The 55,438-nt window shown below is 73.3% G+C and carries 57 protein-coding genes and 1 pseudogene (1 of these 58 running past the window's edge); 40 read left to right on the forward strand and 18 right to left on the reverse strand.

The genetic code is table 11. The features are described 5' to 3' along the window. Nucleotides 1-43: 43 nt before the first annotated feature. Entirely contained in the window at nt 44-436 is a 393-nt protein-coding gene (locus GA0070609_RS28120; RefSeq protein ID WP_088996580.1) for a CBS domain-containing protein, read from the reverse strand. Between the two features lie 114 nt (nt 437-550). On the opposite strand from GA0070609_RS28120, the gene GA0070609_RS28125 reads away from it, so the two are divergent. The 5 genes from GA0070609_RS28125 (at nt 551) to GA0070609_RS28145 (ending at nt 4,362) form a co-directional block, all read left to right on the forward strand. Beyond that, entirely contained in the window at nt 551-1,000 is a 450-nt protein-coding gene (locus GA0070609_RS28125; protein ID WP_109898723.1) for an NUDIX domain-containing protein, read from the forward strand. Further along, nucleotides 997-1,767: a hypothetical protein gene (locus tag GA0070609_RS28130; RefSeq protein WP_088996582.1), complete on the forward strand. Its 771-nt coding sequence runs from the start codon at nt 997-999 to the stop codon at nt 1,765-1,767. Before GA0070609_RS28125 ends, GA0070609_RS28130 begins: the two co-directional genes overlap by 4 nt. Before the next feature lie 111 nt (nt 1,768-1,878). Next, complete coding sequence (locus GA0070609_RS28135; RefSeq protein WP_088996583.1) at nt 1,879-2,610, forward strand: phosphocholine cytidylyltransferase family protein; 732 nt, start codon at nt 1,879-1,881, stop codon at nt 2,608-2,610. Continuing rightward, on the forward strand, nt 2,598-3,665 hold the full coding sequence (locus GA0070609_RS28140; protein WP_088996584.1) for an iron-containing alcohol dehydrogenase family protein: 1,068 nt from the start codon (nt 2,598-2,600) through the stop codon (nt 3,663-3,665). Before GA0070609_RS28135 ends, GA0070609_RS28140 begins: the two co-directional genes overlap by 13 nt. Further along, on the forward strand, nt 3,640-4,362 hold the full coding sequence (locus GA0070609_RS28145) for a CDP-alcohol phosphatidyltransferase family protein (protein WP_088996585.1): 723 nt from the start codon (nt 3,640-3,642) through the stop codon (nt 4,360-4,362). The genes GA0070609_RS28140 and GA0070609_RS28145 overlap by 26 nt, the downstream gene beginning before the upstream one ends. 134 nt (nt 4,363-4,496) lie before the next feature. Here GA0070609_RS28145 and GA0070609_RS28150 read toward each other — a convergent pair whose 3' ends face one another. Next, on the reverse strand, nt 4,497-5,765 hold the full coding sequence (locus GA0070609_RS28150; RefSeq protein WP_088996586.1) for a glycosyltransferase family 4 protein: 1,269 nt from the start codon (nt 5,763-5,765) through the stop codon (nt 4,497-4,499). Between the two features lie 24 nt (nt 5,766-5,789). Here GA0070609_RS28150 and GA0070609_RS28155 point away from each other — a divergent pair, with 24 nt between their 5' ends. The 4 genes from GA0070609_RS28155 (at nt 5,790) to GA0070609_RS28170 (ending at nt 10,583) form a co-directional block, all read left to right on the forward strand. Beyond that, entirely contained in the window at nt 5,790-6,650 is an 861-nt protein-coding gene (locus GA0070609_RS28155) for an Fpg/Nei family DNA glycosylase (protein ID WP_088996587.1), read from the forward strand. A 263-nt stretch (nt 6,651-6,913) separates the two neighbouring features. Beyond that, the gene (locus GA0070609_RS28160; protein WP_088996588.1) at nt 6,914-8,485 is read left to right on the forward strand and encodes a sugar transferase; all 1,572 of its coding nucleotides are present in this window, start codon (nt 6,914-6,916) and stop codon (nt 8,483-8,485) included. Nucleotides 8,486-8,524: 39 nt separating this feature from the next. Then, nucleotides 8,525-9,745, forward strand: coding sequence for a sensor histidine kinase (locus GA0070609_RS28165; protein WP_088996589.1), 1,221 nt, complete (start codon nt 8,525-8,527; stop codon nt 9,743-9,745). Between the two features lie 76 nt (nt 9,746-9,821). Further along, nucleotides 9,822-10,583, forward strand: coding sequence for a LytR/AlgR family response regulator transcription factor (locus tag GA0070609_RS28170; RefSeq protein WP_088998013.1), 762 nt, complete (start codon nt 9,822-9,824; stop codon nt 10,581-10,583). 39 nt (nt 10,584-10,622) lie between these two features. On the opposite strand, the gene GA0070609_RS28175 is transcribed toward GA0070609_RS28170, so the two are convergent. From GA0070609_RS28175 to GA0070609_RS28185, 3 genes are all read right to left on the reverse strand, one after another. Next, the gene (locus GA0070609_RS28175; protein ID WP_157748316.1) at nt 10,623-11,459 is read right to left on the reverse strand and encodes a hypothetical protein; all 837 of its coding nucleotides are present in this window, start codon (nt 11,457-11,459) and stop codon (nt 10,623-10,625) included. After that, nucleotides 11,456-11,965 carry a SigE family RNA polymerase sigma factor gene (locus tag GA0070609_RS28180; RefSeq protein WP_157748317.1) on the reverse strand — a complete coding sequence of 170 codons (510 nt, stop codon included), beginning with the start codon at nt 11,963-11,965 and terminating at the stop codon, nt 11,456-11,458. Before GA0070609_RS28180 ends, GA0070609_RS28175 begins: the two co-directional genes overlap by 4 nt. Before the next feature lie 165 nt (nt 11,966-12,130). Continuing rightward, entirely contained in the window at nt 12,131-13,087 is a 957-nt protein-coding gene (locus GA0070609_RS28185; RefSeq protein ID WP_088996591.1) for a helix-turn-helix domain-containing protein, read from the reverse strand. A 99-nt stretch (nt 13,088-13,186) separates the two neighbouring features. Here GA0070609_RS28185 and GA0070609_RS28190 point away from each other — a divergent pair, with 99 nt between their 5' ends. Further along, the gene (locus GA0070609_RS28190) at nt 13,187-14,239 is read left to right on the forward strand and encodes a saccharopine dehydrogenase family protein (RefSeq protein ID WP_088996592.1); all 1,053 of its coding nucleotides are present in this window, start codon (nt 13,187-13,189) and stop codon (nt 14,237-14,239) included. A gap of 77 nt (nt 14,240-14,316) precedes the next feature. Then, nucleotides 14,317-14,979 carry a DUF5701 family protein gene (locus GA0070609_RS28195; protein ID WP_088996593.1) on the forward strand — a complete coding sequence of 221 codons (663 nt, stop codon included), beginning with the start codon at nt 14,317-14,319 and terminating at the stop codon, nt 14,977-14,979. Nucleotides 14,980-15,043: 64 nt separating this feature from the next. On the opposite strand, the gene GA0070609_RS28200 is transcribed toward GA0070609_RS28195, so the two are convergent. From GA0070609_RS28200 to GA0070609_RS28210, 3 genes are all read right to left on the reverse strand, one after another. Beyond that, entirely contained in the window at nt 15,044-16,402 is a 1,359-nt protein-coding gene (locus GA0070609_RS28200; protein WP_157748318.1) for a hypothetical protein, read from the reverse strand. 54 nt (nt 16,403-16,456) lie between these two features. Beyond that, complete coding sequence (locus tag GA0070609_RS28205) at nt 16,457-17,764, reverse strand: hypothetical protein (RefSeq protein WP_088996595.1); 1,308 nt, start codon at nt 17,762-17,764, stop codon at nt 16,457-16,459. Between the two features lie 287 nt (nt 17,765-18,051). Then, a complete protein-coding gene (locus GA0070609_RS28210; RefSeq protein ID WP_157748319.1) occupies nt 18,052-19,452 on the reverse strand; it encodes a hypothetical protein in 1,401 nt (466 codons plus the stop codon). Nucleotides 19,453-19,695: 243 nt separating this feature from the next. On the opposite strand from GA0070609_RS28210, the gene GA0070609_RS28215 reads away from it, so the two are divergent. From GA0070609_RS28215 to GA0070609_RS28295, 17 genes and pseudogenes are all read left to right on the forward strand, one after another. Beyond that, entirely contained in the window at nt 19,696-20,109 is a 414-nt protein-coding gene (locus tag GA0070609_RS28215; RefSeq protein ID WP_088996597.1) for a hypothetical protein, read from the forward strand. A gap of 1 nt (nt 20,110) precedes the next feature. Beyond that, nucleotides 20,111-21,769 (forward strand): sodium/solute symporter, encoded by a 1,659-nt coding sequence (locus tag GA0070609_RS28220; protein ID WP_088996598.1) that lies wholly within the window; start codon nt 20,111-20,113, stop codon nt 21,767-21,769. Between the two features lie 92 nt (nt 21,770-21,861). Then, on the forward strand, nt 21,862-22,626 hold the full coding sequence (locus GA0070609_RS28225) for an ABC transporter ATP-binding protein (RefSeq protein ID WP_088996599.1): 765 nt from the start codon (nt 21,862-21,864) through the stop codon (nt 22,624-22,626). Then, nucleotides 22,611-24,311 (forward strand): ABC transporter permease, encoded by a 1,701-nt coding sequence (locus GA0070609_RS28230; protein ID WP_088996600.1) that lies wholly within the window; start codon nt 22,611-22,613, stop codon nt 24,309-24,311. Before GA0070609_RS28225 ends, GA0070609_RS28230 begins: the two co-directional genes overlap by 16 nt. 85 nt (nt 24,312-24,396) lie before the next feature. Then, entirely contained in the window at nt 24,397-24,888 is a 492-nt protein-coding gene (locus tag GA0070609_RS28235; RefSeq protein WP_088996601.1) for an SRPBCC family protein, read from the forward strand. Nucleotides 24,889-25,054: 166 nt separating this feature from the next. After that, a pseudogene (locus GA0070609_RS28240) lies at nt 25,055-25,603 on the forward strand (flavin reductase family protein); the annotation flags it as partial. A gap of 302 nt (nt 25,604-25,905) precedes the next feature. Continuing rightward, complete coding sequence (locus GA0070609_RS28245) at nt 25,906-26,271, forward strand: DUF485 domain-containing protein (protein ID WP_088996602.1); 366 nt, start codon at nt 25,906-25,908, stop codon at nt 26,269-26,271. After that, nucleotides 26,249-27,922 carry a solute symporter family protein gene (locus GA0070609_RS28250; RefSeq protein ID WP_088996603.1) on the forward strand — a complete coding sequence of 558 codons (1,674 nt, stop codon included), beginning with the start codon at nt 26,249-26,251 and terminating at the stop codon, nt 27,920-27,922. Before GA0070609_RS28245 ends, GA0070609_RS28250 begins: the two co-directional genes overlap by 23 nt. A gap of 102 nt (nt 27,923-28,024) precedes the next feature. Further along, entirely contained in the window at nt 28,025-29,002 is a 978-nt protein-coding gene (locus GA0070609_RS28255; RefSeq protein WP_088996604.1) for an NAD-dependent epimerase/dehydratase family protein, read from the forward strand. Between the two features lie 67 nt (nt 29,003-29,069). Continuing rightward, entirely contained in the window at nt 29,070-30,317 is a 1,248-nt protein-coding gene (locus GA0070609_RS28260) for an LCP family protein (protein ID WP_088996605.1), read from the forward strand. A 248-nt stretch (nt 30,318-30,565) separates the two neighbouring features. Continuing rightward, a complete protein-coding gene (locus GA0070609_RS28265) occupies nt 30,566-31,774 on the forward strand; it encodes an LCP family protein (protein ID WP_088996606.1) in 1,209 nt (402 codons plus the stop codon). Nucleotides 31,775-32,069: 295 nt separating this feature from the next. After that, nucleotides 32,070-32,948 (forward strand): LCP family protein, encoded by an 879-nt coding sequence (locus GA0070609_RS28270; RefSeq protein WP_088996607.1) that lies wholly within the window; start codon nt 32,070-32,072, stop codon nt 32,946-32,948. A 58-nt stretch (nt 32,949-33,006) separates the two neighbouring features. Further along, nucleotides 33,007-33,342, forward strand: coding sequence for a rhodanese-like domain-containing protein (locus GA0070609_RS28275; protein ID WP_088996608.1), 336 nt, complete (start codon nt 33,007-33,009; stop codon nt 33,340-33,342). 9 nt (nt 33,343-33,351) lie between these two features. Beyond that, nucleotides 33,352-34,173: a glycerophosphodiester phosphodiesterase gene (locus GA0070609_RS28280; RefSeq protein ID WP_088996609.1), complete on the forward strand. Its 822-nt coding sequence runs from the start codon at nt 33,352-33,354 to the stop codon at nt 34,171-34,173. An 85-nt stretch (nt 34,174-34,258) separates the two neighbouring features. Continuing rightward, nucleotides 34,259-35,716 carry a sensor histidine kinase gene (locus GA0070609_RS28285; RefSeq protein WP_088996610.1) on the forward strand — a complete coding sequence of 486 codons (1,458 nt, stop codon included), beginning with the start codon at nt 34,259-34,261 and terminating at the stop codon, nt 35,714-35,716. 64 nt (nt 35,717-35,780) lie between these two features. After that, nucleotides 35,781-36,197: an ATP-binding protein gene (locus tag GA0070609_RS28290; RefSeq protein ID WP_231928930.1), complete on the forward strand. Its 417-nt coding sequence runs from the start codon at nt 35,781-35,783 to the stop codon at nt 36,195-36,197. Nucleotides 36,198-36,258: 61 nt separating this feature from the next. After that, on the forward strand, nt 36,259-37,143 hold the full coding sequence (locus tag GA0070609_RS28295; RefSeq protein WP_088996612.1) for a DUF5926 family protein: 885 nt from the start codon (nt 36,259-36,261) through the stop codon (nt 37,141-37,143). Nucleotides 37,144-37,275: 132 nt separating this feature from the next. On the opposite strand, the gene GA0070609_RS28300 is transcribed toward GA0070609_RS28295, so the two are convergent. Next, nucleotides 37,276-38,490 carry an arginine deiminase gene (locus tag GA0070609_RS28300; protein ID WP_088998015.1) on the reverse strand — a complete coding sequence of 405 codons (1,215 nt, stop codon included), beginning with the start codon at nt 38,488-38,490 and terminating at the stop codon, nt 37,276-37,278. 160 nt (nt 38,491-38,650) lie between these two features. Here GA0070609_RS28300 and GA0070609_RS28305 point away from each other — a divergent pair, with 160 nt between their 5' ends. The 5 genes from GA0070609_RS28305 to pheA all read left to right on the forward strand — a co-directional run bounded on the left by GA0070609_RS28305 (nt 38,651) and on the right by pheA (nt 42,144). Then, nucleotides 38,651-39,391 carry a hypothetical protein gene (locus GA0070609_RS28305; RefSeq protein ID WP_088996613.1) on the forward strand — a complete coding sequence of 247 codons (741 nt, stop codon included), beginning with the start codon at nt 38,651-38,653 and terminating at the stop codon, nt 39,389-39,391. 175 nt (nt 39,392-39,566) lie between these two features. After that, on the forward strand, nt 39,567-40,025 hold the full coding sequence (locus GA0070609_RS28310) for a hypothetical protein (protein WP_088996614.1): 459 nt from the start codon (nt 39,567-39,569) through the stop codon (nt 40,023-40,025). A gap of 75 nt (nt 40,026-40,100) precedes the next feature. Further along, nucleotides 40,101-40,490, forward strand: a complete 390-nt coding sequence (locus tag GA0070609_RS28315; protein ID WP_088996615.1) for an ACT domain-containing protein — start codon at nt 40,101-40,103, stop codon at nt 40,488-40,490. 150 nt (nt 40,491-40,640) lie between these two features. After that, nucleotides 40,641-41,177 carry a hypothetical protein gene (locus tag GA0070609_RS28320; protein WP_088998016.1) on the forward strand — a complete coding sequence of 179 codons (537 nt, stop codon included), beginning with the start codon at nt 40,641-40,643 and terminating at the stop codon, nt 41,175-41,177. 10 nt (nt 41,178-41,187) lie between these two features. Then, complete coding sequence (gene pheA / locus GA0070609_RS28325; protein WP_088996616.1) at nt 41,188-42,144, forward strand: prephenate dehydratase; 957 nt, start codon at nt 41,188-41,190, stop codon at nt 42,142-42,144. A gap of 42 nt (nt 42,145-42,186) precedes the next feature. On the opposite strand, the gene GA0070609_RS28330 is transcribed toward pheA, so the two are convergent. The 3 genes from GA0070609_RS28330 to GA0070609_RS28340 all read right to left on the reverse strand — a co-directional run bounded on the left by GA0070609_RS28330 (nt 42,187) and on the right by GA0070609_RS28340 (nt 43,916). Continuing rightward, a complete protein-coding gene (locus tag GA0070609_RS28330) occupies nt 42,187-42,909 on the reverse strand; it encodes an AIM24 family protein (RefSeq protein WP_088996617.1) in 723 nt (240 codons plus the stop codon). A 115-nt stretch (nt 42,910-43,024) separates the two neighbouring features. Then, complete coding sequence (locus GA0070609_RS28335; protein WP_172899559.1) at nt 43,025-43,372, reverse strand: metallopeptidase family protein; 348 nt, start codon at nt 43,370-43,372, stop codon at nt 43,025-43,027. A gap of 112 nt (nt 43,373-43,484) precedes the next feature. After that, nucleotides 43,485-43,916, reverse strand: a complete 432-nt coding sequence (locus tag GA0070609_RS28340) for an OsmC family protein (protein WP_088996618.1) — start codon at nt 43,914-43,916, stop codon at nt 43,485-43,487. A gap of 113 nt (nt 43,917-44,029) precedes the next feature. Here GA0070609_RS28340 and GA0070609_RS28345 point away from each other — a divergent pair, with 113 nt between their 5' ends. After that, nucleotides 44,030-44,761, forward strand: coding sequence for a hypothetical protein (locus GA0070609_RS28345; RefSeq protein WP_088996619.1), 732 nt, complete (start codon nt 44,030-44,032; stop codon nt 44,759-44,761). A gap of 21 nt (nt 44,762-44,782) precedes the next feature. Here the strand turns inward: GA0070609_RS28345 and GA0070609_RS28350 are convergent, their stop codons facing one another. Then, nucleotides 44,783-45,304, reverse strand: coding sequence for a GNAT family N-acetyltransferase (locus GA0070609_RS28350; protein WP_088996620.1), 522 nt, complete (start codon nt 45,302-45,304; stop codon nt 44,783-44,785). A 206-nt stretch (nt 45,305-45,510) separates the two neighbouring features. Between GA0070609_RS28350 and GA0070609_RS28355 the strand changes: the two genes are divergently transcribed. Next, nucleotides 45,511-46,332 carry an HAD family hydrolase gene (locus GA0070609_RS28355; protein WP_088996621.1) on the forward strand — a complete coding sequence of 274 codons (822 nt, stop codon included), beginning with the start codon at nt 45,511-45,513 and terminating at the stop codon, nt 46,330-46,332. Then, complete coding sequence (locus tag GA0070609_RS28360) at nt 46,332-47,144, forward strand: HAD family hydrolase (RefSeq protein WP_088996622.1); 813 nt, start codon at nt 46,332-46,334, stop codon at nt 47,142-47,144. The genes GA0070609_RS28355 and GA0070609_RS28360 overlap by 1 nt, the downstream gene beginning before the upstream one ends. Nucleotides 47,145-47,159: 15 nt before the next feature. On the opposite strand, the gene GA0070609_RS28365 is transcribed toward GA0070609_RS28360, so the two are convergent. Beyond that, nucleotides 47,160-47,759 carry a bacterial proteasome activator family protein gene (locus GA0070609_RS28365; RefSeq protein WP_088996623.1) on the reverse strand — a complete coding sequence of 200 codons (600 nt, stop codon included), beginning with the start codon at nt 47,757-47,759 and terminating at the stop codon, nt 47,160-47,162. An 84-nt stretch (nt 47,760-47,843) separates the two neighbouring features. Between GA0070609_RS28365 and GA0070609_RS28370 the strand changes: the two genes are divergently transcribed. Then, on the forward strand, nt 47,844-48,641 hold the full coding sequence (locus GA0070609_RS28370; protein ID WP_088996624.1) for an alpha/beta hydrolase family protein: 798 nt from the start codon (nt 47,844-47,846) through the stop codon (nt 48,639-48,641). A 79-nt stretch (nt 48,642-48,720) separates the two neighbouring features. Then, entirely contained in the window at nt 48,721-49,917 is a 1,197-nt protein-coding gene (locus GA0070609_RS28375) for an ABC transporter substrate-binding protein (protein WP_088996625.1), read from the forward strand. Nucleotides 49,918-49,995: 78 nt separating this feature from the next. Here the strand turns inward: GA0070609_RS28375 and ddaH are convergent, their stop codons facing one another. Beyond that, nucleotides 49,996-50,829 (reverse strand): dimethylargininase, encoded by an 834-nt coding sequence (gene ddaH / locus GA0070609_RS28380; RefSeq protein ID WP_172899425.1) that lies wholly within the window; start codon nt 50,827-50,829, stop codon nt 49,996-49,998. A gap of 59 nt (nt 50,830-50,888) precedes the next feature. Here ddaH and GA0070609_RS28385 point away from each other — a divergent pair, with 59 nt between their 5' ends. Both GA0070609_RS28385 and GA0070609_RS28390 read left to right on the forward strand, forming a co-directional pair. Beyond that, entirely contained in the window at nt 50,889-51,347 is a 459-nt protein-coding gene (locus GA0070609_RS28385) for an Lrp/AsnC family transcriptional regulator (RefSeq protein WP_088996627.1), read from the forward strand. 128 nt (nt 51,348-51,475) lie between these two features. Beyond that, nucleotides 51,476-53,362, forward strand: coding sequence for a beta-propeller domain-containing protein (locus tag GA0070609_RS28390; protein WP_088996628.1), 1,887 nt, complete (start codon nt 51,476-51,478; stop codon nt 53,360-53,362). 61 nt (nt 53,363-53,423) lie between these two features. On the opposite strand, the gene GA0070609_RS28395 is transcribed toward GA0070609_RS28390, so the two are convergent. The 3 genes from GA0070609_RS28395 to mobA all read right to left on the reverse strand — a co-directional run. Continuing rightward, nucleotides 53,424-54,533: a T3SS (YopN, CesT) and YbjN peptide-binding chaperone 1 gene (locus tag GA0070609_RS28395; RefSeq protein WP_088996629.1), complete on the reverse strand. Its 1,110-nt coding sequence runs from the start codon at nt 54,531-54,533 to the stop codon at nt 53,424-53,426. A gap of 92 nt (nt 54,534-54,625) precedes the next feature. After that, nucleotides 54,626-54,892, reverse strand: a complete 267-nt coding sequence (locus tag GA0070609_RS28400; RefSeq protein WP_088996630.1) for a DUF6457 domain-containing protein — start codon at nt 54,890-54,892, stop codon at nt 54,626-54,628. Beyond that, nucleotides 54,889-55,438, reverse strand: the 3' portion of a protein-coding gene (gene mobA / locus GA0070609_RS28405) for a molybdenum cofactor guanylyltransferase (RefSeq protein WP_231928931.1). It continues 173 nt past the right edge of the window; the window shows 550 of its 723 coding nt (coding positions 174-723); the start codon falls outside the window, past its right edge; the stop codon is at nt 54,889-54,891. Before mobA ends, GA0070609_RS28400 begins: the two co-directional genes overlap by 4 nt.

A 55,438-nucleotide genomic window follows, 5' to 3' on the forward strand; every position in this document is an offset into this window, starting at 1 on the left:
CCTTCACCCGCCCGGCGGGGCGCCCGCCGGGCGGAGTCGCGGCTCAGCCGGTGCCGACCATCCGGCTGCCGGCCCAGACCCGCATGATGTCCCGGACCGAGATGACCCCGGCCACCTCGCGGCCGTCGAGCACCACCAGGTGCCGGAACCCGCCCCGGGCCATCGCGGCGGCCGCCTCCTCCACCGTCCAGTCCGGCCCGGCGTAGACGACGTCCCAGGTCAGGTGCTCACCGGTCCGCTCGACGTCGCAGTCCAGCCCGGCACCGATCGCCTTCAGCACGTCACGTTCCGTCATGATTCCGACCCCTTCGGAGTCCGGGTCGATCACGACCGCCGACCCGACACCGCGGGCCGTCATCATCCGGGCCGCCTGCCGGAGCGTGTGCTCCGGGCCGACCACGAGAACCTGGCTGGACATCGCTTCCCGAACCTGCATCACGCATCACCCCTATGGGACGGTGGCACCCGGTACGGACATCGTGGACCCCGGATGTTTCCGGGACAAGACCGGGCATCGCCGCCAGGCCCGACCGCTCGCTACTGTCGTGGCGTGTCCACCGAGCCCCTGCGCTGCGCCGGCGCCCTGATCGTCGACGACGACGGCCGCCTCTTCTTTCAGCGGCGGTCCGCCGACCGGCGCCTCTTTCCCAACTGTTGGGACATCGTCGGGGGTCACCTGGAGCCCGGCGAGGACGTCGACGACGCGTTGCGCCGCGAGGTGACCGAGGAGACCGGCTGGACCGTCTCGCACGTGCTCGGCCCGGTCGGCGAGTACCGCTACGTCGGCGACGACGGCCTGCCCCGGGTGGAGAGCGACTGGCTGGTCCGGGTCGACGGCGACCTGGCCCGGCCCCGGCTGGAGGCGGGCAAGCACACCGAGTTCCGCTGGCTGCGCGCCGACGAGCTGGCCGTGCTCGACGAGCACCGCGACGTCAACGACGGGTTGATCCGGCGGATCGCCGAGGAGGCCTTCGCCGCCCTGCGCTCGATCGGTCTGTGAGCGACGCCGTCGAGCTGCCGCCGCACCGGTTCGCCGGGCTGGTGGCCCCGGCGGTCGACCGGGTCTTCGTCGCCGCCATGCTGGCCGGCCGCGACGGCGGCGGCGCCGAACTCAGCCAGCGTTACGGCGGGCCCGCCGCGACCGGGTTCCTGGTGGAGTTCCGCACCCGGCTCGCGGTGCCCGGCGGCAGCGTGGACGGCGCGGGGTTCGCCGCGGTCACCCGGTACCGCGACCCGGCCGCCTGCCAGCGGGCGCTGGACAAGCAGGTCGCGTACGGGATGATCCACCGCCGGCCGGACGGCGGGCTCTCCGCCACCGATCGCGGGGCGGCCTTCCTGACCGAGCTGTGGCAGGTGCACGGCGAGGTCACCGAGGAGCTCTGGGCCGGGCACGAGGAGCGGGTGGCCCGGCTGGTGGAGGCGCTCGGCCGGCTGCTGACGTACGCGCTGGTCCACGCCGAGGAGGAGGGGGACGGCACCGGCGAGGCGTTCGCCGCGATGGCGCCGCCGTACGAGCCGGACGGCACCCCGCCCGGGGTGCTGCTGCTCAACCGGCTCGGCACGCTGCGCTACCACCGGGCCGACGCGCACGCCGCCGCGTGGACCGCCGCCGGGCACACCGCGTCGAGCGTGGCCGCCCTGCCGGCCGGGCCGGAGCGGCTCGCCATCGAGCTGGAGACCGACCGCCGCGCCGCCCCGCCCTACCTGGTGCTGACCGCCGAGGAGCGGCTGACCATGCTCGCCGACCTGGCGGCGCTGCCCGGCTGAGCGGCGGCAGACCCCGAGGCCGGCGCCGGTGCGCCGGTTGGCCACGGTCGGCCGGTCACGCGGCGCTATCCTCCACCGGTGACCGGGAGTCGTACGAGGGAGGACGCCTCAATGATCGGGATGGTGCTCGCGGCCGGGGCGGGGCGCCGGCTGCGCCCGTACACCGACACCCTGCCCAAGGCGCTGGTGCCGGTGGACGGTGACACCACCATCCTGGACATCGCGCTGCGCAACCTCGCCGAGGTGGGGCTCACCGAGATCGTGATCGTGGTCGGCTACGCGGCGGACGCGGTCCGCGAGCGGCAGGCCGACCTGGAGAAGCGGTACGGCGTCACGCTCACCCTGGTGCACAACGACAAGGCCGAGGAGTGGAACAACGCCTACTCGCTCTGGCTGGCCCGGGAGCACTTCTCCCGGGGTGTGCTGCTGGTCAACGGCGACACCGTGCACCCGGTGAGCGTGGAGAAGACGCTGCTGGCCGAGCGCGGGCCGGGCATCCTGCTGGCGATCGACACGATCAAGGCGCTGGCCGAGGAGGAGATGAAGACCACCTTCGACGCGGCCGGCCAGCTCACCCGGATCACCAAGATCATGGATCCGGGTGAGGCGTACGGCGAGTACATCGGCGCGACGCTGATCGAGCCGCAGGTGGCCGACGCCCTGGCCGACGCGCTGGAGGCCACCTGGCGGCGGGACCCGAACCTCTACTACGAGGACGGCTACCAGGAGTTCGCCGACCGGGGCGGCGAGGTGCGGGCCGCGCCGATCGGGGACGTCTCCTGGGTCGAGGTGGACAACCACGCCGACCTGGCCCGGGCGCGGGAGATCGCGTGCCGCTACTAGCCCGTACGGTCAACACCCCGCTGGCGATCGAGGTCCGGCGGGGTGCGGTGGCCGACCTGGGCCCACTCCTGGCCGACCGGCGGATCTCCGCCGGTGGCGACGTCGCCGTGGTGGTCGGCCCCGGCCAGGGCGAGAAGATCGTCGAGCTGTGCCGGCCGTCGCTCGGCGCGGCCGACGTGTTCACGGTCGCGGGCGGCACCATCGACGCCGCCAACGAACTCGGCGACCGGCTGCGCCGCCGCCAGTACGACGCGGTGGTCGGCATCGGCGGCGGCAAGACCATCGACACCGCCAAGTACGCGGCCACCCGGTACGGCATCCCGATGGTGACCGTGGCGACCAGCCTGGCCAACGACGGCATCGCCTCCCCCACCGCCTCGCTCGACCACGAGGGCGGTAAGGGCTCATACGGGGTGCACATCCCGATCGCGGTCATGGTCGACCTCGACTTCGTGGAGACCGGCCCGGACCGGCAGACCCAGGCCGGCATCGGCGACGCGGTGAGCAACCTGAACGCCTGCGCCGACTGGGAACTCGCCCACGAGGTGCGCGGCGAGCCGATCGACGGGCTCGCCGTGACGCTGGCCCGCACCGGCGCCGAGGCGCTGCTCAACCACCCGGGCAAGATCACCGACGACGGCTTCCTCACCACGCTGGCCGAGGCGCTGATCCTGGGCGGCATCGCCAGCTCGGTGTGCGGGTCGACCCGCCCCGCCAGCGGCGGCGACCACGAGATCTCGCACGCGATCGACCGGCTCTATCCGGGCACCGGCTCGCACGGTGAGCAGGTGGGGCTCGGTGCCCTCTTCTGCACCTTCCTGCGCGGAGATCTGGACCGGTTCGGCCGGCTCGCCCGTTGCCTGCACCGGCACGGCCTGGCCACCACGCCGACCGAGCTGGGCCTGACCGACGAGCAGTTCGCCGAGGCGGTGCAGTTCGCGCCGGCCACCCGGCCGGACCGCTACACCATCCTCGAACACCTCGCGATGACGCCTACCGAGACGCGGGAACGGCTGGCAGACTACGCCGGTGCAATCCGCGACCAGCTTGGCTGAGCCCCGCCCCACCGTCGCCGACTTCCACCGGGTGAACCGGGGTGGCGGCCTGTTCAGCGAATCGATCAGCCAGTGGTTGGGCGCGGTGTTCGCGCTCGTCGCCCAGCGGCTCGGGCTGCGCCCCACCGCGCTGACCATCACCAACCTGGTGCTCGGCCTGGCCACCTCGGTCACCGTGGTGGCGCTCGCCGGGCCGGTCGCCGCCGGGGACGTACCGGCCTGGGTGGTCGGGCTGCTCGCGCTGGTCGGCTGGCAGGTCGCGTACGCCCTGGACTGCGCCGACGGGCAGCTCGCCCGGGTGACCGGGCAGGGCAGCGCGGCCGGCGCCCGGGTCGACGTGCTCTGCGACGTGGCGGCGCAGATCGCCCTGGTGGCCGCGCTGGCGGCGACCGCGGTGGCGCAGCGGCCGTCGACCCCGACCTGGCTGGTGGCGGTCTTCGCCGGCACCTGGATGGTCAACCTGGTCACCTCGGTGATGCAGGCCGGCCCGAACGCGGCGAGCATGGTCACCTCGACCTCGCTGCCGGTACGCCTGGTGAAGCTGGTCCGCGACTACGGCGCGGTGATCTTCGTGGCCGCGCTGGTGCTGCTGCTCGCCCCCGCCCTGGCGTTCTGGGTGATCGTCGCCTTCACCGTGGTCAACGGCGGCTTCCTGCTGGCCAGCATCGCCTTCTCCGCCCGCGCCTCCCTCCGCTGACCACCTGACCCCTGCACCCTCCCGACGACGTCCGGCAGCGGCACTTTCTCGGAAGGAGGGGCTGAGAAGCGCCGGATAGCCACTCGTTCACCGAATGTGCGCGCCCGGCTCGTGGGGTGGGTGGGTGGGTGGGGTCAGGCGGGGTTCGGGGCGCGCGTGACGCTGGCGTAGATGTCGATGAGCTGCTTGGTGACCACGTCGGGGTGGAAGGTGCGCTCGTAGCGGGCGCGGGCGGCGGCCGACAGCGTCCCGGCGCCTGCCCGCGCCAGCGGCAGCGCGGCGGCCAGGGCGGCCGGCTCCGGCGGCACCACCCAGCCCGCCTCGCCCGCCTGCACGCCGGACGGCAGGGTGGCCATCCCGTCGCCGGGGACGGCGGAGGCGACCGCCGCCGGCCCGGTGCCGGCCGGTTCCCGGGGGGTGTCCGCGCCGACCAGGTAGGGGATGCCGCCGAGGGCGGTGCCGAGCACCGGCCGGCCGGCCGCGAGCGCCTCGATGATCACCGTGGGCAGCACGTCGTGCCAGGTCGAGGTGGCCAGCACCACCGCGCTGGACTCCAGCGCGGCGCGCACCCCGGCGCGGTCCAGCGGGCCGAGGAAGGTGACGTCGGCCCGCTCGGCGGCGGCCGCCTCGACCAGCGGGCGCAGCTCGCCGTCGCCGGCCACGCGCAGCGGGCCGAGCGCGCCGTCCGGGTGCCGCCGCCACGCGTCCAGCAGCAGGTCCAGCCCCTTCTCGGGGGAGAGCCGGCCGAGGAAGAGGAACCCCTCGCCGAGCGGGGCGGGCCGGCCCGGGTCGGGGATGCCGTTCGGCTTCACCACGATCCGTTCCGCCGGGATGCCGTAGTCGCGCAGGTGGTCGGCGACCGCCGAGGTGAGCGCCACGAACCGGTCGACCGAACGCCAGGTGCCCCGGTGCACCGCCAGCGTGGTGGCCATCAGGGCGCTCTGCGCCCGCGACCCCCGGTAGCAGCGGTGCACGATCGCGGGCACGCCCAGCGCCCGCCCCCGGCAGTCCTGGCAGATGATCCCGTCCCGGAAGTACAGGCCGGAGGAGCAGACCTGCCGGTAGTTGTGCACCGTCTGCACCACCGGCACGCCGTGCCGGTGCGCCGTGCGCACCACCCAGGGCGAGAGCAGCGGGTACGGGTTGTGCAGGTGCAGCACGTCCGGCCGGTGCTCGGTGAGCAGCCGGCTGAGCTCCTGCTGGGCGCGGGGCGCGTAGATCGGGGAGATCGGCAGCAGCGCCTTGGCCGTCTTCGGCATCGTCGGGATCTCGTCCGAGCTGCGCAGGAACGGCAGCACCTCGACGCCCGCCGCGGTGAGCTGGGCGATCTCGGCGTCGACGATGGTGTTCTCGCCGGACGGCTGGGCTTCCCGGTACCGGTTGTGCGCCACCACGATTCTCACGGGAAAGAAGGCTACCGTTGTCTGATGCCCGAACTCCCGGAGGTTGAGGCGCTCGCGGGCTACCTGCGCGAGCGCGCGGTGGGGCGGCGTGTCGACCGGCTGGAGGTCGCCGCGATCAGCGCCCTGAAGACGTACGACCCGGCGCCGACCGCGGCGGCCGGGCGCGCGGTGCTGGACGCCCGCCGGCACGGCAAGTTCCTCGACGTGGTGCTCGACGGCGACCTGCACCTGGTGGTCCACCTGGCCCGGGCGGGCTGGCTGCACTACCGGGAGGCCTTCCCCTCCGCGGCGCCGCTGCGCCCCGGCAAGGGACCGATCGCACTGCGGGTACGCCTCGACGACGGCTCCGGCTTCGACCTCACCGAGGCGGGCACCCAGAAGAAGCTCGCCGTCTACCTGGTCACCGACCCGGCGACGGTGCCCGGGGTGGCCAAACTCGGCCCGGACGCGCTCGCCGCCGACCTGGCCACCTTCTCCGCCCGGATGCGCAGCCGGCGGGGCCAGGTCAAGGGGGTGCTGACCGACCAGGCGGTGCTGGCCGGGGTCGGCAACGCCTACTCCGACGAGATCCTGCACGCGGCGAAGCTCTCCCCGTTCGCGATCACCGACCGGCTCACCGACGATCAGGTCGCGGCGCTGCACGAGGCCACCCGGCAGGTGCTCGGCGACGCCGTACGCCGGTCGTTGGGCCAGAAGGCGGCGGAGCTGAAGGGCGAGAAGCGCTCCGGGCTGAAGGTGCACGCCCGCACCGGGCAGCCCTGCCCGGTCTGCGGGGACACCGTCCGGGAGGTGTCCTTCGCCGACTCCAGCCTCCAGTACTGCCCGACCTGCCAGACCGGCGGCAAGCCGCTGGCTGACCGACGGTTGTCGCGGCTTGTACGGTGAGTAACACCACGTCTTGGTTACGGAGAGGAATCGGACTTCCATCGCCGAACCTCCGGTCCGAGGCTCTTCCAGGGTGGCCATCCATCGGTATAGTGGCTCGGTCCCCGGCTTCCAAAGGGCACGGAGCCGGCCAGATCCCAGCCGCACCAGCCAGGCGCAATGTCCTCCGGGCCGGCGTCCGGGTGGGTGCCGCGTGGGAGACTGGGACGGTGGGCGACCCGGGCCCTCACGGCGAGTGAGCGGCACGTGTCATGCGGGAGGACATGGGTGAGGTGACGACAAGCCTCCAGCGCCCGGTAACCAACGAAGGCCGGAGCAAACTCGTGCGGCACGTCGACAGCTTCGAGATCCAGCCGCCGGCGCCGCCGTCCCACAACGGCGTACCACGTTCGGCGTGGGCCCGCGCCCGTCGCCGGGTGTCGCGCTGGCACCGTCCCTACATCGCCCTGCTGCTGCTGCTCGACTTCGCGGCGGCGGCGGTGGCCAGCCTGATCGCCATCCAGGCCTTCGACCAGTCCCGGGCCGGCTTCTACAACGCGGAGCAGGACCCGACCTGGTTCCACACCGTGGCCTTCCTGCTGCTGCCACTCGGCTGGGTGGTGATCCTCTGGGGCAACCGCGCCTACGACCGGCGCTACCTGGGCCTCGGGCCGGACGAGTTCAAGCGGGTGATCCGGGCCGGCGTGGCGGTCGCCGCCACGGTCTCCTTCCTCGCCTTCGCCACCAAGACCGACCTGTCCCGGTACACCGTCGGCACCGCCCTGCTCGCGGCGTTGATGTTGATCCTGCTGAACCGGATCCTCTGCCGCTTCGTGCTGCACGTGGTCCGGCGCAACATCGGCCAGGCCGGGCACCGGATGGTGCTGGTTGGCACCCTGCCGGAATGCCTCGAGGTCTACACCGCGGTCACCCGCAACCCGGCGGCCGGGCTGATGCCGGTCGCCATCCACGTCACCGACGGCTACGCGGCCGCCCGGGGCATGCAGACCCCGGTCCCGGTGTACGCGGGCCGCGACGTGCTCGCCCTGGTCCGCGAGGTCGGTGGCGACACCATCGCGGTCTGCGGCTCGGCCAGCGCCGAGCCGGGTGAGCTGCGCCGGCTGGCCTGGCAGTTGGAGGGCTCCGGCGTCGACCTGGTCGTCGCGCCGCAGCTGACCGACATCGCCGGTCCCCGGGTGCACATCCGCCCGATCGAGGGCCTGCCGCTGCTGCACGTCGAGGAGCCGACCCTGTCCGGGCCGGCGCTGCTGGCCAAGAACCTGATGGACCGGGTCGCCGCCGGGCTCGGGCTGCTGCTGCTGATCCCGGTCTTCGCGGCCATCGCGATCGCCATCCGGATCTCCGACCCCGGCCCGGTCTTCTTCCGCCAGCCGCGGGTGGGCCACGAGGGGCGCACCTTCCGGGTGTGGAAGTTCCGGACCATGTACGTCGACGCCGAGGAACGGCTGGCCAGCCTGGTCGACCAGAACGAGACCGACGGCATGCTGTTCAAGATGAAGCAGGACCCGCGGGTCTTCCCGGTGGGGCGCTTCCTGCGGGCCACCTCGCTCGACGAGCTGCCGCAGCTGATCAACGTGCTCTGGGGCGAGATGTCGCTGGTCGGGCCGCGTCCGCTGCCCGCCGACGACGGCGACTTCCTGGGCGACGTACGCCGCCGGCTGCTGGTCCGCCCCGGCATGACCGGGCTCTGGCAGGTCTCCGGCCGCTCCGACCTCTCCTGGGACGAGGCGGTCCGGCTCGACCTCTACTACGTCGACAACTGGTCGCTGGCGTACGACCTGAGCATCCTGTGGCGCACGGTCGGCGTGGTGCTCGCCCGCAAGGGCGCGTACTGACCTCTTGGCGTCGGGGTCCGGAGCCGACAGGATCTGGGCGTGGGTGGCAACCTCTCCGCCGTCTTCGGCGTCGTCTCGCTGGTCACCGCGCTGGCCGCGGCCCTGTTCGCGGTGGTCCGGCTGCGCGGCCGGCGGGGCATCGCCACCGCCACCCAGCGGGCCACCTACGAGGTGCTGCACACCGCCGGGCTGGCCGCCGAGCCGCTGCGGGCCGGGCTGAGCGCGGCGAACGCGGCGAAGGCCGTACGCCACCTGCGCGCCCTGGTGGGCGCGGTCGGGCTGGCGCTGACCGACCGGGCGGAGCTGCTCGCCCTGGACGGTCGGGGCGGGCACCACGGCGATCAACTGCTCGCGGCGGCCCGGCGGGCGGTGGCGGCCGGGCGCTCGACCGTGCTCGGCGGCGCGGAGCTGCACTGCGACCGGGTCGACTGTCCGGTCCGCGGCGCGGTGGTGGCGCCGCTGGCCGGCCCGGACGGTCGGGTGGTCGGTGCGCTGCTCGCGATCGCCGACGGCGCGCCCGCGCCCGGGCTGGTGCAGGCCACCCTGGAGACCGCGCACTGGGCCGGCAACCAGCTCGCGCTCGCCGAGCTGGACTCGTCCCGGGAGCGGCTGGTCCGGGCCGAGATCCGGGCGCTGCGGGCCCAGATCAGCCCGCACTTCATCTACAACGCGCTGACCGCGATCGGTTCGTTCGTCCGCACCGACCCGGAGCGGGCCCGGGAGCTGATCCTGGAGTTCGCCGAGTTCACCCGCTACTCGTTCCGGGCGCACGGCGAGTTCACCACGCTGGCCGAGGAGCTGCGCTCGATCGACCGCTACCTGACCATCGAGCGGGCCCGGTTCGGCGACCGGCTCCAGGTTCGTCTGCAGATCGCCCCGGAGGTGCTGCCGGTGACGCTGCCGTTCCTCTGCCTGCAACCGCTGGTGGAGAATGCCGTCCGGCACGGGTTGTCCCGCAAGCCCGGCACGGGCATGGTGAGCATCGAGGCCCGGGACGCGGGCGCCGAGTGCCACATCACGGTGGAGGACGACGGGGTGGGAATGGATCCGGCCACGCTGACCGCCGGCATCGCCGAGCTGGCGGCCGGCGATCCGGGCGACGACCCGGGCCAGCACGTCGGCCTCTCCAACGTCGACGAGCGGCTCCGGTCGGTCTTCGGGGACGGCTTCGGCCTGGTCGTCGAGACCGGGCTGGGCTCGGGTACGAAGGTGAGCATGCGGGTGCCGAAGTTCCATCCGGGCGTACGGGCGGGCTCGTGAGCGCGAGGAGTGAGCTGGGTTTGCGAGCCCCGCAGTCGCGAACCGAGTCGGTGCCGTGAGCGAGCGGGGCGGCGCGGTGAGCGCCTCCGGGTTCCTCCGGGTGCTGGCGGTCGACGACGAGCCGCCGGCGCTCGACGAGCTGGCGTACCACCTGCGGTCGGATCCCCGGGTGGCCCGGCTGCACACCGCCGGCGACGCCACCGAGGCGCTCCGGGTGCTCCGCGACGGCGACGTGGACGTGGTCTTCCTGGACATCCGGATGCCCGGGCTGGACGGCATGGAGCTGGCCCGGGTGCTGCGCCGGTTCGCCCGGCCGCCGGCGATCGTCTTCGTCACCGCGTACGACGACGGCGCGGTGGACGCGTTCGACCTGGGCGCCACCGACTACGTCCGCAAGCCGGTCCGGGCCGAACGGCTGGCCGAATCGCTGCGCCGGGTGATCGGCTCCCGGGTGGTGCCGTCGCACCCGGCCGCGCTGGCCCGGGCCGAGGAGGACCCGACCATCCCGATCGAGCTGGCCGGCACCACCCGGATGCTGCCCCGCTCGGCGGTGCGCTGGGTGGAGGCGCAGGGCGACTACGCCCGGCTGCACACCGCCGACGGCTCGCACCTGGTCCGGGTGTCGCTGGCCACCCTGGCCGAGCGCTGGGCGGACGCCGGTTTCGTCCGGATCCACCGGTCGTACCTGGTGCAGCTGAAGCTGATCGCCGAGCTGCGGCTGGTCAACTCCGGGTACGTCGTGGTGATCGACTCGACGGAGCTGCCGGTGAGCCGCCGGCACACCCGGGAATTGAAGGACAAGCTGGTACGGGCGGCGAAGCAGGACTGGAACCGCTGACCCCGGCCCCAGTCCCGCCCGTCCGCGGGCCCGCCGTCGTCAGGCCTTGATCTGCTCGGCGATCCGTACCGCCAGCGCCGTCAGCTCCTCGGCGGACAGCGGCGCTTCCGGCTGGGCCGCGACGGCCTGCTCGTCGACCCCCACCATGTTGCTGATGCTCGCGTCGAAGGCCCGGTTTCCGGGCAGCTGGATCGAGACGATGTGCTGCACGCTGCCGTTCCGCTTGCCGGTGAGCGTCTCGACCTTCATCCGGAACCCGCTCGGGGTCGTGCCCTCATCGCACACCCGGTCGTACCGGCGGTCCCCGTGGCCCGGCGGCAGTTCGCACGGCCAGTGGTACCCGGCGGGTTGACCGGATCCGGCGCTGTCGAACACGTCCGGGGAGATGGAGACGCCGAGTGGGCCCTTCCGGCCCCGGTAGACCACCCCGGATCCGCCGTACACGAAGTCGTCGCTGCCGTTGTGGCTGAAGGTGGGCGGCTGTCCGTCCGGCTTCCGGGGTTCGTCGACGCTGTCCGGGATCCAGAACCACCGGGCACCGGGCGCCACCTCACGCAGCGCCGTCTCGAACTCCCGGCTCAGCCGCTTCGCGCTGGCATCGGCGCTCTCAGGGGTGTCGAAGACCAGCCGGAACCGGGTGTCCGGCGGGGCGGGCGAGGAGGCCGCCGCCTGCGGCGGGACCGGCGCCCGGCCCGGCTGCCCACCACCCGCGGCCATCCCGACGCCGCCGGCCAGCGCCAGGGCCAGCACGGCGGCCAGCGAGCCGGCAAGTCGCCGGGCGGCCCGGGCCCGCCGTTCCCGCCGGACGATGCCCGCAACGTCCACCCGGGCCGGCGGCGGCGTGCCGATCAACTCGTCGAACAACTGGTGACTCATCGGGTGCCTCCGGTCTGGAAGTGGCCGTCGACGGCGGTGCGCAGGTTCGCCAACCCGCGCGCCGACTGGCTCTTGACGGTGCCGGTGGTGATGCCGAGCATCCGGGCGGTCTCGTCGACCGAGTAGTCGAGGTAGAAGCGCAGGACGAGCACTGCCCGCTGCTTCGGCGCCAGCGAACGCAGCAGCGCGGCGAGCCCGTCCCGGTCGGTCACCGTCTCCGGTGTCACGCCGGCCGGGTCCGGCACCGCCGCCCAGGACTGCTCCCGGTTGTGCCAGGGGCGGCGCCGCTCGTCGAGCCAGCAGCGGGTGAGCACGCGTTGGGCGTACGCCTCGCGATTCTCCGCCCGGTTCACCCGGCGCCAGTTGCGGTAGAGCTTGGCGACCGCCACCGAGACCACGTCGTCGGCGGTGTGCCAGTCCTGGCAGAGCAGGTACGCGCTGCGCCGCCACCGATCCATCCGCTCGGCGACGAAGGCCTGGAAGTCGTCCTCGTCGGCCCGCCTCACCGCGCTGTTCCCTCTTCGCTGACCATCACGGCGGTACGACGCAGCGGTGTTCCGTCGAGGTTGCACGGCCGGCCACACCGACCGCTCCGACCGTGTGTCCGGTCCGGCCGGGCGGTCGGAGCGGGCCCGCCGCACCGCACAGCCGTGCGGCCGGCCGGACGGCGCTCACCGACCCGCTGCGGGTCCGGCGCTGCGGAAGGTGCGGCGGTAGGCGTCCGGCGGCACGCCGACGGTGCGGTGGAAGTGCCGGCGCAGCGTCGTGGCGGTGCCCATGCCGGCCGCCTCGGCGATGGCGTCGATGCTGTCGTCGGTGTTCTCCAGCAGTTCCTGGGCCCGGCGGATGCGCTGCGTCGACAGCCACTGCAGCGGGGTGGTGCCGGTCGCCGACCGGAAGTGGCGGGCCAGGTTGCGCGAACTCATGTTCGCCCGGCGGGCCAGATCCTCCACGGTCAGCGGGCGGTTCAGCCGCTCCATCACCCAGGGGAGCAGGTCGGCGAGCGGATGGTCGTCGCGGGCGGGCACCGGGGTGGTGACGAACTGCGCCTGGCCGCCGGCGCGGTGCGGCGGCACGACCAGGCGGCGGGCGACGGCGTTGGCGACCGTCGAGCCGTGGTCGCGGCGGATCAGGTGCAGGCACAGGTCGATCGCGGCGGCCTTGCCGGCAGAGGCGAGCACGTTGCCGTTGTCGACGTAGAGCACGTCGGGGTCGACCGTCACCCGGGGATAGCGGGCGGCCAGCGCCTCGGTGTGGGCCCAGTGCGTGGTGGCGCGCAGCCCGTCCAGCACCCCGGCGGCGGCCAGCACGAAGGCACCGGTGCAGAACGAGACCATCCGGGCGCCCGCCCGGTGGGCCGCGCGGACGGCGTCGAGCAGGTCGGGGGGCACCTCGGCGTCGATGTCCGCCACGGACGGGACGATCACGGTTTCGGCGCGGGCGAGCCGGTCCAACCCGTCGTCGGGTTCCAACCCGAACCTGCCGACCCGGACCGGGCCGGGGCCGCACACCACGAGGTCGTACCAAGGGTCCGCCAGGCCGGAGGGGTCGCGGACGAAGACCTCGCAGGCCATGGCGAGCTCGAAGTGCAGCATCCCGTCGGTGGCGGCGAGCGCGACAGTGGCCATGTCGGAAATTGTACGGGGGATGGCGTTCCAGACACTGGTCGGGCCCGGCCGCCACTGGGAGGCTCTCCTCAGTCGATCTTTTCGGGAGAGGAACCACAGATGGATTCGGGGCAGGTCGTGGCGGTGTTCGGCGCGTACGGACACACCGGACGGTTCGTGGTGGCGGAGTTGCGCGATCGCGGGTTCGTCCCGCTCCTCCTCGGTCGCGATGCGGGCAAGCTGCGGGCGCTGGCGGCGCCGGGGCTCGAGTACCGGGTGGCGTCGGTCGACGATCCGGCCTCGCTCGACCAGGCGTTGCGGGGCGCGGCCGCGGTCGTCAACTGCGCCGGCCCGTTCGCCTCGACCGCGGCTCCCGTGATCGAGGCCGCCCTGCGCGCCGGCATCCCGTACGTGGACGTGGCGGCCGAGATCGAGGCCAACGTCGACACGTTCACCCACTTCACCGAGCGCGCCCGGGCGGCGGGCGTCGCGGTGGTCCCGGCGATGGCCTTCTTCGGCGGGCTCGGCGACCTGCTGGTCACCGCGGCCATGGGCGACTGGACGGCGGCCGACGAGGCGCACGTCGCGTACGGGCTGAGCAGCTGGCACCCCACGGGCGGGACGCTCGCCTCCGGCACCGTCTCCCGGGACCGGCGCGACGGGCGGCGGGTCCGCTACACCGGTGGCCGGCTGGAGTACTACGTCGCCGACAGCAACCTGCCGACGCTGGACTGGGACTTCCCCGCTCCGCTGGGCCGCCGGCCCGTCCTCGGCGAGTTCACCATGGCCGACGTCGTCACCGTCCCCAGCCACCTGTCCATCCCCGAGGTCCGCACGTACATGACCACCGGGGCGGCCAGCGACCTGGCGGCCGGGGACACGCCGCCGACCGCCGTCGACGAGCGCGGCCGGTCCGCGCAGACGTTCACCGTCGACGTCGTGGTGCGCTCCGGTGAGAGGCGACGGCGCATCGTCGCGAGCGGCCAGGACATCTACGCCATCAGCGCCCCGCTGGCGGTCGAAGCGGTGCGCCGCATCCTCGACGGCCGGACGAGGACGAGCGGGGTCGCCTCCGCCGGCGAGATCTTCGACGCGCCCGATTTCCTCCGAGCCCTGGCCGCGCACATCTCGGTCGAACCGCTTCAGGAGTCGCGCGAACCGCAGTTCGCCTGATCGCCCTGCGCAGAAAATTCTCGGGCCGACGGGAATAGAGGCCCGGCGTCGTACGCTGTACGGTACTCCGTACCAGAATGGAGGCCGTCTTGTTCGACGCCGCGACCGAATTCGACCGCCAACTCGACCGCCTGGTGGAGCTGGGGTACCCGGCGCTCGCCAACCTGACCGAGGACGCCTTCCGGGAACTGGTCGCCCCGCTGCGGGCGGCGGCCGCCGCCGGCACCGCCGGCCTGCCCGGGCCCACCGAGGCGCGGGTGCCGTTCCTGCTGGTGGTCACCCGTGACCTGGTGCCGGTCGAGGATCGGCTGGCGCGCACCACGCTGGCCGGCAAGCGCAAGCCCGGCTTCGTGGACCGGCACTACGCCGAGGGCGACCTGGCGACGTTCGACCCGATCAAGGAACTGGAGGTGCCCGAGGGGCCGGCGTACCTGCTCTTCGACGTCGACCGGGGCGAGGAGACGCTGAACCTGGCGCCATCGGCCGCGATGGAGGTGATCACCGCCCAGGATCGGCTGCCGCTCACCATCGACGAGGGGCTCGCCTTCGTCACGCTCCACCCGGCGGCGCTGGCGAAGAACAAGTGTTTCTCGCTGGTCGGCTCACGCTGCGGCGACAAGCGGGTGCCGGCGATCTGGATCAGCCAGGGCGCGCCCAAGCTGGGCTGGTGCTGGTACGGCAACCCGCACACCTGGCTCGGCTCCGCCTCCGCCCGACCGGAGCGCGTGGGTCTGAGCTGACGCACCGGCCGGCGGCGGGCGCCGACCGGATCACCTCCGGCCAGCGCCCGCCGCTGCGTCAGGCTCAGTAGAAGCGGCCCGCCACGTCGATCACCACGTTCACGCTGCCCGCGTGGTTGCGCACGTTGAACTTCCCGTACGGACCGAGCTCGCCGAACACCGCGCCGGAAACGGTCTGCCCGCGTGCCGGGTTGAGGTTGCTCGCAGCTGGGACGCCGTAGTCGGGCCAGTCGGCCGGCCACACGGTGAGCACGGTCTGCCCCGTCGGCGCCACGGCCGTCACGTTCATCGCCAGCACCACGTCCTCCGTGGTCCCCATCGCCGACGGCGGGATCACCTTGCGGATGTCGCCGGCGCCGAGCGCGCCCGAGGTGCCCAGACCGGTGCGGCTGTCGACGATGCGGGTGGGGTTCAACGGCTCGAACCGCCGGCCGAAGAGGACCGTTCCGTCGTCCATCATCCCGAACCCGTCGACAACGATGTGCGCGCGGGCCGAGGTGTAGATGGAGAAGGTCGGGGCTCCCTCCGGTGAGCAGAGTTCACCGTCGCAGGGCCGCGTCTGCACGATCGTGAGGTTCGGCGTGACGGTGCCGGCCCGGAAGTTCACCGTGGAGACGGCGGGCCGCTCGCCGGCACCCGACCAGGCCGTGACGAAGCCGTCCTGCTCGGGGTCGACCACGGTGATGTTCACGACCAGCGCCCGGGCATGCGGGTTGTTCCCGCCGAGCAGCTGGGTCAGGTGCAGGTAGCTGCCGGCCCCGCGCTTCTGACCGCCCGTATCCGGATCGGTCCGGCTGTCGTAGATCCGGGTTGGCCGGTACGGGTGGTAGAGGCTGCCGATCCCACGGTCGGCCAGGGTGTTGTCCGCGGCATAGAACCCGATCACGTCGACCACGACGTGCGTGTCGCCATTCCGGTTGAACACCGACACGCGGCCGCCGGAGCCGAGCTTGACGGTGACGTTGTTGGAGCCCAGCCACCCCTTGGCGAAGTTGACCGAGGATGCGTTGGGGCGGGGCTGACCCGCTGGATAGACGGTGACGAAGCCGTCCGCGGTCGGGCCGGTGATCGTCACGTTGAGGACGACCGCACCGACCCCGCTGGCCGGTACGCCGCCCCGCCCGGCGACCTGAAGGTCGACCTGGCCCGACGGACCGATCATGGCCAGCGGCGCACCCAGTCCCTCTCGGGTGTCCATCAGCCGGGTCGGAGCGACCGGGTAGTAGGTGCCGGTCACGTCCACGACGGCGCTCGCCGCCGGCGGCTGCGCGGTGGCCGGGGCGGCCGTGAGCGCGCAGGTGGTGGCGAGGGCGACCCCGGTGCTGAGCAGTGCGCGAAGTGTTCGCATTCGGTCCTCGTGAAAACGATGGGCGAAGATCGGTCGGCCCAGCCTAGGAGCGGCGACCACGGGCGACAAGGCCACGTACCCGCTGCGGTCCGAACGTTCGGCTTGATCAGCCGGTGTGGACCGGAACCGTCAGTAGCCGCCGGTGGCGAGGACCCGCAGCGGATCGGCCGGCGCGGCGCCTGACGGCAGTTGGAAGCTGCCCACCACGTCGGTCACCAGGTGCGTGCTGCCGGCGAGGTTGTGCACGGCGAACGCGTCCGTCGGGCCGATCCCGGCCAGCACCGCGTTGGAGACGGTCTGTCCGGCGGCCGGGTTCAGGCTGCTGGCCGCCGGCCGGGCCACGCCGGCGTCGGCCGGCCAGACGGTGACGACGGTATTGGCCGTCGGCGCGACCGCTGTCACGTTCGTCGCCAGCACCTGCGTGGCATTGGTGACCACAGTGGGCGGCGCGGTGATCCGGCGGGTCGCGTTCGGGCCGAGCGTCCCCGAGGTGCCGAGGTTCGCGCGACTGTCCACGATGCGGGTCGGGTCGAGCGGGGTGAACCGCAGACCGCCCGGCAGGGTGCCGTCGTCGATCACGCCGACCAGGTCGACCACGATGTCGGTGGCGCGCAGGCTGTGCACCGCGAAGATCGGCACCCCGTACCAGGGCCCGCAATCGTGGCAGATGGCGGTCCGCACGTAGGCCAGGTTCGGCACCACCGTGCCGGCGGCGTAGTTGACAGTGGAGGAGGTCGGCACCGGGCTGTCGCCGGCCCAGGCGCTGAGGAACCCGGAACGCTCCGGCCGGACGGCGGTGACGTTCAGGACCAGGGCCCTGACGTGCGGACTGACCGGGCCGAAGTCGACCCAGCGGTTGATCAGGGTGTTCCCCTCGATCGGGCCCCGCTCCCGCCGGGTGTCGACCAGCCGGGTCGGCGTGACCCGCTGGTACTGGCCGCCCCGGCCGTGGCTGCCCCGCACCGTGTCGCTGCCGGCGTAGAAGCCCACCACGTCGACCACCACATGGGTGCTGCCGGCATGGTGGTAGATCCCGACCCGCCCGTCCGGCGCGAGCTTGACCGTGACGTTGTTCGAGCCGAGCCAGCCCGCGCCGAAGTTGAGCGAGGACGCGGTCGGCCGGGTCTGCCCGGCCGGGTAGACGGTCAGGTAGCCGCTCGCGGTCGGACCGGCGACCGTCACGTTGAGCACGACCGAGCCGGCACCGCTCGCCGGCACCCCACCCCGTCCCGCCACCTGAAGGTCGACCACCGTACCGGCACCGAGCGGGCCGGTCCGGCCGCCGAGCCCGCTGCGGGTGTCCATCAGCCGCTCCGGCGCCAGCGGATAGTACGTCCCGACCACTGTGTCGGCCGCGACGGCGGCGGCGACCGGCCTGGCTACGGGCGCGGCGGAGGCCGGCAGCCCGGCCAGCGCGCACGCACCGACGGCGGTCACGGCGAGCAGGGCACGGACTGTGCACATAAGGGACCCCGGGGGAGGAGAGGGACAGGGCTTCGCCCGCCCAGACTAGGGTCGGCCATCTCTGCCGGCAAGCCCGTGACCTGCAGATAAGTCCTGTTCGGATCTCCGGCCGAGCGATCGGACACCCCGGGCTCGGATGGTCGCCGGCCAGCACCGCACCGGGGACGTACCCGCCGAGCCGACGCCGGGACGGGCCGGGCGCGGCGCAAAGCGAGGGCGCCCCGGCCGATGGCCGGGGCGCCCTTTCACGCGGGTGTTGCTCAGCTGCCGGTCGACGCCCGGCTCGCCTTGCCGGCCACCGGAGCGGCGATGCCGGCCTTGAGTGCCGCGGCGGTGGCCGCCGACACGGGCTCCGAGAAGTAGAACGTGCCGACCACGTCAGCGATCATGTGCACGTTCCCCGAGAGGTTGTGCGTGTTGAACGCGCGGGGCGGGTTGGCCGACGCCGGCCCGATCGGGGTCAGCACCGCACCCGACACCGTCTGACCCGCAGCCGGGTTGAGGTTGCTGGTGTCCGGCTTCGGGAAGAGATCGCCGTAGCCGGCCGGCCAGACGGTGATCACGGTGTTGTTGGTCGGCGCGACGGCGGTCATGTTCATCGCCAGCACGTCGGTCGTCTCGGTGAGCAACTCCGACGGGGTGGCGACGGCGCGGACCGCGCCCGGGCCGAGGATGGACGGGTAGCCCTGGCCGATCCGGCTGTCGGCGATCCGGGTCGGGCTGACCGGCTTGAACCGCATGCCGTACTCCAGGCTGCCGTCGTCCATCATGCCGACCAGGTCGGTCACGAAGTGCGCGGACTGCGAGGTGTAGACCCGGAACATCGGGGCGCCCCAGATCTCCGAGCACCAGTCCTCGTAGCACGGCCGGGTCTGCACGAAGGCCAGGTTCGGCACCACCTTGCCGGCGCCGTAGTTGACCGTCGACGCGGTCGGTCGGCTGCCCGCACCGGACCAGGCGGTCAGGAAGCCCGCCTTCGCCGGCGAGACCGCCGTGAGGTTGATGACCAGGCTCCGGACGTTCGCGTTCTCCGGCCCGAAGTCGATCGCGTAGTCGATCCAGGAGTCGGCCGGCATCTTGCCGGTGCCGTCGTAGCGGGTGTCGAACATCCGCTGCGGGATGTACGCCTGGTACTCGCTGCCGTTGCGGTTGGTCATGCCGTTGTCGGCGGCGTAGAAGCCGACGACGTCCACCACCACGTGGGTCGACCCGGAGTGGTTGTAGACCGACACCTTGCCGCCCGAGCCGAGCTTGACGGTGACGTTGTTCGAGCCGAGCCAGCCCTTGGGGAAGTTGATCGAGGAGGCGTTCGGCCGCGCCTCGCCCGCCGGGTAGGCGGTGACGAAGCTGCTCGCCGTCGGACCGGTGATGGTCACGTTGAGCACGACCGCGCCGGCGCCGACGGCGGGAACGCCGCCCCGGCCGGCGACCAGGAGGTCGACCTTCTTGCCCGCGCCGATCGCGCCGGCCGGCGCACCCACGCCGCTACGGGTGTCGAGCAGACGGGCCGGGGCCAGCGGGTAGAAGGCGCCGGTGGTGTCCTCGAGCGCCGCCGCCGCCTGCTGCGGCGCGGCCGGTGCCGCCGATGCCGTACCCGGCACCACGGCGAGTGCACATGCTCCGGCGAGGGTCACGCCGAGCAGAGTGCGGAATTTGCGCATAGAAACCCCGTGGAAGAAGAGGAATAGGGAATTGCCGCCCCAGCGTAGGTGTCGGGGTCAATGCCGGCAAGGCCGATCCGGCCGATCAACTGGGGGAAAACAGCTGACGGACGAATCCGGACTTAATGGTCTCTTAAAGGTCCGCGCAGCTGGTTTTCCACAGGGGTGAAGCGTTTTCCACAAGTTGTCCACAGCGGTCGCCACACCCCTTGACATTCGGGCTGAGCAGGCGAGACTTCCCGGGTGGCCGCTGCCGACGATCCCGTACCGGCGCCCCGGGCGCCGGAGCCGCCCCGGCGCGCCCGGATCGTGCTGGCCGAGGTGTCCCGGCGGGACGACCGGGCCGACCGCACTCGCACCGAGCTGGCCCAGCAGACCCGGGTCGGCGAGGCGCTGGTCCGCGGCCTGGTCCGCGCCCAGTTGGCGCTGGCCCTGCGGCTCTCGCTGGTGGTGGCGATCGGGCTGGGCGGACTGCCCTGGCTGTTCGCCATCGCGCCGTCGGTCGGCCGGGTCACCGTGCTCGGCGTCAAGCTGCCCTGGCTGCTGCTCGGGGTGGTGTCCTTCCCGTTCCTGATCGGGGTCGGCTGGGCGTACGTGCGGCTGGCCGAACGGAACGAACAGGACTTCACCGACCTGGTCCAGCGGCCGGAGCGCTGAGGTGGGCAACGCCTTCGTCGTACCGGCGATCGTCGCGGTCACCCTGGTGACCGTCGGGATCGGCTTCTACGGGCTGCGGCTGGCCCGCACCACCTCCGACTTCCTGGTCGCCTCCCGGGTGATCAGTCCGACCTGGAACGCGGCGGCGATCGGCGGGGAGTACCTCTCCGCGGCGAGCTTCCTCGGCGTCGCCGGCCTGATCCTCAAGTACGGCGTGGACGTGCTCTGGTACCCGGTCGGGTTCGCCGCCGGCTACCTCGCCCTGCTGCTCTTCGTGGCCGCGCCGCTGCGCCGCTCCGGCGCGTTCACCCTGCCCGACTTCTGCGAGCTGCGGCTCGGCTCGCGCCGGCTGCGCACCCTGGCCACCGTCTTCGTCATCTTCATCGGCTGGCTCTACCTGGTGCCGCAGTTGCAGGGGGCCGGGCTGACACTGAGCACCGTCACCGGCTCGGCGTACCCGGTGGGCGCGCTGGTGGTGGCCGTGGTGGTGACCGCCAACGTGGCGCTCGGCGGCATGCGGGCGATCACCTTCGTCCAGGCCTTCCAGTACTGGCTGAAGCTGACCGCGCTGGCCGTACCCGCGATCTTCCTGGCGTTGCAGTGGCAGGCCGACGCCCGCCCGGCGGTGACCCCGCCCGACGGGCCGACGTTCCGGGTCGCGACCACCGTCGTGGTCGAGCACCGCGCCACCCTCACCCTGCCCGACGGCGAGACCCGGGAGGTACGCCCCGGCGAGGAGCTGAGCTTCGCCGCCGGCGACCCGGTGCCGGAGGTCTCCGGGGTGGCCACCGACGCCGCCGAATGGCTGCTGCCCAGCACCGCCGGCGACGACGACCAGGGACTCTTCGCGACCTATTCGCTGATCCTGGCGACCTTCCTGGGCACCATGGGGCTGCCGCACGTGCTGGTGCGCTTCTACACCAACCCGGACGGCGCGGCCGCCCGGCGCACCACCCTGGTGGTGCTCGCCCTGGTCGGCGCGTTCTACCTGCTTCCCACGATCTACGGGGTGCTCGGCCGGATCTACACCCCGCAACTGCTGGTCACCGGGCAGACGGACGCGGTGGTGGTGCTGCTCCCCGAGGCCGCGCTCGGCCACGGCACCACCGGCCGGCTGCTCGCCGCGCTGGTCGCCGCGGGCGCGTTCGCGGCCTTCCTCTCCACCTCGTCCGGGCTGCTCACCAGCGTCGCCGGCGTGATCTCCACGGACGTGCTCGGCCGCGGCTCGGTACGCGGCTTCCGGCTGGCCACGGTGATCGCCGGCGCGGTGCCGGCGGTGCTCGCGCTCAACCTCGCCGGGCTCGACGTGTCGCAGGTGGTCGGGCTGGCGTTCGCGGTCGCCGCGTCCAGCTTCTGCCCGCTGCTGGTGCTCGGCATCTGGTGGCGCGGGCTGACCGACCTCGGCGCCGCCGCCGGGATCCTGGTCGGCGGCGGCGCCGCGATCCTCGCGGTGCTGGTCACCGTGGTCGGGCCGCCGCTGTCCGGCTGGCCGGCCACGCTCACCACGCAGCCGGCCGCCTGGACGGTGCCGCTCGCCTTCACCGTGATGGTGGCGGTGTCGCTGGCCACCCGCCGCCGGGCGCCGGCCGACGTCGCGGCCACCATGCTCCGCCTGCACACCCCGGAGTCGCTGCGCCTGCAGCCCGGGCGTCAGCAGTAGGACTGCCCGTCGGCCGGGTACGACTGCGGGATGACGGCGGATCATCCCTCGGCCGGACCAGGTGTTCGGCACCGACGGATACGGTCGTACGCATGACTGGTGAGCACCCGGCCCTCTCGTTGCGTGGCCTGGCGAAGGCGTTCGACGGCAAGGTCGCGGTGGCCGGCGTCGACCTCGACGTGCCGGCCGGTTCCTTCTATGGCCTGCTCGGCCCCAACGGTGCCGGCAAGACCACCACGCTGTCGATGGCCGTCGGGCTGCTCCGGCCGGACGCCGGCGGGGCCTGGGTGCTCGGGCACGACGTCTGGGCCGACCCGGTCGGCGCCAAGCGGCTGCTCGGCGTCATGCCGGACGGGGTACGCCTCTTCGACCGGCTCAGCGGCGCGGAGCTGCTCGCGTACCACGGCCTGCTGCGCGGCATGGATCCGGCGGTGGTCGACCAGCGGGCCGCGGAGCTGCTCGACGTGCTCGCGCTCGGCGACGCCGGCCGGACCCTGGTGGTCGACTACTCGGCCGGTATGAAGAAGAAGATCGGCCTGGCCTGCGCGCTGCTGCACGGGCCGCGGCTGCTCGTGCTCGACGAGCCGTTCGAGGCGGTCGACCCGGTCTCCGCCGCGCTGATCCGGGACATCCTCCAGCGGTACGTGGCCGGCGGCGGCACGGTGGTCTTCTCCAGCCACGTGATGGAGGTCGTCGAGCGGCTCTGCTCGCACGTCGCGATCCTGGCCGCCGGCACCATCAAGCGGGTCGGCACGCTGCCGGAGGTCCGCGGCGACCGCTCGCTGGAGGAGGTCTTCGTCGAGGTGGTCGGCGGTCGGACGGCGACCGGTGAGGAGCTGGCGTGGCTGTCCCGGTGACCACCCCGGCCAGCCCGGCCGCGGCGACCCGTGGGGTCTCCCCGCGGCACTTCGTCCGGCTCAAGCTGCGGGTGATGGTCAACAACTTCCGCGGCCAGAGCTGGCGGATCGCCCTCTACGTGGTCGGCGTCGTGGTCGGGCTCTGGTTCGCCGGCACCGGCTTCTTCCTCTTCGCCGCGCCGGGGCTGGCCGGCGAGGACCGGTACGCGCTGATGGTCGCCGCGTTCGGCGGCGGCCTGCTGCTGCTCGGCTGGCTGCTGCTGCCGCTGGTCTTCTTCGGGGTGGACGAGACGCTCGACCCGGCCCGGTTCGCGTTGCTGCCGCTGCCCCGCCGCACCCTGGTCACCGGGCTGCTCGCCGCCGCCCTGGTGAGCGTGCCGGCGGTCGCGGTGCTGCTGGCGCTCGCCGGGCTGGTGTTCACCGCCGGCGCGCTCGGTGGCTGGTCGGCGGCCGTGGTCGAGGCGATCGGGGTGGTCGCCGGCCTGCTGCTCTGCGTCGCCGCCGCCCGGGCGGTGACCAGCGCGTTCGCCGCCATGCTCCGCTCCCGCCGGGTCCGCGACCTGGCCGCCGTGCTGCTCGCGGTGGCCGCCGCGCTGCTCGGCCCGTTGCAGATCTTCGGCCTGGCGGCGTTGCGGGACGCGGACTGGGACCGGCTCGATCCGGTGGCCGAGGTGGTCGGCTGGACCCCGTTCGGCGCGCCCTGGACAGCCGGCATCGACATGGCCGAGGGGCGGGTCTGGGCCGCTCCGGTCAAGCTCCTGATCACCGCACTCGCCCTGCTGGCACTGCTGGCCTGGTGGTCCCGGTCGCTGGAGTCGGCGATGATCGGTGCGGCCAGCGCCGGCCCGGCTCCGGCCCGCCGCGGGCCGGCCGGTGGGGCGGTGGCGCAGCTCTTCCCCCGCTGGGTCGGTTGGGCGCGGCGGGACCGGTTCGGGGCGCTGGTGGCCCGGGAGGCCCGGTACTGGTGGCGGGACGCCCGGCGGCGGGCGAACCTGATCACCGTGGCGGTGGTCGGGCTCTTCGTGCCCGTCATGGTCAACCTGGGTGGCTCGAACCTGGCCGCCGACGGCACCGCGGGGTTCACCGTGCCGGACACCTCGTCGCCGGTGCTGGTCAGCCTCTCCATGCTCTTCGTGGGAGTGCTCGCCTCGGTCACCCTGGCCAACCAGTTCGGCTTCGACGGCAGCGCGTACGCCGCGCACCTGGTCGCCGGCGTGCCCGGCCAGCAGGAGCTGCGGGCCCGGATGGCGGCGTTCTCGCTCTACGTGCTGCCGATGCTGGCGGTCGTCGCGGTCGCGCTGGCGGTGATCCTCGGCCGGCCCGGTTGGATCGGGGTGACCGCCGGCAGCCTGCTCGCCACCTACGGCGTGGGGCTGGCGGTGAACAGCTTCGTCTCGGTGCTCGGGGCGTACGCGCTGCCGGAGACGAGCAACCCGTTCGCGCTGAACAGCGGCGCCGGGGTGGCGAAGAGCTTCCTCACCCTGCTGGCCATGGTGGGCACCGCGGTCGCGGCGGTGCCGATGGTGGTGGCCGCGGCGCTGCTCGGCGACGTCTGGCACTGGCTGGCCCTGCCGGTCGGCGCGGCGTACGGCGTCGGCGCCGCGCTGCTCGGCGCGTACCTGGCCGGCGACGTCCTCGACCGCCGCCAGCCCGAACTGCTCGCCACCGTGACCCCCCGCCGCTGACCCGCCCCGCACGGCGGACCGGCACGGCGGTGGCTCACCGGCTCCGCGGGACGGTGGGGTTGGCGCGGGCGGCGAGAATGGGCGGATGCCTGTCGTCGAGGCGGTGGCGACCGTGCCGGTGCCACCCGAACTGGCCTTCGCGGTCTCGCAGACCACCGCGCCGGTGCGCTACCGGTGGGACCCGTTCGTCCGGGAGCAGCACTTCGTCGACGGGGCGACCCGGCCCGGCAAGGGCGTACGCACCTTCACCCGGTCCCGGCACGGGCTGGTGATGGTGAGCGAGTACGTCTCCTGGGCGCCGCCGAGCCACGTCGGCATGAAGATGGTGCGCGGCCCGTGGTTCTTCGAGATGTTCGCCGGCGGCTGGCGGTTCGCACCGGCCTCGGAACCCGGCCACACCATCGCCACCTGGCGGTACAGCTTCCGCTGCCGGCCGGCGTTGCTGCGCCCGGTCGCCGACCGGATCGGGAGGTGGCTGCTCGGCCGCGACATCCGCCGCCGGATCGCCGGCTACACCGCCGGCTGCGCCGACCCGGAGGTACTGGCCGCCGCTCGCCGCTCCCTCGCCGCCGACTGATCAGGACGTGCCAGCCCACCAAGGTCGCGCTCGATCAGTGAAGTAGTGGTCTCCCATCGGCCTGGAGGCCACTACTTCCTGGATCGAGCGCCATCTCGCGGCGCGGGCGGCCGGCCCCGGCGCGGCGGACGGCAGGCCACGGCGCGACGCGGACCCGGCACGGCCGAGGGCGGGGAGCGGCAGAATGTTCCACGTGAATCATGAGCCGGGTGCCGAGATCCACCACACCGATCCGTTCGCCGTACCGGCCGGGCAGCGCTCGCCCGTACGCCGGCTGCGAGGTCGGCTGGCCGCTCCGGTGACGCTCTGGACGGCGCCCGGCCCGGCGGGCCTGACGGTGTCGTCCACGCTGGTGGCCGAGGGCGAGCCGGACCGGCTGGTCGGCCTCGTCGACCCGGAGTCCGACCTGTGGGCGGCGGCCGAGGCGGCCGGCCGGTTCGCGGTGGCCCCGCTCGGCCCGCCGCACCGGCAGCTCGCCGACCGGTTCGCCGGTCTCTTCCCGTCGCCGGGCGGCCTCTTCGCCACCGGCGAGTGGACCGAGACGTCCTACGGCCCGGTGCCGGCCGACGCCGGCGGGTGGGCCGGCTGCCGGCTGGACACCGCCCGGGAGTACGGCTGGGGCCTGCTGGTGGAGGCCACGATCGAGGCGGTCGAGTTGGCCGAGGAGACGGACCCGCTGCTGCACTACCGGGGTCGCTACCGCGAACTGGTTTGACCAGCGCCGGCCCGCTCCCGTCGGCCGGGCGGCGCCCCGGCCGTGGCCGGCGGCCAGCCCCGGCGATTCGGTCAGTCATCCGACGGTCGGTGACCGATCACCCGACGCCCGGTGACCGGCGCGGCCGCAGCGTGGGCGGCTGTCCGCCGACCGCTCATCGGAGTGAGCTGGGTCACTCGGCGCAGCCACCGTGCCGTTCGGCGCACCCGGCGACCAACGTCGATCTCGGCCTTCCCCGGCGGGGAGCGCGCTTCCTAGCGTGCGCGGAAATCCCCGATGCCTGTGAAGGTGGTGATCCACAGATGTCCACGGACACACCCGCGCCGGCCGACGCGTCCACGCCGGACCGGTATCTCGCCGTACAGCGGTCGGACGAGTTCGCCGGGTTGCGCCGCGCGCTGCGCGGCTTCGTCTTCCCGATGACCGTCGCGTTCTTCCTGTGGTACGCGCTCTACGTGATCCTGTCCGCGTACGCGCGGGGGTTCATGGGCACGAAGCTGTTCGGCAACATCAACGTCGCCCTCGTCTTCGGCCTGCTCCAGTTCGTCTCCACCTTCCTCATCGCCTGGCTCTACTCCCGGCACGCCGACCGGAAGATCGACCCGGTCGCCGACCGGATCCGCGCCGAGATCGGGGAGGTGACCCATGAACACGGTCCTCGCGGCTGAGGCGGGCGACACCACCGCCCGCAACCTGACCATCACGCTCTTCCTGGTCTTCGTGGCGGTGACCCTGGCCATCACCATCTGGGCCAGCCGGCAGACCAAGACCGCCACCGACTTCTACGCCGGCGGCCGGTCCTTCTCCGGCTTCCAGAACGGCATGGCGATCGGCGGCGACTACATGTCGGCGGCCTCGTTCCTCGGCATCGCCGGCCTGATCGCCCTCTACGGCTACGACGGCTTCCTCTACTCGATCGGCTTCCTGGTCGCCTGGCTGGTGGCGCTGCTGCTGGTCGCCGAGCTGCTGCGGAACTCCGGCCGGTACACGATGGCCGACGTGCTGGCCTTCCGGATGCGCCAGCGCCCGGTGCGTACCGCCGCGGCGGTCTCCACCATCACCGTGTCGATCTTCTACCTGCTGGCCCAGATGGTGGGCGCGGGTGCGCTGGTGGCGCTGCTGCTCGGGATCAAGCCCGGGACGACCTTCCTCGGCATGGACGCGGACGCCGCCAAGATCGCCACCATCATCATGGTCGGCGCCCTCATGATCATCTACGTCACGGTGGGTGGCATGAAGGGCACCACCTACGTGCAGATCGTCAAGGCGTTCCTGCTGATGGGCGGCGCGATCATCATGACGCTGCTGGCGCTGGCGAAGTACAAGTTCAACCTCTCCTCGCTGCTCGGCGACGCCGCGGACGCCTCGGGCAAGGGAGCCGCCTTCCTCGAACCCGGGCTCCGCTACGGGGTGGAGACACCCGGCGACGCGCTGAAGACCTTCTACAGCAAGATGGACCTGCTCTCGCTCGGCATCGCCCTGGTGCTGGGCACCGCCGGCCTGCCGCACATCCTGATCCGCTTCTACACCGTCCCGACCGCCAAGGCGGCCCGCAAGAGCGTGCTCTGGGCGATCGGCATCATCGGCACCTTCTACCTGCTCACCCTGGCCCTCGGCTTCGGCGCGGCGGCCCTGGTGGGCGGGGAGGCGATCACCGCCCAGGACCGGGCCGGCAACACCGCGGCGCCGCAGCTGGCCGAGGCGCTCGGGGTGGACTTCCTCGGCGGCGACCTGGGCGGGGCGACACTGCTGGCGGTCATCGCGGCGGTCGCCTTCGCCACCATCCTGGCCGTGGTCGCCGGGTTGACCCTGGCCTCGTCGTCGAGCCTCGCGCACGACTTCTACGCCAACGTGGTCAAGGACGGCACGGCCTCGGAGCGGCAGGAGGTCGGGGTGGCCCGCATCTCCGCGCTGGTGATCGGCGCCATCTCGATCGTGCTGTCCATCTTCGCGCAGAACCTGAACGTGGCGTTCCTGGTGGCGCTGGCGTTCGCGGTGGCCGCCTCCGGCAACCTGCCGGCGATCCTCTACAGCCTGTTCTGGAAGCGATTCAACACCTCGGGCGCGGTCTGGGCGATCTACGGCGGCCTGCTCTCGGCCGTGCTGCTGGTGTTCTTCTCGCCGGTGGTCTCCGGGGCGGCGACGTCGATGTTCCCGGACCAGGACTGGCAGTGGTTCCCGCTGTCCAACCCGGGCATCCTGTCCATCCCGTTCGGCTTCCTGTGCGGGTGGATCGGCACCGTCATCTCCAAGGAGAGTGACGAGGAGAAGTACGCCGAACTGGAGGTCCGTTCCCTCACCGGAGCCGGCGCCCACTGAGCCGGCCCGCGCGGCGGGGCCCCCGGTCGACCGACCGGGGGCCCTTCGCGCAGCGACCCGGGCGGCGGGTGCCGGACCGGCCCGGTGAGTAGGCTGACCTCCATGAAGGTTGCAGCGCGCTTCGGACCGGGTCACCGCGTCCTCGTCACCGGCGGCGCCGGTTTCGTCCCGTCACACCTGGTGGACGTGCTGATCTCCCGCGGCTGCACGGTGGTCGCGCTGGACAACTTCGTCACCGGTTCGAAGGAGAACGTCGCCCACCTGCTGGACGAGCCGACCTTCACGCTCGTCGAGGCGGACATCTCCGACGGCCTGCCGACCCACCACCCGGCGGTGGCCGAGCGGTTCGACGCGATCCTGCACATGGCCTCGCCGGCCAGCCCGACGGACTTCGAGAAACTGCCGGTGGAGATCCTCCGGGTCGGCTCGGTGGCCACCCTGCACCTGCTGGACCGCGCGGTCGCCGACGGCGCCCGGTTCCTGATGGCGTCCACCTCCGAGGCGTACGGGGACCCGAAGGAGCACCCGCAGCGGGAGACGTACTGGGGCAACGTCAACCCGATCGGCATCCGCAGCGTCTACGACGAGGCGAAGCGCTTCGCCGAGGCGGCCACCATGGCCTACCACCGCAGCCGGGGTCTGGACGCCGCGATCGTCCGGATCTTCAACACGTACGGCCCGCGGATGCGGCCGGACGACGGGCGGGCCATCCCCACCTTCATCTCCCAGGCGCTGCGCGGGGAGCCGATCACCGTGCACGGCACCGGCAACCAGACCCGCTCGATCTGCTACGTCGAGGACCTCGTCCGGGGCATCCTGCTGCTGCTCGACTCCACCGAGACCGGGCCGATCAACTGCGGCACCGAGCACGAGATGACGATGCGGCAACTGGCCGAGACGATCGTGTCACTCTCCGGCAGCAGCTCCGAGGTGACGTACGTCACCCGGGCGGCCGACGACCCGGAGATGCGCCGGCCCGACCTGACCCTCGCCCGCGAACTGCTGGGATACGAGCCGACCGTGGCGCCCGAAGACGGCCTGCGACGCACGATCGAGTACTTCCGCGAGCGGCTAGGGTAACCGCACCGCCGCCACACCGGCCCGTGGATCAGGGCGGTACTCGCTCCGGCTACGTACCCTGAGTTACATGTCAGCGACCACGCCAGCCGGCCTTCCGCTCCCGTACCTGCACCGCAGCGCCGGGCGCGCGTCGGTGCCCGGCTCCGGTCGGAGCGCCACCGGACGCGCCCGCCCGGGTGAGGCACGCTGGTACCCGGCGCCGGACGACGAACCGCAGGTCGGCGGACCCGGCGGCCCGGGTGGACCGGGTGGGCCGGGCGGCCCCGGCGGCCCCGGCGGCCGGCCCGGCCGGCCGGAGCGGCGGGGTCCGCGCCCGCGCTGGGGCCGGATCGCCATGGTCGCCGGGGTGGCGGTGCTGGTGCTCGCGCTGCTCGGTGGTTTGGGCGCCTGGTTCTACGCCCGCAACCTGAACAACGACCTGGCCCGCACCGACCCGTTCTCGGAGATCACCGGCGGCCGGCCGGCCAAGCCGGTCGAGGGGGCGCTGAACATCCTGCTGGTCGGCAGCGACTCGCGGGACCCGGACGCCCCGGTCGACCAGAGCAGCAAGTGGCGGGCGGACACGATCATCGTGATGCACATCCCCTCCGACCACAAGCAGGCCTACCTGGTCTCCATCCCGCGCGACCTGTACGTGCCGATCCCGGAGAGCGCTGGCGCCGAATGCGGCTCCGGCCAGCGCGGGAAGATCAACGCGGCGTTCGCGTTCGGCGGCCTGCCGCTCGCGGTACGCACCGTGGAGTGCTTCACCGACGTCCGGCTGGACCACGTGATGGCGATCGACTTCGCCGGCTTCAAGCAGGTCACCGACGCGCTCGGCGGGGTCGACCTGAAGGTGGAGCGGACCATCACCTCGATCCACAAGCCGTACCGGACGTTCACCAAGGGTGTGAACCACATGGACGGCGCCGAGGCGCTGGACTGGATCCGGCAGCGCAAGCAGTTCCCGGATGGCGACTTCGCCCGGATGCGGCACCAGCAGGAGTTCCTCCGCGCGCTGATGGACAAGGCGGCGAGCACCGGCACGCTGACCAACCCCAAGAAGCTGCACGACTTCCTCCAGTCGGTGACCGACGCGGTCACCGTCGACCAGGGCTTCTCGTTGATGGACATGGCGGTGCAGTTCCGTAACCTGCGCGGCGAGAACCTCACCTTCGTCACCAGCCCGCACGTGGGCAGCCAGACGATCAACGGGGAGTCGGTGGTGGTCTCCGACCGGGAGAAGGCCCTCGCCATGTACCGGGCGATGGCCGGCGACACGATGGCCGACTGGGTGAAGGCCAACCAGAAGCCGGCCGCGGGCGACGGCGGCTGACCCGTCGCGGACCGGCCGGCCGAACGCCTCGGCACCGGGGTCGGACGTCGACGGTCGTCGACGTCGGTCGGTGGCTGGGTCCCGGCTGCCGCAAGGCCAACCGCCGACCGGTCGCCTTGATCTGTCCGTTCGGTCAGATCGCCTGGATGGCCGGCAGGGCAACGGAAATTTGCCGTGAGACGAACTCGCCAGGACGGGAAACCGTACGTACAGTAGTCCCGCCCCTTATCACGCGAGCTGGAGCACGCATGCCGGTTCAGACCAGCCGACGCCCCTCGTCGCTGGAGTCACCCCGCGCGTCCGTCCGGGTGTCCTCCACCGTTCCGGCACAGCCTGGCAAGGGCGGCGGCGGCCCGGCGAAGAAGCGGAAGCGCCGCAAGGATCCGCTCTGGGCCCGGCTCACCGTCGTCTTCGGCGCGGTGCTGATGATGACCAGCGGTGTCGCCATCGTCGGCAGCAAGGCCCTGATCAGCCAGGCCACCGGCAACATCGCCCAGCGGAACCTGCTCGGCGACGCCGGCAAGACCGACGCCGAGGGCGGTGCGAACCTGGACGGCCCGATCGACATGCTGCTGCTCGGCGTGGACGCCCGGGAGCGCTGGGCCGCCGACGACGTCCGCGCGGACAGCATCATCGTGCTGCACATCCCGGCCACCCACGACCAGGCGTACCTGATCTCGATCCCCCGGGACACCGAGGCGCAGATCCCGGCCTTCAAGAAGAGTGGCTACCCCGGCGGGGTCGACAAGATCAACGCGGCGTTCCAGGCCGGCGCCCGCAACGGCGGCGGCTGGGAGGGCGGCGCCCAGTTGATGGCGCAGACCATCAAGAAGATGACCGGGATCAGCTTCGACGGCGCCGCGATCATCAACTTCGGCGGCTTCAAGAACGTGATCGAGGCCCTCGGGTCGGTGCGCATCTGCGTCAAGCAGGAGGTCCAGTCGATCCACATGTCGTACGTCGACGGCAAGCCGATGTGGAACGCGGACGCCAAGAAGACCGGCAAGCCGATGACCCCGGTGGTGCACAAGAAGGGCTGCCGGGAGATGGAGGGCTGGGCGGCGCTGGACTACTCCCGGCAGCGCAAGACCCTCAAGAACGGCGACTACGACCGGCAGGCGAACCAGCAGCAGCTGATCAAGGCGATGGCCCGGAAGGCCAGCGACAACGGCACGCTGACCAACCCGGTCAAGCTGAACCAGTTGATCAAGGCGGCCGGCAAGGCCTTCATCCTGGACACCGGTGAGGTGGCGGTCGCCGACTTCGTCTTCACCATGCGCGGGGTCACCGCCAACGAGTTGACCATGTTGAAGACCAACGGCGGCACCTTCCACGGCGACGGCGCGGGCAAGGAGACCCTCAGCGAGGAGACCCTGGCCATGTTCCGGGCGGTCAAGGAGGACAAGCTGGCTGAGTTCGTCTTCGCCAACCCCGGAGTGATCTCCAACCGCAAGTAGCGGTAGCGCCCCCGGCAACCGTGGGGTCGGACGGCTGGACGAATCTCGGCAGATCGGACCGGACCAGCGCCGTCCCGCCCGTAGCCTGACGTGAGCAGGTTTCACGTACCGGCTGCGGGGAGGGGGCGCCACGGCCAGGTCGGGGCGGGACGGACGCGCGCGGATCCGGGCGGGCACCGGGGACGCGCCGCCGCGCTGGTCCCGCGCCCTGCTCGGCGCCGGCCTGGCGCTGGTACTGCTGGCCGGGCTCGCCATCGTCGGCCTCCGCGCCCTCACCGACCGGTACGACCGCACCGTGCTCCGGGAGCAACTGCTCGACCCGCGCGCCCGGCGGGACCGGACCGACCTCGACGGGCCACTCAACTACCTGCTGGTCGGCTCCGACGCCCGCCCCGGCGACAGCGGCCCGGACCACCGCACCGACACCATCCTCATCGTGCACGTGCCGGCGGGGCTGCGCGAGGCGTACCTGGTCTCGGTCCCGCGTGACCTGCTGGTGGCCATCCCGGCCAGCGCGAACGGCTTCGGCGGCGGGCAGGACAAGATCAATGCCGCGTTCGAGCACGGCGGGGGCGGCGACGCCGGCGCCCGACTGCTCTCCGTCACGCTGGCCCGGCTGACCGGGATCCGGTTCGACGGCGCGGCGCTGATCGACTTCTCCGGCTTCCGGAAGGTGATCGACCTGCTCGGCGGGGTCCGGATGTGCGTGCGGACCGAGGTTCGCTCGATCCACACCGACCGGGTCTTCCGCCCCGGCTGCCAGCGGATGGACGGGGCAGAGGCGCTGGACTACGTGCGCCAGCGCTACGGCCTGCCCGGCGGCGACTACGACCGGCAGACCCACCAGCAGCAACTGCTCCGGGCGATGCTGGAACGCGCCGCCGAGAATCAGCTGCGCACCAATCCGGTCAAACTCGACCAGGTGATCCGCGCGGTGGGCGGCTCGCTGACCGTGGACACCAACGGCGTGCCGCTGGAGGACCTGCTCCTCGCACTGCGCGACCTGCCCAGCGACGCGCTGCGCGGGGTGCAGGTGCCGTCCTACCCGCAGATCATCGACCAGGTCTCGTACGTGATGCTGGACAACGGGGCAAACGGGCTCTTCGAGGCGGTCCAGGACGCCGGCATGGCCGACTGGGCCACGGCCAACCCCCGCTGGGTGACCCGGTTGTGACCGGACCGGCGGCCGCGACTGCGGCGGTTGGCCGGACCAGGATCTAGGCTTGGTACCCGTGTTCGGACCCCAGGTACCCACCGTGACCGTGCCCGAGATCGCCGACGACACCTACCTGCTCGACGTCCGGGAGGACGACGAGTGGGCCGCCGGCCACGCCCCCGGCGCCCACCACCTGCCGATGATGGAGCTGCCCACCCGGCTCGCCGAGGTGCCCACCGACCGGGACGTGGCGGTCATCTGCCGGTCCGGCGGGCGCTCCGCCCAGGTCGTCGCCTACCTGATGCGCAACGGCTGGGACCAGGTGCGCAACGTCGCGGGCGGGATGGGTGAGTGGGCCGCCGCCGGCCGCCCGGTGATCGACGACAACGGGCAGCCGGGGTGGGTCCGCTAGGCGGACGGCATGGCCGAACCCCTGGTCTTCGCGCATCGCGGCGCGTCGTACGATCTGCCGGAGCACACCCTCGCCGCCTACCTGCGCGCCCTCGACGAGGGCGCGGACGGGCTGGAGTGCGACGTCCGGCTGACCCGGGACGGGCACCTGGTCTGCGTGCACGACCGGCGGCTGGATCGGACCAGCAACGGTCGCGGCCTGGTCAGCGCGCGTACCCTCGCCGAACTCGAGGCGCTGGACTTCGGCTCATGGCACCCGGGCTGCGTACCGGCCGACGGGGACGAGGTGCTCGACGAGTCGCACACCCGGCTGCTCACCCTGGAGCGGCTGCTCGACGCCGTCCTGGCCGCCGGCCGGCCGGTCCGGCTGCTGGTGGAGACCAAGCACCCCTCCCGGTACGGCGGCGACGTCGAGCGTCGGCTGGTCACCCTGCTGCGCCGGTACGGGCTCGCCGAGGCGAAACCGGACGATCCGGTGCAGGTGACCGTGATGTCGTTCTCCCCGCTGGCCGTACGCCGGATGCGGGAGCTCGCCCCGGCGCTGCCCACCGTGCTGCTGCTGGAGGTGCTGCCGCGCTGGCTGCGGCTGGGCCGGCTGCCGTTCGGCAGCCGGATCGCCGGCCCCGGGATCGGCCTGGTGCGGGCCCGCCCGCAGCTGGTCCCGGCGTTGCGCGCGGCCGGCAACCAGGTCTACGTCTGGACCGTCAACGAGCCGGCGGACCTGGACCTGGTGCTCGCCGCCGAGGTGGACGGGATCATCACCGACCGGCCGGCGCACACCCTGGCCCGGCTCGGTCGCCGACCACCACCGACCGCCGACCTCGGCCGGTGACCATCGGGTGCGGTCCGCCCGCCGGGCGCGGCGGTCGGTCCGGCCGGGGGTGTCCGAAAGCCGGACGGCGCGGCACACTCGGGGCATGCCGGAGCGCACCGACTACGCGGCCCTCATCGCCGGCCACCGGGTGGTCATCGAGATGATCAACTGTGGCGACGCCGGGCTGCCGGTCCTCACCCAGCTGCTCCGGGTCGCCCAACCCGCGCTCGGCGCGGCGGCCATGGCGTTCGTGGAGTTCGGGCCGGCCGGCGGCCGGGTGATCGCCGCGACCGGGGCCGCCGAGTGGACGGTGGGCCGGCCGTTGCCGGCCACCGACCCGGCCACCGTCTGCCTACTCTCCGGCCCCCGGGTGCAGCAGGTCCGGACGGACCAGCTCACCGGCCAGCTCACCGGCGAACTGGTCGCCCGCGGCCTGCACCGGATGGTGGTCGCCCGGGCCGAGATCGGCGGGCTCACCGTGGGCAGCCTGCACGCCCTCTACCCGGCCGGCGACGAGGACCCGGGCGCCGAGCAGCACGCCGTGGTCGCCTACCTCGCCTCCTGCATCGCGCACATGTACGGCGACCAGAGCGGACTGCCGGTGCACGGTGACGGGCCGGTGGTGGCCGCACTCGCGGACGGGCTGGCGGTGGTCGACCGGGAGGGGCACGTCCGGCTCTGGAACCCCGCCGCGGCCCAGGTGACCGGCCGGGCGGCCGACCAGGCCCTCAACCAGCCGCTGCCGTTCCCGCTGCCGCCGTCCGGCCAGGTGCTCGACCACCGGCTGCCGGACGGCCGGTGGCTGCGGATCACCTCGGGTGAGCTGGCCGGGCCGGCCGCCCTGCGGGTGGTCAGCTTCCGGGACATCACCGACCAGCAGCGCCGGCACCACGACCGGGACCTGTTCGTCGCGGTGACCAGCCACGAGCTGCGTACCCCGGTCACCGTCATCAAGGGGTACGCGGACACCCTCACCGACCACTGGGAGTCGCTCACCGACGCCGACCGGCGGCAGGCCGCCCGGGTGATCGGCCAGCGCGCCAACGAGCTGGCCCGACTGGTGGACCGGCTGCTCTCCTCCGCCGCCGAGCCCGGTCCGGGCGACGACCCGCCGGCCCCCTTCGACCTCGGCGACGCGCTCCGGGCCGCGGTCGCCGACCTGCCGGCCGAGCTGCGCCACCGGCTCGTCCTCGACCTGCCGGCCGACCTGCCCAAGGCGCTCGGCTACCGGCCCAGTCTGGCCACGGTGCTCACCGAACTGGCCACCAACGCGGGCAAGTACAGCCCGCCCGGGTCGCCGATCGAGGTCACCGCCGGCGCGGACGGACAGACCGTCTCGTTCCGGGTCGGCGACCGGGGCATCGGCATCCGGCCGGAGCACGTCGAGCGGGCGTTCGACCGGTTCTGGCAGGGCGAATCCGGCGACCGGCGGCGCTTTCCCGGCGCCGGGTTGGGTCTCTATCTCGTCCGCCGGATCGTTGAACAGCAGGATGGCTGGGTATTCCTCCGACCGAGGGCCGGTGGCGGTACGGTCGCTGAGGTGCGGCTGCCCCGCGGGTGACCGGCGGCGGCGAGGTGAGAAGGGGCGACGCGTGTCGACGGGAGCGGGCGAACGGGCGTGGTGCGTGGTGGTGCCGCACCACGCCAGCGGGGCGCGGCTGGCCCGGCGGCGGCTCGCCGAGGAACTGACCGAGGTGGTACCCGCCACCCTGCTGGCGGATCTGGTCGCGGTCCTGGCCGAACTGGTCGGCAACGCGGTCCGGCACGCCGACCCGCTGCCCGGCGGGGTGGTCCGGGTGGCCTGGCGGCTGCGGACGTCGGACGAGGGTCAGCGGATCACGCTGCGGGTGACCGACGGCGGCGCGACCGAGGGGCCGCGGATCCGGTCGGCCGACCCGGACGCGGCCGACGGCCGGGGTCTGCACATCGTCTCCGGCCTGGCCAGCCGCTGGGGCGTGGACCGCGACGGGCTGGGGCAGAGCGTCTGGGCCGAGTTCGAGCCGGTCGGCGCGGCCCGGTCGGACCTGGTCGCGGCCGGCTGATCGGGCACCGGAGGCGGGTCCTGCCCACGCCACCCGGTCGCGGGCTCTAGGCTGTCTCGCCGTGAGCAAGCGTCGAAAGAGCCAGCGGGCAGCCGAAGCCACCCCGAAGCGGGAGAAGGTGCGCGACGTCTTCGTGCCCCGCCCCTTCGAGGGGTTGACCGACGAGCCGGAGTGGATCGCCCTGCGCGAGCTGGTGCCGGCCGCCTCCGCCCCGCTGCGGCTCGTCCCCGAGCTGGTCGAGGAGTTCGGCGAGCGGCCGGTCACGCTGGCCACCGTGCTGCCGATGGCGGCTCCGGCGATGACGAAGCCCGACGGGCGGGTCTTCATCGGCCTCCAGCGCCACCAGCAGTCCGGTGACGTCTCCCGCGACCTGGCCGAGGCGCTGCTCTGCGCGCTGCGTACCGAGCCGGGTGGCCAGGTCGCGGTGCCGCCGCTGCCCGGCCCCGGCCCCCGGCTCCAGGACGTCCTGGTCGACGGTCCGCTGGAGATCACCATGCACGACGGGTTCGAGTTCTGGCTCGACCCGGGCGCCGGCGAGGACCCGACCGTGCAGGCGTCCCTGGAGCGGGCCAACGCCGCCGTCTACCCGACCGTGCGGCTGACCGCCGCCCGGGCCGCGTACTGGTGCCAGGTGCCGGAGAAGGCACACGTGCGCTGGGTGCTGCCGGACGACGAGGACGCCGCGCTCGACGCGCTGGCCCGGCTCGGCGCCGCCGGCACGCTGACCCTCGGCGAGGACACGAAGTTCGCCGGCATGTTCCGCGCGCACGGGCGGCTGGTGCCGGTCTGGGACCTGCCGGAGCAGACGCCGGCCGGCGAGTGGGAGGACCCGGTCGCCCAGTTCGCCAAGCGGTACGCCGAGGCGCTCGCCGACACCACCCCGCTGGACGCCGCCGGCCGCCGGTCCCGCCAGGGCCTGCTCGGCCGCCAACTCACCCTCCGCTGACCCCCCACCCCCACGCGCCGACCCCTGCGCGCGCCGCACCCGCCCCGCGCAGCGCCGACTCGTTCACGGAAAGAGTGTCTTCCGCGGCGAAACAGCCACTCCTTCGGTGAACGTGCGCAGGTCTTGGGGGCGTCAGCCGCGGAGGGGGTCGCGGACGAGGGGGCAGGACATGCAGCGGGGGCCGCCGCGGCCGGAGCCGAGTTCCGAACTGGCGATCGGGATCACCTCGATCCCGGCGCGCTCCAACTGCGCGTTGGTCTCCACGTTGCGCTCGTACCCGACGCAGAGCCGGGGAGCCAGGGCGAGGGTGTTGTTGCCGTCGTCCCACTGCTCGCGTTCCGCGGTGACCGGGTCCAGCCCGGTGTCGATCACCCGGAGCTGGTCCAGGTCCATCGCGTCGGCGGCGGCCCGCAGGAACGGCGCCGGGCCGTCCACCCGTGGATCCTCGCCGTCCGCGCCGGCGATCATGGTGTACGCCGAGAGCGTGTTCGCCACGTTCGGGTACATCAGCACGGCGTCCACGTCGACCATCGTGCAGACGGTGTCCAGGTGCATGGTGGCCCGCTCCTGGGCGATCGGCACCACCAGGATGGTGTGCGCCAGCCCGGCGGCGAAGACCTGCCGGGCGAGGCGCTCGGCGCCGGCCGGCGTGGTCCGCTCACCCACCCCGACCGCGAGCACGCCGGGCGCGAGCAGCAGCACGTCGCCGCCCTCCAGGTGCTCCAGGTGCGGGTGGTAGACGGCCTCGGTGCCGACGAAGCGCGGATGGTGGCGGTAGATGGCGTCGGTCAGCGTGGTCTCCCGGCGCCGGGCCGGCATGGCCAGGCTGGTCACCCCCACCCGGTCGCCGATCCAGAGCGACGAGTCGCGGGTGAAGAGCAGGTTCGGCAGCGGGTCGATGACGAAGTCGTGCCGGTCCATCAACGTGTAGACCAGGCCACCCGGCCGTTCCGGGCTGAGCCGCAGCTCCTCGTGGGCCAACCCGGCGATCAGCACGTCGGCCAGCGCCACCGGGTCGAGGTACGCGAGGTGGTCGGCGACCCGGGCCCGCAGGGTGTCGCCGAGCCGGGGCGAGCGGAGCACCTCCGCGGTCAACTCGGCCCGCGCCTCGTCCACGGCGAGCGTCTCGGCCAGCAGGTCGGCCAGGTAGAGCACCTCGACCCCGCGCCCGCGCAGCGCCGCCGCGAAGGCGTCGTGCTCCTCCTGCGCCCGCCCCACCCACGGGATCGCGTCGAACAGGAGCGAGTCGTTGTTGCGTGGGGTCAGCCGGGCGAGTTCCGGGCCGGGTCGGTGCAGCAGCACGGTGCCGAGCCGGCCGACCTCGCTGTCGACGTAGTGGGTCACTATCGCAGCGTAGGGCAGGGTTTGGCGGCATCCGAGAAAACAACTGTGAATGAATATGGCATTCATCCACAGTCATTCCGGCGCTCCAGCTTGCCGAGACCCGGGACTGGCAACGTAGGGTAGTGAGGACATAACTTCGAGGGACCTTTTGCCGGAGGTCGCGATGACTGTCTTTCCCGCTCGTCGAGCCGTACCCCCGACCCGGGCACTGCCGCCCGCGGCGGTGCCCCACCCCCGGGTGGAGTCGCCGGGGGTCCTCACACCGCCCCGTCCGTCCCCGTTGGAGTGGGCCCGCCGCCGGCGGGCGGAGCGGGGCGCGCGGCGGCTGGAGGCGGCCGGCGCGCGGGCCCTCGGTCAGCTCGACCACCTCGGGCCGGCCTGGCACGTCATCGAGTGGCCGCGCACCGACGTCGCCGACGTCCTGCTCGACCACGGCCAGGACGACCGGGCCGGCTTCCTGGCCATCGGTCCGAGCGGGCTGTTCGCGGTCACCATCGCCGACCACGGCCGGGCCCGGGTGCTGGTGGCCGGCGACGTGGTGCAGATCAACGGCAAGCGACCGCCCTACGTGGCCGAGGCCCGTCGGGACGCCAAGCGGGCCAGCAAGGCGCTCAGTACCGCGGTGGGGCACCCGATTCCGGTGACGCCGGTGCTGACCTTCGTCGGCTCCGGCGTCATCAGCGTCTACGGGCTGCCGAAGGACTGCCTCATGGCCACCCACCGCGAGCTGGACCGGCTGCTGGTGGCCGCGGGCAACCGGATCAGCCCGGCCACCGCCGAGAAGCTCTCCCGGGTCGCCCAGCACCCGAGCACCTGGTTGAACGGCACTTACCGTCCGGCGGCCGACTACCGGTGGTACGAGGAGGGCCGAACGGCCGCTGACAAGCCGGCCAACCGGCGGTAACGTCACCGGCGACGCCACGCGGCCCGGTCCGGTGTCGGCACCGTCGGTCGCGCCGTCGCCGGCCCGCCCGGCCAGGCATCGTTCACCACCGGCGGCCCGGTGACTCCCGCGCGGTCGGCGACGGCCGGGGTGACCGGCTAGCGTGGACAGACCGTCGGTGTACATAGGAGGCGCGGTGGCCCACGTCGAACTCTCGCTCTCGGAAGTCCTCGCACCCGCGGCCAGGACACCGACAGCGCAGGAGTCCGACAACTTCGGCCAGTGGTCGCTGACCGTGTCCCATGCTGACGAGCCCTGCCTGCTGATCGACGCCGAGACGAAGGTGGTCGCGGTCTCGGCCGCCGGGTGCGAACTGCTCTGCCTCGGTGCGCCCGAGGACGTGATCGGGCTGCCGCTACTCGGCGGCGGGCTCCGGCTGCTCGACTTCACGGCCAACCCGCGCGAGCTGACCGAGCAGGAGATCGACAAGATCCCACCGCTGCTCGCGCTCTCGTCCGGGCGGCTCGCCCGCGGCCTGCTCCGCGTCCAGGCGGCGTCGACCGGGGCACCGGACGCGACCGTCGACGCGATCTCCACCCCGGTGCTCACCGACGGGTCGGTCACCGGCTCGCTCACCTTCTTCTCCGAGGTCTGAGCAGCGGCCCGGTGTGGTGCTCGCCGCACGCGGCGAAGCTGGGGCCGACCCGCCACCAGGCCGTAGGGTGCCCTCATGCTCGATATCGCTCTGCTGCCGGGGGAGTACGCCGTGTGCCGGTTGGCCGCCGACTCCGCCCTGCCGCCGGGGCTGTCGGGCGGGCTGAGTGACGGCAACGTCGTCACGGTGACCTGGACGGCCGACGGCATCTCGTTGATCTGCCCCGCCGACCGGGTACCCGACCAGGCCGCCATCGAGACGGTCTGGCGGTGCCTGCGGGTGGTCGCACCGGTCGACCTCGCGGTCACCGGCACCCTCGCCGCGCTGGTGGATCCGCTCGCCGAGGCCCGGGTCAGCGCGCTGGCCTTCTCCAGCTACGACACCGACTACCTGCTCGTCCCGGCGGTCCGCCTCGGCGCGGCGACCAGCGCGCTGGAGCGGGCCGGGCACCGCGTCCTGCGCTGAACCGCGACCGCCGCTTCACCGCGCCGGCCGATCCTCCTACGATGGGCTCGGCCACCCCCGGCCGCGACGACGACCACCGATGTTTGAGGTCACCCCGTGCCGTCCACCCCGCCCCGCCGCGCCCCGCACGGAGCGCACCGCCCTGTCCGGCTGCCGGCACCGGGCCGGTGGCCGGCGGTGGTCGTCGCGCTGGTCGCCGGGGTGCTCGCCGGCTGCGGCACCCCACCGGAGCTGCGTACCACCTCACCCGGGCCGGCGAGCACGCCGAGCCGGACGGCCGCCCCGACGCCGACCGGCACCGCACCGCCCCCGGTCGGCCCGACCGGGCTGCCTGGGCTCGGCACGCCCACCCCGACGGCCGACGCCGGACTGGTCGCGGTGGCCTGCTCGTCCGGGCCGACCGGCGCGCGGGTGATCGACCTGGTGCGCGGCCGGGGCGGGGTGCTCCCCCGGGACGTGCGGGTCCGGGTGGTCAGCGGACCGCTCTGCGCCGCCGAGTGGCAGTACACGGTGCTCGACGTGACCGGCCACGAGCAGCTCCAGGTGGTCACCCGGGGTTCGGGAAGCGCCCCGCGGCTGGTCACCGCCGGCACCGACGTGTGCACGGTGGAGGTGCGGGCGGCCAGCCCGCCCGGGATCCGGAACCTGGCCTGCGAGGGCGGCACGCTCGGCGTACCGGGTGCGTAGGCTGGTCGCCATGCCGGGTACACCGCCGACGCGCTTCGTCTACCTCGGGCCGGAGGGCACCTTCGCCGAGCAGGCGCTGCGCACCGTCCCCGCCGCCGAGCGCGGCACCCGTACGCCCGCTCGCAGCGTCGGGGAGGCGCTGGAGAGCGTACGGGCCGGTGAGGCGGACGCCGCCCTGGTGCCGCTGGAGAACTCGATCGGCGGCGCGGTGGGAGTGACCCTGGACGAGCTGGCCGAGGGGGAGCCGCTGGTGATCACCCGCGAGGTGATCCTGCCGGTGGAGTTCGTCCTCGGTGCCCGGGCCGGCACGTCGCTGACCTCGGTGCGGACCGTCGCCGCCCATCCGCAGGCGTCCACCCAGTGCCGGGGTTGGCTCCGGGCGCACCTGCCCGACGCGGTGGTGGTCGACGTGCTCTCCAACGGCGCCGCCGCGGCCGGTGCCGCGACCGGCGACTACGACGCGGCGATCTGCGCCCCGATCGGGGCCGCCCGGCACCGGCTGGCCGTGCTGGCCGACAAGATCGCCGACCACCCGGACGCGGTGACCCGGTTCGCGCTGGTCTCCCGCCCCGGCCCGCCCCCGCCGCCGACCGGTGACGACGTCACCTCGCTGGCCGTCTACATCGCCCACGACCGGGTCGGCGCGCTGCTGTCGGTGCTGATGGAGCTGGCCGTCCGCGGGGTCAACCTGACCCGCATCGAGTCCCGGCCGACCGGCGAGGCGCTGGGCCGGTACGTCTTCTTCCTCGACTGCACCGGGCACGTCGCCGACGTCCGGCTCGGTGAGGCGTTGCAGGGGCTCCGGCGGGTCTGCGCCGACGTGCGCTTCCTCGGCTCGTACCCCCGGCACCGCTGGGCCGGGCCGGCGGGTGAGCGGCCGGTCCCGGCCCCCGCTGGGCTCTCCGACACCGACTACGCGGACGCCGCGGCGTGGCTGGCCCGGCTGCGGGCCGGCGAGCTGAGCTGAGTCCGGGGCGCCCCACCGGAGTGGCAGGACGCCCCGGACGGGTCAGCTCAGCAGGCCGCCGAGCAGGCCGCCCTGCTGCTCCTGGGCGCCGCTGCCCATGATCGGGGGCTCCTCGGACGGCTGCACCACCACGAAGCCCTGACCGGCGAAGGTCATCGTGAACGCCTCGCCGGTACGCCGGCCGAGCAGCGTGCCGAGGCCGAGCTGCTCGGCGCGGTGGTAGCCGGTCTGCAGGTTGGCCGACCAGCAGACCGCCGCCTGCGGGTCGACGTAGGTGGGGGCGTCCACGTTCAGCACCACCGGGGTGCCCTTGGTGGTGATGGCGATCCGGCCGTGGCCGGTGAAGACGCAGTTGAAGAGGCCGGACGAGGAGGCCATGCCGGCGCCCTGGACCATCCGGATGTCGTACTGGAGGGTCGAGTCGAAGGCCAGCACGCTGGAGCCGTTGATGGAGAGCGCGTCGCCCGGTTCGAGGTCGATGACGTGCACGTCCTTGGCGAAGTCGGCGAGGAAGACGTCACCGCGGCCGGTGAGCTTCATCAGCGGCACGCCCTCGCCGGTGAGCTTCTGCTTGAGGAACTTGCCGAGCCCGCCCGAGCCGAGCGCCTGGAACTGCACCTGCCCCTGGTAGGCGACCATCGACCCGACCCGGGCCATCGCCTCACCGTTGAGCTCGATCTTCAACATCTTGGAGTTCTGCAGCCGCATGCCGGGCTGCGCGGACTCCTTCTCCAGGTTCTCCGCTGAGAACAGCTCGCTGCGCATGGAAATGCCTCCTGAGGTCGTGATGCCTGCCTGCGAAGGTAGGTCAGACCCGCAACCGGCGGTATCGGCCGGTCAGGGACCGCCGGCCAACCCCGGCCGCCGGTCCCGGCGGCCCTCAGGCCCAGCCCAGCTCGTGCAACCGCTCGTCGTCGATGCCGAAGTGGTGCGCGATCTCGTGCACCACGGTCACCGCGACCTCGTCGATCACGTCGTCGTCGGTGTCGCAGATGCGCAGGATCGGGTGGCGGTAGATCAGGATGCGGTCCGGCAGCACCCCGGCGTAGTCCCAGCCCCGCTCGGTGAGGGCGTGCCCCTCGTAGAGGCCGAGCAGTTCCTCGTCACCGGGCGGCGGGTCGTCCTCGACCAGGATGACCACGTTGCTCATCAGGCCGAGCAGCTCCTCGGGGACCTCGTCGAGGGCGTCGCCGACCAGTTCCTCGAAGCGTTCGCGGCTCATCTCCACCGGCACCCGCCCATTCTGCCCGACCGGCAGCGCACCGCGGCACCGCCAAGATCGGGCGGGGCCGAAAAGAGTGGCCATCCGGCGCCGGATGGCCACTCTTCGCGCGGAGAGGTCAGGAGGTGAGGCGGGCGGTGAGGGTGATCTCGGCGCCCGGCGACAGCAGGCGGGAGATCGGGCAGTTCGCCTTGGCCGCCTCGGCGAGCTTCTGGAACTCGCTGTCGTCGATGCCGGGGACCTGACCGACGGTGTCCAGCTCGATCCGGGTCACGGTCATCCCGGCGTCGGTCTTGTCCAGGTGGACCTTGGCGGTGGTCTCCACCGAGGTCGGCGTCGAGCCGGCGTCGGCGAGCGCCTTGGAGAAGGCCATCGAGAAGCAGCCGGCGTGGGCGGCGCCGATCAGCTCCTCGGGGTTGGTGCCCTCACCCTCCTCGAAACGCGACTTGAAGGAGTAGTTCCCCTCGAGTCCGCCCTTGCCGGTGCGGACGGTGCCGGACCCCTCGGTGAGGTTGCCCTGCCAACGTGCGGAAGCGGTACGGATAGGCATGCACCGACGCTAGCCGAAACCGGTGCCCCCCTGCGACCGTTCGCGATCCACGTCCCACCCTGCCGGCTGTGTCATGATTCGGCTCAGGCCCGCGAACGCGGAAGGGTGAGGCGATGTCCCAGGATCTCCCCATCCCACGACAGGAAGACCGGTCCGACGACGGTACGGCCGTCGTGGAGTGGGGCGCGCCGGAGCCGGCCCCGGCGGCGGGCCGGTTCGGTCGGCTGCTCGCCGGCCTCGCTGCGGACCGCAGGCTGCCCCCGCTGCTGGCCGCGCTCGGCGCGGTGGCCGCCGTGGCGTCGCTGCTCGGCGAGTGGCTGGTGATGACCCTGCCCAACGGCGGCCCAGAGGGGAACACCTCGATCCGGGTGCCCGGCGGGGTGTCCGACGTGGGCGGCTTCGGGGTCGGCTATTTGGTCGGGCTGCTCGCGCTGGCCAGCGCGGTGGGGCTCGCGCTGCGCGGCACCCCCGCCGTCCGGACGAACGCCCGGATCGCCGGGCTGACCCTGGCCGGGGCGCTGCTCGCCCTGCTGGCCGCGACGGCCGCCACGCTCGACGACACCAGCCAGCGCACCCTCTTCTACTCGACCGAGGACGGCTTCCGGGTCGAGTACGGGCGGGGCCTGGTGATGGCGTTCGTCGCCTGCGCGCTGCTCGCCGCGGCGCTCAAACTGGCCCCGGCCGGCGCGGCGCCGCCGCGCGACGCGGCGGACGAGGAGCCCGCCGGGCCGGTGCGCCGCCGACGCCGCTCGGGCCACGCGACGGAGGCGGACGAACTGCCCCCGCCCGCCGACCTCACCGTGGGGCCGGCGATCCCGTTCGCCCGCCCCGAACCGCCGATCTGACCGGCCGGCGGGCCGCCGGGCTCACGGCTTCGCCCAGCGGATCTCGCCGTCCACCACCACCTCGGTGGCGCGTAGCCCGAGCCGCTCGGCGACCCGGGCGGAGGCTCGATGGTCGGGGTGCACGTGCGCGAGCAGCGCCTGTACGCCGTGCCCCTCCAGCCAGCCGACCATGCCGGCGGTGGCTTCGCCGGCGTAGCCGCGACCCTGCTGCGGGGCGGCGATCACCCAGGCCAGCTCGGCCACCGGCCGGTCGCCGTCGAGCCGGAGGGTGGCCTGCACGGTGCCGACCGCCGCGCCGGTGTCCCGGTGCCGGACCACCCAGTTCAGCCAGCCCTGGCTGCCGTCGGGTGAGCGCCCGGTGACCTGCCGCCGGTACCGCTCGCGCAGCTCGTCGGGGGTCGCCGGCCGGCCACCGATGTACTCGTGCAGCACCGGGTCGTTGAGGAGCGGGGCCAGCTCCGCGGCGTGGTCGACCCGGAGCGGCTCCAGCACCAGCCGTTCGGTGCCGATGACCTCCGCCGTCGGCCAGTCCCGCTCTGCCATCCGGTAACCGTACGACCGCCGCGGCGGGCCGCCGGGGCGGGGCGCGGAACGTCACCCGGGGTGTGCCGTCCGTTGGCATCCGATTCGCCGGGAAGCCATGGTTGCGGCCGGTTCCGCGAGGTACGGTTGCTGCCCGCCGTCGGAAGGGTCGAGGCACGTCACGACCTCGACGGCTGGCTGCGACGGCGGCGGGCGAAGGAGGAACGATGACCCGCCCGGGACTGCCCAAGCTGATCGCCACCGATCTCGACGGGACGCTGGTCCGCAGCGACGACACCGTCTCCGCGTACACCCACGAGGTGCTCGACCGGGTGCGGGCCGCCGGGATCCCGGTGGTCGGCGCCACCGGCCGCGGCCCCCGGCTGACCGAGCTGACCCGTAACGACATCCGGGCCGCGGACTTCCTGGTGATGGCCGGCGGCGGCCGGGTGGTGGACCAGAGCGATCCGGCCGGTCCGGTGGTGCTGCGCGACGAGCGGCTCGCCGGGGAGGTGCTGGCCCGACTGCTGGCCGAGCTGGAGGCGGCGGTGGGGCCGCTGACCGTGATGGTGGAGGCGTCGGACGAGCACGACGCGCCGCTCTGGGGCGACTACCACCCGAGCTGGCCCTACCAGGACGCGTTCGAGGCGCGCAGCCGCGCGGAATGCCTCTCCGGCGACGTGATCAAGGCGTTCGTCCGGACCGCCGACCACCACGTCGACGAACTGCTCGCGCGGGCGCGACGGATCGTGCCGCCGGAGGTGGCGACGCTCACCCAGGCCGGGCTCGGTTTCGTCGAGATCTGCCCGCCCGGGGTGGACAAGTCCACCGGGCTCGCCGTGGTGGCGCAGGCCCTGGGGGTGGACCCGGCCGAGGTGCTGGTCTTCGGGGACATGCCCAACGACCTGCCGATGTTCGAGTGGGCCGGCTGGGCCCGGGTGGCGGTGTCGAACGCCCATCCGGCGGTCCGGTCGGCCGCTGACGAGATCACCCTGCGCAACGACGACGACGGGGTGGCGGTGTACCTCGATCGGCTACTGTCCCGCTGATGGCAGAGACACCCCGGCTGATCGCCACCGACATCGACGGCACCCTGCTGGCCGACGACCGGACGGTGAGTCCACGCACGGCGGCGGCGCTGGCCCGGATCACCGCCGGGGGCACGCCCGTCGTGCTGGTCACCGGCCGTCCCATCCGCTGGCTCGAGCTGGTGTACGACCAGCTCGCCGAGCCGCTGCCAGCGATCTGCGCCAACGGCGCGGTGGTCTACGACCCGGTCGCCGACAAGGTGCTCCGGGCCGACCCGCTCGACCCGCATCTGCTCGCCGAGGTGGCCCGCCGGCTGCGGGCCGAGGTGCCCGGGGTGAGCTTCGCGGTGGAGATCGTGGACAGCCGGCAGATGCGGCACGAGGCGCACTACCCGCTGCGCTGGGACGCCGACCTCGACGCGATCCGGGCGGTCGAGACGCCCGAGGAGCTGCTCGCCGCCCCGGCGGTGAAGCTGCTGGCGCGCGCCGGGGAGCAGGACCCGGACGCGTTCCTGGCGCTCGTCGCCGGGGCGTTGGAGGGGTTGGCCGAGGCCACCCACTCGTCGTACTCGGGGCTGGTGGAGATCTCCGCGGCCGGGGTGACGAAGGCGGCCGGGCTGGCCTGGTACTGCGCCCGGCTCGGCATCGACGCCCGGGACGTGCTGGCCTTCGGCGACATGCCCAACGACGTGCCGATGCTGACCTGGGCCGGCCGTGGGGTGGCGGTGGCCAACGCGCACCGCGCCGTCCTGGAGATCGCCGACGAGGTCACCTCGGCGAACTCCGCGGACGGCGTGGCGGCGTACCTGGAGCAGGTCTTCGGGGTCGGCTGAGCCGGTCGGCGGCCGTCAGAGGTACTGGCCGGTGCTGTGCCCGTCGTTGCCCTGCGGCTGACCCATCCCCGGCATGCCGGGAACCATTCCGCCGGGGCCGCTGGGCAGCGCCTGCCGGCCGGAGCGCATCTGCTCCAGCTGGACCCGGGCCGCCATCTGCTGGGCGACCAGGGCCGCCTGGATGCCGTGGAACAGGCCCTCCAGCCAGCCGACCAGCTGGGCGTGCGCGATGCGCAGCTCACCCTCGCTCGGCGTCTGCTCCTCGGTGAAGGGCAGCGAGATCCGCTCCAGCTCCTCGCGCAGCTCCGGGGCGAGGCCCTCCTTGAGCTCGACGATGGAGCGCTCGTGGATCTCCCGCATCCGGTTGCGGCTGGCGTCGTCCAGCGGAGCCGCCTTGACCTCCTCCAGCAGCTGCTTGATCATGCTGCCGATCCGCATCACCTTGGCCGGCTGCTCGACCAGCCGGGTCGGGTCCTCGCCCTGTCCCTCCTCGGTCTGCACGGTGCCGACCGGCCGGCCGTCCGGGCCGACCACCACCACGGTGCCGGCGTGGCCGGCGTCGCCGGGACCCGGTTCCTCGTTCTGTCCAGAGCGCGCTTCGGTCATGGGATCCATCTTTACCCAGCCGACCCCGCCGGTGCTCGCCGGGACCGGGTCGCCGGCCGGGAACCACCCGGGCGGGCGCGCTACCGTCTCGCCATGCCCGCCGACCCCCGCGCCGTCCTGACCCGTCCGGCACCGGCGCCGGACCACACCGTCGCCTACGGCGAGCACCCCGACCAGCTCGCCGACCTGCGCCGCCCGGCCGGCGGCGGGCCGGCCCGGCCGCTCGTGGTGGTGGTGCACGGCGGCTTCTGGCGGGCCGAGTACGACCGGAGTCACACCGGTCCGCTGGCCGCCGCGCTGGCCGCGCAGGGTCACCCGGTGGCCCAACTGGAGTACCGGCGGACCGGTCAGCCCGGCGGTGGCTGGCCGGGGACGCTCTCCGACGTGGCGGCCGGCGTGGCGGCGCTGCCCCGGCTGGCGGCCGACGCCATGCCCGGCCTCGTCGGCGCCGGGGCGCCGATCCTGGTCGGCCACTCGGCCGGCGGCCACCTGGCGCTGTACGCGGCGGCCACCGTCCCGGCCGCGGTCGGCGGCGTGCTGGCCCTGGCCCCGGTCAGCGATCTGGCCGAGGCGTACCGGCTGGACCTGGACGGCGGCGCGGTGGCCGCGCTGCTCGGCGGCGGCCCGGCGGAGTTCCCGGACCGGTACGCGGCGGCCGACCCGCGGTCCGCGGTACCGCTTCAAACACGCACAGTAGTCGTGCACGGCACGCTGGATGAGCAGGTTCCGGTGGCGATGAGCCGGAGTTTCGTCGCCGCCAGCCGGGCGGCAAGGGGCGACATCCGCCTGGTCGAGCTGCCAGAATGCGAACACTTCGGGCTCATCGACCCGGAGTCGTCGGCCTGGCCCGAGATAACAACCGCTTTCCGAAGCTTGCGCGAAGATCACTAAGCATTGACGCAGCGTCGCCAAGCAGGTAGAACGCCGAGGGGGCGCTGATCAGCGCTGCAACGCTCCCGGAAGGAACTCGGTGTCGCAGATGAACCGCAGGCGGGCACTACAACTGCTGACCGCCCTGGGTACCGCCGGATTCGCAGCCGGATGTGGCTCGGATTCGGAGGGCGAACCGGTCACCACCGCAAGCCCGATCAAGATCGGCCTGGTCGCGCCGCAAACCGGCAGCCTCAAGGCGATCGGTGTCGAGATCGTCAGGGGTTTCGAGCTCTTCCTGGACCTCAACGAACAGCGCCTCGGCGACCACCCGGTCACCCTGCTGACCGCCGACGAGGGCGACTCGCCCGCGAGCGGCAAGAAGGCCGTCGAGGACCTGCTCAAGGAGGGCGTGCTCGCCCTCACCGGCGTGGTCGACTCGGAGGTCATGGCGGGGATCCGGGACACCGTCGAGCAGGCCCGGGTGCCCCTGGTGGGCTCCAACGCCTCGCCGACCAGCCTGCAGAGCGTCGTCTACATCTGGCGTACGTCGTACGTGCTGGACGAGGCGGGCCGGGCCCTCGGCCGTTACCTGAAGGACGAGCTGAAGCCGACCGACAAGCTGGCCATCATCGTGCCGGACGACGTCGGCGGCCGGGACGTGGTGCGCGGCTTCCGGGAGGAGTTCGGCGGCTCCGACCAGCGGATCAAGGACCCGGTGATCTGGACGTCGGCGAAGGCGGACCCGAGCAAGTCGGAATACGCCAGCGACATCCGGGCCGCGCTCAGCCGGAAGCCGGCGGCGCTGTTCTGCCACTTCTCCGGGCCGGCGGCGGTCGAGTTCATCCGGCAGGTGCGCCAGGCCGGCTTCAAGGGGACGATCTACGCGCCCGGCTTCCTCACCGAGGGCACGGTGCTCGACGAGATCAAGCCCAAGCAGTACGCGCTGGGCATCCGGACCGCGCTGAACTACTCGGCCGACATCAACAACGCGGCCAACCGCCGGTTCGCCGCCGCGTACCGGAAGAAGCACAACCAGTCCCCCACCACCTACGCGATGGCCTCGTACGACGCCGCGCAGGTGCTGGACCAGGCCATCCGGTTCGCCGGGGGGGAGCCCACCCCGCAGCAGGTCAATCTGGCCCTCGGCAAGATCGGCCAGATCGACAGCCCGCGCGGAACCTGGCAGTTCAACCAGCCGCGCACCCCGCAGCAGAAGTGGTACCTGCGCGAGGTGCAGAACGACGGCCAGGTGCTCTCCAACATCCTGATCAACGAGCTGGCCACGCTCGGCTGAGCGGCCCCCTGCACGCGCCGGGGCCGGCCTCCCGAACGGGAGGCCGGCCCCGGGTCGTACCGGCCGGTGGGGTCCGGCTCAGTGCCGCAGTTCGGCGATGCAGCACTTCACGCTGCCACCGCCCTTCTTCAGCTCGGCCAGCTCCACCGGCACCGGGTGGTAGCCGGCGGCCTTGAGCTTGCCGGCGAGCCGGGTCGCCTCGCTGTTGAGCACCACGTTCAGGCCGTCGCTGACCAGGTTCAGACCGAACGTCATGGCGTCCTCGTCGTCCGCCACCACGGCGTCCGGGAAGAGCTGGGTGAGCACCCGCTGGCTGGCCGCGGAGAAGGCGCCCGGGAAGTAGACGATGTTGCTGTCGTCGATCGAGGCCAGCGCCACGTCGAGGTGGTAGAAGCGCGGGTCGACCAGGCGCAGCGACACCACCGGCCGGCCGAGCGCCTCCTGCGCCTCGGCGTGCGCCGGCAGCTCGGTACGGAAGCCGTGCCCGGCCAGGATCAGCCCGCCGTGCGCCTCCGGCAGGTACGCGAAGTCGCCCTCGCCCTCGTTGGTCTCGCTGGGCGCGATGAACCGCCAGCCGTGCGACTCGTAGAAGGCCCGGTGCGCGGCCGCCTCGGCGGTCCGCTGCTCGTGCTTGAACTGGGCGCCGTAGACCGTCCCGTCGACGACGAAGGCGCCGTTGGCGGCGTACACCATGTCGGGCAGGCCCGGCTCGGCGGTGAGCAGGTGCACCTCGTGACCGAGACCGACCAGGGTCTCGCGCAGCCGATCCCACTGCTTGACCGCCAGCTCCGGGTCGACCGGCGTGGTCACGTCCATCCACGGGTTGATCGCGTACTCGACCGCGAAGTGCTCGGGCGAGCACATGAGATATGTCCGCTTTCGCGGAACTCGCTGCTGGTTCACGGTCACCAAGAGTAGGTACCGTACAACTTTGGTAACAGCCACAACCATTGCATGCCAGAGGCGGAACGTTGCAGATAGATGCGGTTGACCAGCGGATCATTGCGTTGCTCGTGGCGGACGCCCGCGCCTCGTACGCGGACATCGGCACCCGGGTGTCACTCTCCGCCCCGGCGGTCAAGCGCCGGGTGGACCGGTTGCGTGCCGCGGGGGTGATCCGGGGATTCACCGCCGTCGTCGACCCGGCCGCCGTCGGCTGGACCACCGAGGCGTTCGTCGAGCTGTTCTGCGCCGGTCGGACCACCCCGGCCCAGATCGGCGTGGCCGCCCGCCGGCACCCGGAGGTGGTCGGGGCGTACACCGTCTCCGGCGAGGCCGACGCGCTGGTGCACCTGCGGGCGGCGGACATCGCCCACCTGGAGGCGGCGCTGGAACGGCTGCGCGCCGAGCCGTTCGTGACCTCCACCCGCAGCACCATCGTGCTGTCCCGGCTGGTCGAGTCCCCCGGCGTCGGTCCGTCCGGCGGCTGACCCTCCGCGCCACCCGCCGGTCCGCAGGACGCACCGCCGCCGACCGGAGACGTGTCACCCCGGCCGGCGGCGGCGAGATCGGACGGGCGGGCGGGAACCGGGCCGGGACGGCCGGCGTCGAACCGGCCATGAAACGGGGAGTTCCCACCGCCGCCGCGGCCGGCACGCTGGTCGCGCTCGCCCTGCTCGCCGGCAGCACCTCCGCGCCGGCGCCGACGCCCGTTCCGCCGCCGGCGCCGCCACCGGCCGCACTCCGGCTGGTCTCCTTCGACTCCTGCGCCGAGGCGCTCGCCGGACTGCGCGCCGCCGCGTCGGCCTCGGTCGGCCCGTGGGGCTTCTCCGGCGGCTGGCGTACCGCCGTGGCCCTCGACGCGGCCGGGGCGGACGCGAAGGCGGCCCCCGGCGCGCGGGAGGCCGGCGCCGCGGCCCCGGAGCACACCGGCACCAACAACCACGAGGCCGACGCGGACGAGCCGGACCTGGTCAAGACCGACGGCCGGCGGATCGTCACGGTCACCGGCGGCGTGCTGCGGGTGGTCGACCCGGCCACCCGTCGGGTCACCGGCCGCCTCGACCTGGCCCGGACCACCCCGCCGGTCGGCTGGTCGGCGCAGAACCTGCTGCTGCACGGCGACCGCGCCCTGGTGCTCGCCGCGGGCGTGGACGTGCAGCCGGCCATCGCGGCTACCCGACCGGCCGGCCGCCCCGACACGGACGCCCGGCTGCTCCTGGTCGACCTCACCGGCGCGCCCCGGGTGACCGGGACCTACCGGATCCAGGGCCACCTGGCGGACGCCCGGCTGACCGGGAGCACCGCCCGGGTGGTGATCCGGTCGACGGCCCGGCTCACCTTCCCGTACGCGGAACGGGCCACCGACGCGCAGCGGACCGCGACCAACCGGGCAGTGATCGCGGCGGCCGGGATCGACGCCTGGCTGCCGGCGTACGAGTGGACCGACGGCACGCTCCGGCACACCGGCCGGGTCGGCTGCGAGCGGCTGAGCCGACCGGACCGCTTCTCCGGCGCCGCCACGCTGACCGTGCTCAGCTTCGACCTGGCCGCCGAGCGGCTCGGCGACGGCGACCCGGTCAGCGTGGCCGCCGACGCGGACACCGTCTACGGCACCGGGCAGAGCCTCTACCTCGCCGGGCAGCGACCGCCGGACCGGCCCGGCTCGCCCCGCTGGGGCCGGGCGATGCCCGAGCAGGTCACCGAGATCCACCAGTTCGACACCGCCGCCCCGGGCCGCCCCCGGTACCTGGCCACCGGCTCGGTGCCCGGCTGGCTCATCAACCAGTACGCACTGTCGGAGTGGCAGGGGCACCTGCGGGTCGCCACCACCGTCGAGGACGGCCGGGCCGGCGGTGCCCGGTCGGAGTCCGCCGTACGCGTGCTGCGCCGCGACGGCGGCACGTTGGCCCCGGTCGGCGCGGTCACCGGCCTGGGCCGGGGGGAGCGGATCTACTCGGTGCGCTTCCTCGGCCAGGTCGGCTACGTGGTGACCTTCCGACAGACCGACCCGCTCTACTCGCTCGACCTGACCGAGCCGACCGCGCCCCGGGTGACCGGCGAGCTGAAGATCACCGGCTACTCGGCGTACCTGCACCCACTGCCCGACGGGCGGCTGCTCGGCGTGGGGCAGGAGGCCGACCGCCGGGGACGGACGCAGGGGCTCCAGGTCTCACTCTTCGACGTCCGGGACCCGGCCCGACCGAGCCGGCTCGACCAGTACCACGTGCCCGGCGCGTACTCCTCGGCGGAGTTCGACCCGCACGCCTTCCTGTACCACCCCGACAGCGGCCTGGTCGCCCTTCCGGTCGACGACCACGTCCGCCTGCTCCGGGTGACCGGCGACACGATCACCGAGGTCGGCCCGGTCCGCCACCCGGGCACCGCGGGCATGGTGGGCCGCTCACTGCTGGTCGGCGGCACGCTCTGGACCGTCTCCGAGGCGGGCCTGCGGGCCTCCGACCCGACCACCGCGCGGAGCCTCGCCTGGCTCCCCTCGACCTGACCGCCCTCCCCACGGGTGGGACCCGGTTCTCGGGGAATCCGGGTCCCACCCCCGAGGGGTGTCAGAGGTACATGCCGGTGCGGTGCTCGCCCTCGTCGCGCTTGACCGGCTTGTCGCCCTCACCGAAGAAGCGCTTGCCGCCGAACTCGCCGTGCAGCCGGTCGTCCAACTCGTCGGCGAGGCCGGTCATCACCTGCACGGCGAGCATCAGGTGGGTCGGCTGGAAGTTGCGGCCGAACACCGGGATGGACGCCCAGACGGTGTCGTCGGCGCAGTACAGCCGGCCGATCGGCATCCGGTTGGTCAGTTCGGAGAGCTTGACGTAGAGCCGCTCGGTCGGCTCGACCTCGGTGAGCACCGGAGAGAAGACGTCGACCAGGGGCGGGTTGTCGCGCACCCGGACGAAGACCATCGCAGAGCCGGCCCGGATGTTGATGTCGCCGTCCGAGTCGACCTGGAGCCGGTCGGAATCCGACTTCAGCATGGTCGACACCACCGTGCGGACCCGCTCGGCCAGGGCCAGCACGTCGCTCTCGCCGGACTGGCTCGCGGCGGCCGCGGCCGCCAGCGCCTCGTCCAGGTCGGCCTCGACGTCCCGGTCCGGGCCGAACTCGCTGCGCGCGGTGCCGAGCGGCTCGACCGGCAGCGGCTCGCCCTCCGCGTCGTGCACCAGGTAGACCAGGAAGGCGGGGTGCGGGGCGCCGTAAACGTCGCGCAGGGTACGGGAGAGCAGCGCGGACAGCCGCGCGGCGTCCGCGGTCGAGGAGTCCAGCCCGAAGTACTCGCCGGAGCCCTCCACCACGCCCGGCGGCGACCAGCCCAGCGCGATCATGTCCGCTACCGCGCTGCGGTCCAGGCGGTAGCCCTGCGGCAGGCTGGCGTTGCCGACCGCCCGGGCGGCGAGCGCCCCCTCCGCGCCGGCGTCCACGCTGACCGAGTAGATGGCGTCGCCGGTGCCGGAGGCGGTCGGGTCGAGGGTCACCTCCAGGTGCGCCCCGGCCGGCAGCGCGGCCAGCCGGTCAGCCAACGCCCGGGCGAACTCCTGCCACGCCTGGGTCACCTTCGCCCGCAGGTCGGCCGTGCTCGGCTCGTCGAGCAGGATCGACTCGTGGTGCTCCGGCATCCCGCCGGGCGGGCCACCGGTCGGCGCCGAGGGGTGGTCAGCCGTCATGATCGCCTCCGTCCGTCACGGGTCACCCTACCCACGACGCCGGGAGGCCGAATCAGCCCCGACCGGGATCGGACAGCGGCGGCGGCGGGCGGTCAGGCCGGGGTGTCGTCCGGGCGGCCGGCGCCGAGTTCGACCGGCCAGGTGCCGGCCAGCGCGCCGAGCCGGGCCGCCGCGTCGGCCGGGTCCGCGCCGCGTCCCACGGCCAGCCCGAGCAGGTACGCGGTGACCGGCGCGCCCGGTCGCAGCACCTGGTGGGCCACCTCCTTGGCCAGGTCGAGCACGGCCGGCACCGGCACCTGGGCCGGGTCCAAACCGAGTTCGGCACACGCCGCCGTGACCCAGTCGTCCATCACCGTCATCGCACCCACTCCTCCGCCCGGCGTACGTCCGAGTCAGTGTCGCAGTCGAACCACGGTGGCGGGCCGGCACCGGACCACGGCACCTCGCGGACGGTCAGCCCGGCCAGCAGGGCGCGGATCGGGGCGCCGGCCAGCCCCCGCCCGGCGGCCAGCCGGTCGACGGCGGCCCGCAGCGGGGGCACCCGCCACACCCCGCAGAGGGTCTGCCGCCGCCCGTCGGCGTCCACGAAGCAGGCCCCGTCCGGTTCGGCACCGGGTCGACCGCCGGTGTCCGCCCCCGGCGGCTCGGCAGCCGGCCGCTGATCGAGTGGGGTCGGGTGACGCCCGTCCGGCCCGGCGTTGAGGTGGCGGAGCAGGTGGCCGATCGCCTCGCCGGTGAGCAGCGGCAGGTCGCCGGCGAGCAGCGCGACGACCGGGGTGTCCGGATCGAGCAGGGCCAGCCCGGCGGCCGTGGCGGCCACCGGCCCGCCGCCGGGCGGCTGCTCCCGGGTCACCAGGACCCCCGCGGGCACCGGCCCGGCCGGCCCCACCAGGACTCGGGGGTGG

Source organism: Micromonospora echinaurantiaca (assembly GCF_900090235.1).
Lineage (GTDB): Bacteria > Actinomycetota > Actinomycetes > Mycobacteriales > Micromonosporaceae > Micromonospora > Micromonospora echinaurantiaca.

What these genes read in the sequence shown, in the direction of transcription:
- GA0070609_RS28365 (WP_088996623.1), bottom strand. Translation starts at nt 47,759, where the DNA reads ATGGATCCCATGACCGAAGCGCGCTCTGGACAGAACGAGGAACCGGGT.
- GA0070609_RS28305 (WP_088996613.1), top strand. Translation starts at nt 38,651, where the DNA reads ATGACTGTCTTTCCCGCTCGTCGAGCCGTACCCCCGACCCGGGCACTG.
- GA0070609_RS28265 (WP_088996606.1), top strand. Translation starts at nt 30,566, where the DNA reads ATGCCGGTTCAGACCAGCCGACGCCCCTCGTCGCTGGAGTCACCCCGC.
- GA0070609_RS28330 (WP_088996617.1), bottom strand. Translation starts at nt 42,909, where the DNA reads ATGCGCAGCGAGCTGTTCTCAGCGGAGAACCTGGAGAAGGAGTCCGCG.
- GA0070609_RS28350 (WP_088996620.1), bottom strand. Translation starts at nt 45,304, where the DNA reads ATGGCAGAGCGGGACTGGCCGACGGCGGAGGTCATCGGCACCGAACGG.
- GA0070609_RS28255 (WP_088996604.1), top strand. Translation starts at nt 28,025, where the DNA reads ATGAAGGTTGCAGCGCGCTTCGGACCGGGTCACCGCGTCCTCGTCACC.
- GA0070609_RS28155 (WP_088996587.1), top strand. Translation starts at nt 5,790, where the DNA reads ATGCCCGAACTCCCGGAGGTTGAGGCGCTCGCGGGCTACCTGCGCGAG.
- GA0070609_RS28360 (WP_088996622.1), top strand. Translation starts at nt 46,332, where the DNA reads ATGGCAGAGACACCCCGGCTGATCGCCACCGACATCGACGGCACCCTG.
- GA0070609_RS28195 (WP_088996593.1), top strand. Translation starts at nt 14,317, where the DNA reads ATGGAGGCCGTCTTGTTCGACGCCGCGACCGAATTCGACCGCCAACTC.
- GA0070609_RS28260 (WP_088996605.1), top strand. Translation starts at nt 29,070, where the DNA reads ATGTCAGCGACCACGCCAGCCGGCCTTCCGCTCCCGTACCTGCACCGC.
- GA0070609_RS28340 (WP_088996618.1), bottom strand. Translation starts at nt 43,916, where the DNA reads ATGCCTATCCGTACCGCTTCCGCACGTTGGCAGGGCAACCTCACCGAG.
- GA0070609_RS28225 (WP_088996599.1), top strand. Translation starts at nt 21,862, where the DNA reads ATGACTGGTGAGCACCCGGCCCTCTCGTTGCGTGGCCTGGCGAAGGCG.
- GA0070609_RS28315 (WP_088996615.1), top strand. Translation starts at nt 40,101, where the DNA reads ATGCTCGATATCGCTCTGCTGCCGGGGGAGTACGCCGTGTGCCGGTTG.
- GA0070609_RS28190 (WP_088996592.1), top strand. Translation starts at nt 13,187, where the DNA reads ATGGATTCGGGGCAGGTCGTGGCGGTGTTCGGCGCGTACGGACACACC.
- GA0070609_RS28355 (WP_088996621.1), top strand. Translation starts at nt 45,511, where the DNA reads ATGACCCGCCCGGGACTGCCCAAGCTGATCGCCACCGATCTCGACGGG.
- GA0070609_RS28390 (WP_088996628.1), top strand. Translation starts at nt 51,476, where the DNA reads ATGAAACGGGGAGTTCCCACCGCCGCCGCGGCCGGCACGCTGGTCGCG.
- GA0070609_RS28345 (WP_088996619.1), top strand. Translation starts at nt 44,030, where the DNA reads ATGTCCCAGGATCTCCCCATCCCACGACAGGAAGACCGGTCCGACGAC.
- GA0070609_RS28120 (WP_088996580.1), bottom strand. Translation starts at nt 436, where the DNA reads ATGCAGGTTCGGGAAGCGATGTCCAGCCAGGTTCTCGTGGTCGGCCCG.
- GA0070609_RS28185 (WP_088996591.1), bottom strand. Translation starts at nt 13,087, where the DNA reads ATGGCCACTGTCGCGCTCGCCGCCACCGACGGGATGCTGCACTTCGAG.
- GA0070609_RS28285 (WP_088996610.1), top strand. Translation starts at nt 34,259, where the DNA reads ATGCCGGAGCGCACCGACTACGCGGCCCTCATCGCCGGCCACCGGGTG.
- GA0070609_RS28250 (WP_088996603.1), top strand. Translation starts at nt 26,249, where the DNA reads ATGAACACGGTCCTCGCGGCTGAGGCGGGCGACACCACCGCCCGCAAC.
- GA0070609_RS28210 (WP_157748319.1), bottom strand. Translation starts at nt 19,452, where the DNA reads ATGCGCAAATTCCGCACTCTGCTCGGCGTGACCCTCGCCGGAGCATGT.
- GA0070609_RS28135 (WP_088996583.1), top strand. Translation starts at nt 1,879, where the DNA reads ATGATCGGGATGGTGCTCGCGGCCGGGGCGGGGCGCCGGCTGCGCCCG.
- GA0070609_RS28175 (WP_157748316.1), bottom strand. Translation starts at nt 11,459, where the DNA reads ATGAGTCACCAGTTGTTCGACGAGTTGATCGGCACGCCGCCGCCGGCC.
- GA0070609_RS28400 (WP_088996630.1), bottom strand. Translation starts at nt 54,892, where the DNA reads ATGACGGTGATGGACGACTGGGTCACGGCGGCGTGTGCCGAACTCGGT.
- GA0070609_RS28280 (WP_088996609.1), top strand. Translation starts at nt 33,352, where the DNA reads ATGGCCGAACCCCTGGTCTTCGCGCATCGCGGCGCGTCGTACGATCTG.
- GA0070609_RS28235 (WP_088996601.1), top strand. Translation starts at nt 24,397, where the DNA reads ATGCCTGTCGTCGAGGCGGTGGCGACCGTGCCGGTGCCACCCGAACTG.
- GA0070609_RS28370 (WP_088996624.1), top strand. Translation starts at nt 47,844, where the DNA reads ATGCCCGCCGACCCCCGCGCCGTCCTGACCCGTCCGGCACCGGCGCCG.
- GA0070609_RS28245 (WP_088996602.1), top strand. Translation starts at nt 25,906, where the DNA reads ATGTCCACGGACACACCCGCGCCGGCCGACGCGTCCACGCCGGACCGG.
- GA0070609_RS28160 (WP_088996588.1), top strand. Translation starts at nt 6,914, where the DNA reads ATGGGTGAGGTGACGACAAGCCTCCAGCGCCCGGTAACCAACGAAGGC.
- GA0070609_RS28395 (WP_088996629.1), bottom strand. Translation starts at nt 54,533, where the DNA reads ATGACGGCTGACCACCCCTCGGCGCCGACCGGTGGCCCGCCCGGCGGG.
- pheA (WP_088996616.1), top strand. Translation starts at nt 41,188, where the DNA reads ATGCCGGGTACACCGCCGACGCGCTTCGTCTACCTCGGGCCGGAGGGC.